At 38.0% G+C, this 57,671-nt stretch carries 52 protein-coding genes and 1 pseudogene (1 of these 53 running past the window's edge); 19 read left to right on the top strand and 34 right to left on the bottom strand.

Going from position 1 to position 57,671, the window contains the following annotated elements:
* From gyrA to EXE09_RS14220, 8 genes are all read right to left on the bottom strand, one after another.
* Positions 1–1,477: the start of a DNA gyrase subunit A gene (gyrA, locus tag EXE09_RS14255; RefSeq protein WP_130117711.1), read on the bottom strand. The gene continues 1,520 nt to the left of window position 1, outside the view; 1,477 of the gene's 2,997 nt are visible here — the first part of the coding sequence; it begins with the start codon at positions 1,475–1,477; its stop codon lies beyond the left edge, outside the window.
* A 258-nt stretch (positions 1,478–1,735) separates the two neighbouring features.
* Positions 1,736–2,404 carry a hypothetical protein gene (locus tag EXE09_RS14250; RefSeq protein ID WP_130117710.1) on the bottom strand — a complete coding sequence of 223 codons (669 nt, stop codon included), beginning with the start codon at positions 2,402–2,404 and terminating at the stop codon, positions 1,736–1,738.
* A gap of 403 nt (positions 2,405–2,807) precedes the next feature.
* A complete protein-coding gene (locus EXE09_RS14245; protein ID WP_130117709.1) occupies positions 2,808–3,698 on the bottom strand; it encodes a zinc ribbon domain-containing protein in 891 nt (296 codons plus the stop codon).
* Between the two features lie 62 nt (positions 3,699–3,760).
* The gene (locus tag EXE09_RS14240; protein ID WP_130117708.1) at positions 3,761–4,501 is read right to left on the bottom strand and encodes a hypothetical protein; all 741 of its coding nucleotides are present in this window, start codon (positions 4,499–4,501) and stop codon (positions 3,761–3,763) included.
* Positions 4,502–4,599: 98 nt separating this feature from the next.
* The gene (locus EXE09_RS14235; protein ID WP_130117707.1) at positions 4,600–5,259 is read right to left on the bottom strand and encodes a hypothetical protein; all 660 of its coding nucleotides are present in this window, start codon (positions 5,257–5,259) and stop codon (positions 4,600–4,602) included.
* A 186-nt stretch (positions 5,260–5,445) separates the two neighbouring features.
* The gene (locus EXE09_RS14230) at positions 5,446–6,378 is read right to left on the bottom strand and encodes an FAD-binding protein (protein WP_068973544.1); all 933 of its coding nucleotides are present in this window, start codon (positions 6,376–6,378) and stop codon (positions 5,446–5,448) included.
* Positions 6,379–6,396: 18 nt separating this feature from the next.
* Entirely contained in the window at positions 6,397–7,149 is a 753-nt protein-coding gene (locus tag EXE09_RS14225) for an electron transfer flavoprotein subunit beta/FixA family protein (RefSeq protein WP_087552476.1), read from the bottom strand.
* A gap of 470 nt (positions 7,150–7,619) precedes the next feature.
* Complete coding sequence (locus EXE09_RS14220; RefSeq protein WP_130117706.1) at positions 7,620–8,225, bottom strand: LysE family translocator; 606 nt, start codon at positions 8,223–8,225, stop codon at positions 7,620–7,622.
* A gap of 115 nt (positions 8,226–8,340) precedes the next feature.
* Here EXE09_RS14220 and EXE09_RS14215 point away from each other — a divergent pair, with 115 nt between their 5' ends.
* From EXE09_RS14215 to EXE09_RS14205, 3 genes are all read left to right on the top strand, one after another.
* Positions 8,341–8,835: an Lrp/AsnC family transcriptional regulator gene (locus EXE09_RS14215; protein ID WP_068973541.1), complete on the top strand. Its 495-nt coding sequence runs from the start codon at positions 8,341–8,343 to the stop codon at positions 8,833–8,835.
* A gap of 29 nt (positions 8,836–8,864) precedes the next feature.
* Positions 8,865–9,419: a GNAT family N-acetyltransferase gene (locus EXE09_RS14210; protein ID WP_130117705.1), complete on the top strand. Its 555-nt coding sequence runs from the start codon at positions 8,865–8,867 to the stop codon at positions 9,417–9,419.
* Between the two features lie 84 nt (positions 9,420–9,503).
* Positions 9,504–10,049, top strand: a complete 546-nt coding sequence (locus tag EXE09_RS14205) for a GNAT family N-acetyltransferase (protein ID WP_130117704.1) — start codon at positions 9,504–9,506, stop codon at positions 10,047–10,049.
* 17 nt (positions 10,050–10,066) lie between these two features.
* Here the strand turns inward: EXE09_RS14205 and EXE09_RS14200 are convergent, their stop codons facing one another.
* From EXE09_RS14200 to EXE09_RS14185, 4 genes are all read right to left on the bottom strand, one after another.
* Entirely contained in the window at positions 10,067–10,438 is a 372-nt protein-coding gene (locus EXE09_RS14200; RefSeq protein ID WP_068973538.1) for a hypothetical protein, read from the bottom strand.
* A 213-nt stretch (positions 10,439–10,651) separates the two neighbouring features.
* Positions 10,652–11,554 (bottom strand): tyrosine recombinase XerC, encoded by a 903-nt coding sequence (locus tag EXE09_RS14195; protein ID WP_162994979.1) that lies wholly within the window; start codon positions 11,552–11,554, stop codon positions 10,652–10,654.
* A 56-nt stretch (positions 11,555–11,610) separates the two neighbouring features.
* Complete coding sequence (locus tag EXE09_RS14190; protein ID WP_165382071.1) at positions 11,611–12,429, bottom strand: enhanced serine sensitivity protein SseB C-terminal domain-containing protein; 819 nt, start codon at positions 12,427–12,429, stop codon at positions 11,611–11,613.
* A gap of 214 nt (positions 12,430–12,643) precedes the next feature.
* Positions 12,644–13,540: a M28 family peptidase gene (locus EXE09_RS14185; RefSeq protein WP_228257218.1), complete on the bottom strand. Its 897-nt coding sequence runs from the start codon at positions 13,538–13,540 to the stop codon at positions 12,644–12,646.
* Positions 13,541–13,744: 204 nt separating this feature from the next.
* On the opposite strand from EXE09_RS14185, the gene rlmH reads away from it, so the two are divergent.
* The 3 genes from rlmH (at position 13,745) to EXE09_RS14170 (ending at position 16,032) form a co-directional block, all read left to right on the top strand.
* A complete protein-coding gene (gene rlmH, locus EXE09_RS14180) occupies positions 13,745–14,227 on the top strand; it encodes a 23S rRNA (pseudouridine(1915)-N(3))-methyltransferase RlmH (protein ID WP_087552483.1) in 483 nt (160 codons plus the stop codon).
* Positions 14,228–14,288: 61 nt separating this feature from the next.
* Positions 14,289–15,065, top strand: coding sequence for a DODA-type extradiol aromatic ring-opening family dioxygenase (locus EXE09_RS14175; protein WP_130117701.1), 777 nt, complete (start codon positions 14,289–14,291; stop codon positions 15,063–15,065).
* 190 nt (positions 15,066–15,255) lie between these two features.
* A complete protein-coding gene (locus EXE09_RS14170; protein WP_130117700.1) occupies positions 15,256–16,032 on the top strand; it encodes a DUF4377 domain-containing protein in 777 nt (258 codons plus the stop codon).
* A 203-nt stretch (positions 16,033–16,235) separates the two neighbouring features.
* Here EXE09_RS14170 and EXE09_RS14165 read toward each other — a convergent pair whose 3' ends face one another.
* Both EXE09_RS14165 and gdhA read right to left on the bottom strand, forming a co-directional pair.
* A complete protein-coding gene (locus EXE09_RS14165) occupies positions 16,236–17,141 on the bottom strand; it encodes an alpha/beta hydrolase (RefSeq protein ID WP_068973531.1) in 906 nt (301 codons plus the stop codon).
* Between the two features lie 179 nt (positions 17,142–17,320).
* Positions 17,321–18,664 carry an NADP-specific glutamate dehydrogenase gene (gdhA, locus tag EXE09_RS14160; RefSeq protein WP_087552488.1) on the bottom strand — a complete coding sequence of 448 codons (1,344 nt, stop codon included), beginning with the start codon at positions 18,662–18,664 and terminating at the stop codon, positions 17,321–17,323.
* Positions 18,665–19,022: 358 nt separating this feature from the next.
* On the opposite strand from gdhA, the gene EXE09_RS14155 reads away from it, so the two are divergent.
* The 3 genes from EXE09_RS14155 to EXE09_RS14145 all read left to right on the top strand — a co-directional run bounded on the left by EXE09_RS14155 (position 19,023) and on the right by EXE09_RS14145 (position 21,145).
* Complete coding sequence (locus EXE09_RS14155) at positions 19,023–19,823, top strand: RnfABCDGE type electron transport complex subunit B (RefSeq protein ID WP_130117699.1); 801 nt, start codon at positions 19,023–19,025, stop codon at positions 19,821–19,823.
* The gene (nth, locus tag EXE09_RS14150; RefSeq protein ID WP_130113561.1) at positions 19,823–20,524 is read left to right on the top strand and encodes an endonuclease III; all 702 of its coding nucleotides are present in this window, start codon (positions 19,823–19,825) and stop codon (positions 20,522–20,524) included. The genes EXE09_RS14155 and nth overlap by 1 nt, the downstream gene beginning before the upstream one ends.
* A gap of 114 nt (positions 20,525–20,638) precedes the next feature.
* The gene (locus EXE09_RS14145) at positions 20,639–21,145 is read left to right on the top strand and encodes a GNAT family N-acetyltransferase (protein WP_130117698.1); all 507 of its coding nucleotides are present in this window, start codon (positions 20,639–20,641) and stop codon (positions 21,143–21,145) included.
* A gap of 18 nt (positions 21,146–21,163) precedes the next feature.
* On the opposite strand, the gene EXE09_RS14140 is transcribed toward EXE09_RS14145, so the two are convergent.
* From EXE09_RS14140 to EXE09_RS14125, 4 genes are all read right to left on the bottom strand, one after another.
* On the bottom strand, positions 21,164–21,397 hold the full coding sequence (locus tag EXE09_RS14140) for a hypothetical protein (protein WP_068973526.1): 234 nt from the start codon (positions 21,395–21,397) through the stop codon (positions 21,164–21,166).
* Positions 21,398–21,479: 82 nt separating this feature from the next.
* Complete coding sequence (gene adk / locus EXE09_RS14135; protein WP_068973525.1) at positions 21,480–22,133, bottom strand: adenylate kinase; 654 nt, start codon at positions 22,131–22,133, stop codon at positions 21,480–21,482.
* Positions 22,134–22,210: 77 nt separating this feature from the next.
* Positions 22,211–23,530 carry a hypothetical protein gene (locus EXE09_RS14130; protein ID WP_130117697.1) on the bottom strand — a complete coding sequence of 440 codons (1,320 nt, stop codon included), beginning with the start codon at positions 23,528–23,530 and terminating at the stop codon, positions 22,211–22,213.
* A gap of 72 nt (positions 23,531–23,602) precedes the next feature.
* Complete coding sequence (locus EXE09_RS14125) at positions 23,603–24,142, bottom strand: hypothetical protein (protein WP_130117696.1); 540 nt, start codon at positions 24,140–24,142, stop codon at positions 23,603–23,605.
* A 279-nt stretch (positions 24,143–24,421) separates the two neighbouring features.
* Between EXE09_RS14125 and mrdA the strand changes: the two genes are divergently transcribed.
* Together mrdA and rsmD are read left to right on the top strand one after the other, a co-directional pair.
* Positions 24,422–26,491, top strand: a complete 2,070-nt coding sequence (mrdA, locus tag EXE09_RS14120; RefSeq protein ID WP_130117695.1) for a penicillin-binding protein 2 — start codon at positions 24,422–24,424, stop codon at positions 26,489–26,491.
* A gap of 49 nt (positions 26,492–26,540) precedes the next feature.
* On the top strand, positions 26,541–27,041 hold the full coding sequence (gene rsmD / locus EXE09_RS14115) for a 16S rRNA (guanine(966)-N(2))-methyltransferase RsmD (RefSeq protein ID WP_265937154.1): 501 nt from the start codon (positions 26,541–26,543) through the stop codon (positions 27,039–27,041).
* 81 nt (positions 27,042–27,122) lie between these two features.
* Here the strand turns inward: rsmD and EXE09_RS14110 are convergent, their stop codons facing one another.
* A complete protein-coding gene (locus EXE09_RS14110; protein WP_130117693.1) occupies positions 27,123–27,365 on the bottom strand; it encodes a hypothetical protein in 243 nt (80 codons plus the stop codon).
* A gap of 138 nt (positions 27,366–27,503) precedes the next feature.
* On the bottom strand, positions 27,504–28,064 hold the full coding sequence (locus tag EXE09_RS19095) for a hypothetical protein (protein ID WP_228257217.1): 561 nt from the start codon (positions 28,062–28,064) through the stop codon (positions 27,504–27,506).
* Positions 28,065–28,269: 205 nt separating this feature from the next.
* Between EXE09_RS19095 and EXE09_RS14100 the strand changes: the two are divergent.
* Positions 28,270–29,031 (top strand): annotated as a pseudogene (locus EXE09_RS14100) (3-oxoacyl-ACP reductase).
* Positions 29,032–29,153: 122 nt separating this feature from the next.
* Here EXE09_RS14100 and sucD read toward each other — a convergent pair.
* From sucD to sdhC, 9 genes are all read right to left on the bottom strand, one after another.
* Positions 29,154–30,044: a succinate--CoA ligase subunit alpha gene (gene sucD / locus EXE09_RS14095; protein WP_068973520.1), complete on the bottom strand. Its 891-nt coding sequence runs from the start codon at positions 30,042–30,044 to the stop codon at positions 29,154–29,156.
* 12 nt (positions 30,045–30,056) lie between these two features.
* Positions 30,057–31,223 carry an ADP-forming succinate--CoA ligase subunit beta gene (sucC, locus tag EXE09_RS14090; RefSeq protein ID WP_087552495.1) on the bottom strand — a complete coding sequence of 389 codons (1,167 nt, stop codon included), beginning with the start codon at positions 31,221–31,223 and terminating at the stop codon, positions 30,057–30,059.
* 167 nt (positions 31,224–31,390) lie between these two features.
* Positions 31,391–32,824: a dihydrolipoyl dehydrogenase gene (gene lpdA / locus EXE09_RS14085; RefSeq protein WP_087552496.1), complete on the bottom strand. Its 1,434-nt coding sequence runs from the start codon at positions 32,822–32,824 to the stop codon at positions 31,391–31,393.
* A gap of 59 nt (positions 32,825–32,883) precedes the next feature.
* Entirely contained in the window at positions 32,884–34,095 is a 1,212-nt protein-coding gene (odhB, locus tag EXE09_RS14080) for a 2-oxoglutarate dehydrogenase complex dihydrolipoyllysine-residue succinyltransferase (RefSeq protein ID WP_087552497.1), read from the bottom strand.
* Entirely contained in the window at positions 34,095–36,932 is a 2,838-nt protein-coding gene (locus EXE09_RS14075) for a 2-oxoglutarate dehydrogenase E1 component (RefSeq protein WP_068973553.1), read from the bottom strand. The genes odhB and EXE09_RS14075 overlap by 1 nt, the downstream gene beginning before the upstream one ends.
* 579 nt (positions 36,933–37,511) lie before the next feature.
* Complete coding sequence (locus tag EXE09_RS14070) at positions 37,512–38,222, bottom strand: succinate dehydrogenase iron-sulfur subunit (protein ID WP_068973516.1); 711 nt, start codon at positions 38,220–38,222, stop codon at positions 37,512–37,514.
* Between the two features lie 14 nt (positions 38,223–38,236).
* Positions 38,237–40,135 carry an FAD-binding protein gene (locus EXE09_RS14065; protein ID WP_068973515.1) on the bottom strand — a complete coding sequence of 633 codons (1,899 nt, stop codon included), beginning with the start codon at positions 40,133–40,135 and terminating at the stop codon, positions 38,237–38,239.
* Positions 40,136–40,147: 12 nt separating this feature from the next.
* Positions 40,148–40,513 (bottom strand): succinate dehydrogenase, hydrophobic membrane anchor protein, encoded by a 366-nt coding sequence (gene sdhD, locus EXE09_RS14060; protein WP_068973514.1) that lies wholly within the window; start codon positions 40,511–40,513, stop codon positions 40,148–40,150.
* Entirely contained in the window at positions 40,513–40,911 is a 399-nt protein-coding gene (gene sdhC / locus EXE09_RS14055) for a succinate dehydrogenase, cytochrome b556 subunit (protein ID WP_122071964.1), read from the bottom strand. The genes sdhD and sdhC overlap by 1 nt, the downstream gene beginning before the upstream one ends.
* A gap of 1,058 nt (positions 40,912–41,969) precedes the next feature.
* Here sdhC and gltA point away from each other — a divergent pair.
* From gltA to EXE09_RS14040, 3 genes are all read left to right on the top strand, one after another.
* The gene (gltA, locus tag EXE09_RS14050; RefSeq protein WP_068973513.1) at positions 41,970–43,244 is read left to right on the top strand and encodes a citrate synthase; all 1,275 of its coding nucleotides are present in this window, start codon (positions 41,970–41,972) and stop codon (positions 43,242–43,244) included.
* 192 nt (positions 43,245–43,436) lie between these two features.
* Positions 43,437–45,017 carry a peptide MFS transporter gene (locus EXE09_RS14045; RefSeq protein ID WP_130117692.1) on the top strand — a complete coding sequence of 527 codons (1,581 nt, stop codon included), beginning with the start codon at positions 43,437–43,439 and terminating at the stop codon, positions 45,015–45,017.
* Positions 44,995–46,797: an aminopeptidase P family protein gene (locus EXE09_RS14040; RefSeq protein ID WP_130117691.1), complete on the top strand. Its 1,803-nt coding sequence runs from the start codon at positions 44,995–44,997 to the stop codon at positions 46,795–46,797. Before EXE09_RS14045 ends, EXE09_RS14040 begins: the two co-directional genes overlap by 23 nt.
* A gap of 68 nt (positions 46,798–46,865) precedes the next feature.
* On the opposite strand, the gene EXE09_RS14035 is transcribed toward EXE09_RS14040, so the two are convergent.
* The 5 genes from EXE09_RS14035 to EXE09_RS14015 all read right to left on the bottom strand — a co-directional run bounded on the left by EXE09_RS14035 (position 46,866) and on the right by EXE09_RS14015 (position 52,422).
* Positions 46,866–47,315, bottom strand: coding sequence for a hypothetical protein (locus EXE09_RS14035; protein WP_130117690.1), 450 nt, complete (start codon positions 47,313–47,315; stop codon positions 46,866–46,868).
* A 145-nt stretch (positions 47,316–47,460) separates the two neighbouring features.
* Positions 47,461–49,212 (bottom strand): NAD(P)-binding domain-containing protein, encoded by a 1,752-nt coding sequence (locus tag EXE09_RS14030; protein WP_130117689.1) that lies wholly within the window; start codon positions 49,210–49,212, stop codon positions 47,461–47,463.
* A gap of 17 nt (positions 49,213–49,229) precedes the next feature.
* On the bottom strand, positions 49,230–50,075 hold the full coding sequence (locus tag EXE09_RS14025; protein WP_087552502.1) for an SDR family NAD(P)-dependent oxidoreductase: 846 nt from the start codon (positions 50,073–50,075) through the stop codon (positions 49,230–49,232).
* A 33-nt stretch (positions 50,076–50,108) separates the two neighbouring features.
* Positions 50,109–51,065: a metal-dependent hydrolase gene (locus EXE09_RS14020; RefSeq protein ID WP_068973508.1), complete on the bottom strand. Its 957-nt coding sequence runs from the start codon at positions 51,063–51,065 to the stop codon at positions 50,109–50,111.
* 400 nt (positions 51,066–51,465) lie between these two features.
* Positions 51,466–52,422, bottom strand: coding sequence for a metal-dependent hydrolase (locus EXE09_RS14015; protein ID WP_130117688.1), 957 nt, complete (start codon positions 52,420–52,422; stop codon positions 51,466–51,468).
* Positions 52,423–52,751: 329 nt separating this feature from the next.
* Here EXE09_RS14015 and EXE09_RS14010 point away from each other — a divergent pair, with 329 nt between their 5' ends.
* The 4 genes from EXE09_RS14010 to EXE09_RS13995 all read left to right on the top strand — a co-directional run bounded on the left by EXE09_RS14010 (position 52,752) and on the right by EXE09_RS13995 (position 57,274).
* Complete coding sequence (locus EXE09_RS14010) at positions 52,752–53,543, top strand: alpha/beta fold hydrolase (RefSeq protein WP_130117687.1); 792 nt, start codon at positions 52,752–52,754, stop codon at positions 53,541–53,543.
* A 169-nt stretch (positions 53,544–53,712) separates the two neighbouring features.
* Positions 53,713–54,216: a hypothetical protein gene (locus EXE09_RS14005; protein ID WP_087552504.1), complete on the top strand. Its 504-nt coding sequence runs from the start codon at positions 53,713–53,715 to the stop codon at positions 54,214–54,216.
* A gap of 383 nt (positions 54,217–54,599) precedes the next feature.
* Positions 54,600–56,225, top strand: a complete 1,626-nt coding sequence (locus EXE09_RS14000) for an NAD+ synthase (RefSeq protein WP_130117686.1) — start codon at positions 54,600–54,602, stop codon at positions 56,223–56,225.
* A gap of 5 nt (positions 56,226–56,230) precedes the next feature.
* A complete protein-coding gene (locus tag EXE09_RS13995) occupies positions 56,231–57,274 on the top strand; it encodes a hypothetical protein (protein WP_087552506.1) in 1,044 nt (347 codons plus the stop codon).
* The last annotated feature ends 397 nt before the right edge of the window (positions 57,275–57,671 follow it).

Here is a 57,671-nt window from a genome sequence, read left to right as displayed (position 1 = left end):
CTGTAAGTTCAGCAATTTGACCTAAAATTTCAGAGTATTCCGCTTGTAATTTGTCTTGTTCAAGACCTGTCAAACGGTGTAGACGTAATTCTAAAATCGCACCGACTTGCGCAGGTGATAAACGATAAATATTGCCATCTAAACCAAATGGACGATTCGGGTCTTCACCTTCAATCTCATCAGGGCGAACAGAAATTGCACCTGCTTTTTCAAGCAATGCAACAACACCACCGCCAGCCCACTCACCCGCTTGTAAACGCTCTCGCGCTTCTTGTGGATTTGCAGAAGTTTTGATGGTTTCAATAATTTCATCAATATTCGCTAAAGCAACGGTTAAACCTTCTAAGATATGACCACGCTCACGTGCTTTACGCAATTCAAACATCGTACGACGTGTGACTACTTCTTGACGATGACGAATAAATGCAGCAACAATATCTTTCAAATTCATTAACTTCGGCTGACCATTGTCTAGGCAAACCATGTTAATGCTGAACGAGTTTTCTAATTGAGTATTGAGGAATAGATTATTCACAATCACTTCAGCGTTTTCACCACGCTTCAAGTCAATTGCAATACGCATTCCTTCTTTATCAGACTCATCACGTAATTCTGAAATGCCTTCGAGTTTTTTCTCTTTCACCAATTCAGCGATACGTTCAATGGTCTTCGCTTTGTTGACTTGATAAGGAATTTCAGTGAATACAATCGTATTACGACCTGTTTTTTGATCTTCTTCGATATGGTATTTACCACGAATATGCAAACGACCTTTACCTGTACGGTAAGCATCTACAATTCCTGATTTACCATAAATAATACCGCCTGTAGGGAAATCTGGACCAGATACGTGTTCCATCAACCCTTCAATTGAAATTTGTGGATTTTCAGCATAAGCCAAACATGCATTGATCACTTCAGTCATGTTGTGTGGCGCCATATTGGTCGCCATACCCACTGCAATACCCGTTACACCGTTGATCAATAAGTTTGGAATACGGGTCGGCATCACTTGAGGAATGCGTTCAGAACCGTCGTAGTTATCTTCCCATTCGACTGTATCTTTTTCTAAATCAGCCAACATTTCATGGGTTAACTTACGCATACGGACTTCGGTATAACGCATAGCCGCTGCACTATCACCATCGACAGAACCGAAGTTACCTTGACCATCAACCAATTGATAACGTAAGCTGAAATCTTGCGCCATACGAACAATGGTTTCATATACAGCTAAATCACCATGTGGGTGATATTTACCGATCACATCCCCGACGACACGGGCAGATTTTTTATAAGCTTTGTTATAGTCGTTGCCCAACTCGTGCATAGCGAAAAGCACACGACGATGAACAGGTTTTAGACCATCTCTCACGTCTGGTAATGCACGAGATACAATCACACTCATGGCATAATCAAGATATGAGTTCTTGAGTTCATCCTCAATGGCAATCGGTCTAGTTTCCGATACGCTCATGCATACTCCTTATTTCAAACAGCGCAGACTGCAACTGCTGATTTATATGATCAAGCTAATCAAAATTTAGCTCAAAAAAAGTTGAGCCAAAATCTAAAATTCAGTCGCACAGTATAGCACAAATCCATTCGATTTTGTGTCAAACAGCATGCTTGAAAATGAGGATTTTTTGTCTTTATTTTGAACAAATTTAACGATTTATTTCCAATAAAAAACCTCCAACAATGGAGGCTAATTTTTTTATAAGATATTAAAAAATTAGTGGGCATTTTTATAGTCAGAAAGCTCATTTGATTCCGCTTCTTGCGGTACGAGAATCGCCTGTTTTACAATTTTTTTATCTTGTTTCATCAGTAAATAACTGACTTCGAATAAACCCCAAATCACTGGGAATTCATACATTTCTTCAATCAAATCTTTATAGGCAAGATCATGTAAGAAAAGTGGCGCAATCATCCGACTATGTTCAACCGCATCTGAAATGATCAGTCCAATCACTGCCAATAAAAAGCTAAAAATAGGAAAGCTTATTGTTTTAAACTTTAGTGCAATTTCTTCACGCAGTTTTTTAGAAAATAGCATCAATACAACAGGTGCAATAAAGAAAATAGACAATATACGGAAGTAAATGTGCGGAACATCAGGGAAAAAATCACGCCCCCAACTAATACTGCGTCCAAACAATAAAATCCACCAAAACACCGCCCACAACCAAAACTGTTTCTTACCTTCTGGACAATCAAGCGGTCGCATATAGTAATAACTATAAACTGCAAAGCTCAATAACATTAAAGCTTGAATATTCTCGATCGACAATACAACGAAGCCATCCATCAATGGTACGTGAGAGTTTGCAAGAAAAGGAATAAAAAAACACAGAACCACAAGCCCTATTGTAGGGCTTGTCAGCTTTTTGGAAATTAACATGTGGGAGAACTCCGCCCAAAAAATAGGCTATAAAATGGAATATTACCATAATATTACAATGAATATTCCTAAATAATTACACCTAAAAGTGACTGTGTATTTTATAAATTCAAAATTATTATTATATTTTTAAGGCTTAAATTGATAACTAAGGCTAAATTTATATGTGATTATTCTTTAAAATTATCATGTAAATATAATGAGAAACCACTAAGAAATCACCAGTCAAAAATTCAACATGATCAGAAATCAACCCAATACATAAATAAAGTGAAATATTAACGAAAACTCTCATCGTCTAAGTTAGATATTTCCTGTTAGAAAAACTGAAGCCCAATCTGCAAAATTGGCAAATTACAAAAAGCAATCAAAATGGATGTGTAACGTTTTCACATCCATTGTGCTACTCGACAATTGGTGCTGTAGGCTCACTCGACTCTGGCTCGCATTCAGACATTTCCCCCTCAGAAATGCCAACTTTATAGCAAGACCATCCTATGATTTTCTTATTTTTTATTTCAGGTTTTAAATAAATATGTTCGTTCGGAAACTCTGCGAATGAACCAATAATCATACCATTCCGTATTTCAATTACATCATGAATGGATTGATCAAATTCTACTTGATCAAATTTTTCAATCTCTTGTAAATTCTCTGGTAGAGCACGGGTTGCACCGAACATCCTTTCTATATTTTGCTGATAGGATCGCATCTCGGCATAACGTTGCTCATACTCGTTTGCATCAACTACAGCATCAGTTGTCACAATATCTTCCATAATCACATCTTCAACAGCAGCCTCATCATTTTCACGCTGAATGCGTAGATGCTCACGTATTTGATATTGAATTTCAGGAATAATCACACTTGTAATCAGCGTAATTACAGGTGATGCAAAAATGAATACCGCAATAATGATAAAAAACCATTTGTTATATTTAGGCTTTTTCCTAGGTTGATTTTGAGCATTTTCCCAAGCATCTTTTGCTTTGTCTTGCCACGAATCAAGTAGGATTCTCGCCTTATCTTCAATCTTTGTATTTTTATCTAAAATTGTATCCGTAATTGATTGATTTTGATTTGAATGACTATTCTGGCTTGGCTTGGTATTTGGCTGAATACTCGGATCTGGATTGAAAATATCCTGTTTCTTATTTTCACGGCGAATTGATGATTGAACATGTTGATTGCCCGTAAAGTCATCAGAACTCTTCGGATGCTTTAAACGCGTACCACATATTCCACATTTAACGGCTTCACTAATATTTTCAGCATGACACTTTTGGCATTTCATTTTAATTATTCAACTTGCTTGTTGTTATCATGTACTTCTATAGCATAGATCAAAAAACATAGCTACTTTTCACCAAAAGGGTGCTGATGACTAAACAAGCAATTTTTTAAATATTTATTCTCAATAATATTCACTGCAATACATTGCCATTCTAAATGCTGATCTCGGGTAATAATAGGATGATAGATCAACATTTTCTTAGGATCATCCGTGGGTTTCCCGATAATATTTCCATATTGGTCAAAGTAAATTTGGGTAAATGTTTTCTGGATTGTCACCTGTGTAGTCGCTAATTTTTGGTGTTGTTGAAAATATTGACTCGCTTGAATCATGGTCATTTGCATATTTAAAATGGATAAGGAGATTTGTCTTAATTCCCAATCATCCTGCGCACGATTTGAATCACCTTGACTATTCGGATGTTTTATTTTGGGTAACTTCGCTATTTTTTCGGCATAAGTTAATTTTTCCGCTTCATATTTAGGTTGAAGATAAAATTTTGAGACTAAGACAAGAAATAAACCCAGAAATGGCAGTACGCAAAGGATAATCATAGATACTTTGAATTTAAGCTCATTTATTTTTTTGATCGTACTAAAAACAGAATTTTTTGGCGTAGCGACAATATCTTCAACATCAGTTCGGGCGATTTCCTTCTGCACATTCTCTTGTATATCTAACTGAATAATTTTATTTTCAAAGTGCTGATCTTGATGTTTTTGAATAGGATTTAGCCGTGCACGACAGTTTAAACATCGCACAGCTTCTAGAATATTTTCTGCACCACACTTCTGACATTGCATTTTTATTTCTCACCTTTTCATTCTTCTTTTAATGCTCTTTTTATCCTTGATTAAATAGTGTTATTCCCTGCAACTTACTAAAATTTTAGTTTTTATAATTAGTTTTTATAAATAGACACACCTTTAATCGGAATATCTTGAATCTGACTCATTTCAATACACCCTGTATCCGCTAGGCTCGAATCAAACCCCGAAAGATAACAATCCCACACCAATTGTTTATGCTGGTTCAAAAAAGGGACAAAAATCATCGTCATGGGTTGTGAACCTTGTATATCGGTAATCAAATAACCTTTGCCATTCATTGAAATTTGATCATTTTGCCAAGGCTTATTTTTTAGTTCACTTAGACTGCGTGGGTAACGATGATGTATAGCGTAATAACCTGCGATCTCACTCTTAATAGCAGTTAAGTCATGACGAGATTGTTCTATCAAATTCAAATCGTGTGGTACAGAGGCCGTATTTTTAGATGAACTCGAAGCTGTATGTTGTTCAAGTAAATAGGGTTTTGCAATAAAAGCAAAAAATGTCCCAATTAATGCAGGAACGAGAAACATTAAAGTACAGCCGATGATGACCCATAACTTCAATCCTTTTGGTCGGAGAATATTTCCAATAAAAGCTTTCAACCATCGAATAAAAAAACTGGGTTCAGGCTTAACAGAACGCACTGTTATGATTTTTAGAGCGATCCCACAACTCGCACAGCGAATTGCCTCCTCAATATTCGGTGTATGACATTTTTGACAAATCATTTTTTTAATCGTTCATTATTATTTATCATTCATTATTATAACAAGTGTTTTTAGTAAAAATTAAAACTCTACAAAAAGCTAAAATTCGAACAAACTCAGTAACATAATTCCTATCATATCTATATCTTAGATCATTCATTAAAAAACGCCCCTAAAAAGGAGCGTTTTTAAACTGAAATTACAAAATTAGATTTTAGAAACCAATTCTGGAACAACAGTATTCAAATCACCAACTAACCAGTAGTCTGCAACAGCATTGATTGGTGCTTCTTCATCTTTGTTGATCGCAACGATCACTTTAGAATCTTTCATACCCGCCAAGTGCTGAATCGCACCAGAAATACCGACAGCGATGTATAGATCAGGTGCAACAATTTTACCAGTTTGACCAACTTGCATATCGTTTGGAACGAAGCCAGCATCTACCGCAGCACGTGAAGCACCTTGAGCAGCACCAAGCTTGTCAGCAAGTGGATCAAGTACTTTATGGTAGTTCTCACCAGAACCTACACCACGACCACCTGAAACAACAATACGCGCAGCAGTTAATTCTGGACGTTCAGATTTCACGATTTCTTCAGAAATGAACTTAGAAATACCAGCATCACCTGTAGAAGTCGCAGCTTCAACAGCAGCAGAACCACCTTCAGCAGCAACCGCATCAAATGCAGTACCACGAACAGTTGCAACAACAACTGATTCGCCAGATTCTACAGTTGCAATCGCGTTACCTGCATAGATTGGACGTTTGAAAGTTTTAGGACCTTCAACAGCAATGATGTCAGTGATCATGCTTACATCTAAAAGTGCAGCAGCGCGAGGTAAAATGTTTTTACCTGTCGTTGTAGAAGCAGCAAGGATGTGAGAATAACCCGCACCGATTGAAGCAACTAATTTTGCAACGTTTTCAGCCAATTGATTTGCATAAGCAGCATCATCAGCAAGTAATACTTTGCTTACACCAGCAACTTTAGCAGCTTGGTCAGCAACAGCCTGTGCACCAGAACCTGCAACCAATACAGTGATATCACCACCGATTTTTTGAGCCGCAGCAACAACGTTTAATGTTGCACCGTTAAGTGCTTTATTGTCGTGCTCAGCGATAACTAAAATACTCATGATTTTTATCCTTCTGTATTAGATCACTTTCGCTTCATTTTTAAGTTTTTCAACAAGCTCGTCTACAGACTTCACTTGTACGCCCGCTTTACGTTCAGCAGGTGGCTCAACTTTCACTGTTTTAAGTTTAGAAGTTGCAGTCACACCGTAGTCCGCAGGAGATTTAGTATCAAGCGGTTTCTTACGTGCTTTCATGATGTTAGGCAATGCTGCATAACGTGGTTCATTCAAACGTAAGTCAGTGGTGATGATCGCTGGCGTGTTCAACTCAACAGTTTGTAAACCACCATCAACTTCACGAGTTACTTGTACTTTGTCGCCATTTACAGTCACAACTGAAGCGAATGTACCTTGACCTGCGCCAAGCAAAGCACCAAGCATCTGACCAACTTGGTTAGAGTCGTCATCGATCGCTTGTTTACCTAAAAGTACAAGTTGTGGTTGTTCTTGTTCAACAACACCTTTCAGGATTTTAGCAACTTCTAAAGCACCAAGTTGGCTGTCATCAGCTTCAACTAAGATACCGCGATCTGCACCAAGCGCCATAGCAGAACGAATTTGTTCTTGGGCTTCTTTAGGACCAATAGAAACAACAACGATTTCTGAAACAGTTCCTTTTTCTTTTAAGCGAACCGCTTCTTCCACTGCGATTTCATCGAATGGGTTAATTGACATTTTAACGTTAGTAAGGTCTACCCCACTATTGTCCGGTTTAACGCGAACTTTAACGTTGGCATCAACCACACGTTTTACAGCAACAAGAGCCTTCATGTAATCCTCGGCTGTTTTAGCAAAAGTAAATGTTAAGAAGTGTTATAATAACGCTTCATTTAAAATTATTTAGGTGTCCTATCTTGCAATGTGTTTGGCATTTCGGTCAAGTCACAATTCACAAAACAGCAATAAAAGTTCTAAAAAAGCTTGAACGGACAGTTCACATTTTTTCTAAATATTTCTATCCAACGCTATAAGTTTACTATTTAAACAATATCTAAATATTGATAAATAACATTATTTATATAGCGCTTAGATATTTTTTCAATCGCTTCTAAAAATATTTTGAATCAATCAAAACAATTATACTATCCATAAAACGATGCTTGTAGAGTTTGTCAGTTTAGACAGAATAAGCAATTTTACTGAGTATGTTTATTGATAATTTTTGTGAATAATGCAGATCAAACTTGTAACAAAATAAAAAAGGAACTCATTTCAAGTTCCTTTATCTCTATTTCTTTTATTTAGTTAGCCATAAGCCACGCGGCTGCAAGTGCTAATAATGCACCAGAACCGCCATCAATCCACTTTTGTTTACGTTCATCAATTTGTTTCTTCTGTGAAATTTTTGCCACAACTAAGCTTAAAGCACAGTAAACAATAAAAATTAAACCGATAAAAATAAATGACAATGCAAATCCTTGAGCAATCGTATTCCCAGTTTTATCAATAAACTGCGGCAAAATTGCAAAATAAATCAACATCCCTTTAGGATTCAATAAAGCTGTAAAAAAACCTTTACGTATTGGATGTGCCTCAGCATTTTTCTCAATATGTAAATTTTTAGTACTTAGCACGGATTTCAACAAATGAAATGCCAAATACAATAAATAAGCGATACCTAGATAGCGAATCGTTTCAAATAGAACAGGAAATGAAACAATAATCGCGGCAATTCCAAGTGCCACAAGAATAGAATGCACTAAATAACCAGAACATACGCCAAGCGTAGCCATCATGCCTGATTTCGCATCTTTACCCATCACTTGTGACAGGATAAATAACATATCTGGTCCTGGTGTGAAAATTAACGGCAATACCGTTAAGGCAAAAACAACGAATACAGACATCATCTTTCCTTTTTTCTGTATGTTTAGAGGGTGAAAATAGTATCTGTGAAAATGTTTAAAATAGGATTGCAAATATTCTATAATAATGATTGTTTTTCGAATTAAATTCTAATTTATGAAAATTTCATCAAAGACTATTCTAATAAAGTTAGATCGTATTGATAAAAATATCATTCGTGCCTTACAAGCCAATGGGCGTATTCAAAACAATGATCTGGCGCGTGAAATTGGATTATCACCTTCCTCATGTTTAAGACGGGTTAGGCTTTTAGAAGAAGCTGGCGTGATTCAAAACTACACCACCGTGGTTGATCCTCAGAAAATTGGCTTCCAACTGATTTTATTTTCACGGATTTGGCTGTTAGGACAAGATGCGGAAACCATTGATCTATTTATTGAAGCAATGAAAGAACTTCCTCAAGTGATGGAATGCTATATTATTTTGGGTGAATGTGATGCAATGTTAAAAGTCGTCGTACCAGACTTAGAAAGTTACCGTAAATTTCAGTCGACTCATCTTACAAAGAAAAATGGCATCACCAGTGTAAAAACTGATGTACCAAGTCAGATCATTAAACAAAGTTTTCAGCTTCCTCTTGAAGATTTATAACGTGTAATGAGCATATTTGGAGTTAAATGATGAAGCAATTCCACCCACCCATTCAATTAGAAACGGTTCGGTTAATTCTCAGACCATGGAAAGCATCTGATTGGGAGCCTTTTGCACAACTCAATGCTGATCCAGATGTGATGCGCCACTTCCCTGCACCATTATCAAAAATTGAAAGTGATACTTTAGCTGAACGTATTCAATCGTTTATTTCAAAAGATGGCTGGGGATTTTGGGCGGTTGAATTAAAACAAAATCAGCAATTTATTGGTTTTACAGGGTTACATCATCAGCCTGAACAATTTGATTTTTCACCCTGTACCGAAATCGGTTGGCGATATGCAAAACAGCATTGGCATCAAGGTTATGCAACAGAAGCTGCGCAAGCTTGCTTAGATTTTGCTTTTCAGCAATTGGATTTAAATGAGGTAGTCGCTTTTACAGCAACGACAAATACCCCTTCTGAAAAAGTCATGCAACGCATCGGGATGCATTATGTAAAAAATTTTATTCATCCAAAAGTTGATTCTGAACACCCTTTGGCAGAACACTTACTTTATAGTATCGAACGTCCTACTGAATAAAATTTGATCTTTTGACATCATTGAGCTACACATTCAAACGATATTTTCCAAGTTGAATGTACATTAAAGGGATTGAAAACTAAAATGATTTACGAGTTATGTACTGAACGACTTTTACTTCGACAATGGAAAGATTCTGACTACGTCCCTTTTGCGCAAATCACTTCAAATCCTGAAGTAATGAAATATTTCCCCAAATTACTCGATGAATATGAAAGTAATGCTTTAGCAGAACAAATCAAATTTATCATTGATGTAAAGGGATGGGGCGTTTGGGCTGTGGAGTTGTTGGAAACGCAAGAATTTATCGGTTGTATTGGCTTACATCCCCAACCTTCAAAGTTTGAGTTTTCGCCTTGCATCGAAATCGGTTGGCGCATTGATCCTAAATTTTGGAATCAAGGCTATGCCACAGAAGGTGCTGAAGCATGTTTAAGGTTTGCATTTGAAGAGTTGAACTTGGAAGAAATTGTCGCATTTACCGCAAAAGACAATCTCGTATCGCAAAAGGTCATGGAAAAAATTGGAATGACATTTTCACATGACTTTTTGCATCCAGATTTTGATGATGAACATCCCTTACGAGAGGAGAAATTGTATCGAATCAAAAAACAGGATTTTTCGTTTTAACCTGTAAATAAATCCGCTTATTCAGCAAAAGAAGCTAAAAAATCACGATGAATATGACTTAAATCAATCAAGTCTTGATGTTCTAAATCTAAACTTTTCCAAATTTCGATAAAATCTTCTTTGGCATCAATATGATTTGAAACAGCTTTTGCCGCTTGCCATTGTTGATCAGAAATCCATAGATAAACTTGATTGGTATTGGTATTAATCGCTTGAACTTTACCCTCTGCATTAATACCCAGTATTTTACCTGCCTGCGGTAAAGTTGCCTCAATCTTCGGTAAGCTAAATTCAACAAAATGTTTAATTTGTCTTAAACCATAGCCCTTAAAAATGTCTTTTTGGGCTTGCGTCAGTTGCTTATATTTTTGTTCAAGTTCAGGGATCATGGGAAGACCTAAAGTTTTGCAAAATTGAATCAATAAAAAAGTATTGCATGAATACAGCGACTAGATATACAGCAGAGCACTACTAAAAACAATTATCCTTTCGGCTTTTTTATATGCAATTTATGTCTATTCTGTGAATAAAATGTTTAACTTAATATGATTAAAATCTACTCAAAACGTACAAAAAAAGGGGCTTAATGCACCTAACTAATGCTACTCATCATTTACTTTTGCACGTGATGCACGAGGATGCGCACGATCATAGACTTGCGCCAATTGATCAAAATCGACATGAGTATAAATCTGCGTAGTGGTCAAATTACTATGCCCTAACATTTCTTGAACTGCACGTAAGTCACCGCTATTGGACAACATATGACTGGCAAAACAATGACGTAATAAATGCGGATGCAAATCAACATTGACACCTGCACGAAGTGCCTGATATTTGACTCGATTTTCAATCTGACGCGGTGTAATACTCGTCCCACGTTGGGTAATAAAGACCAAAGATTCTGGGCTAAACTCACCCTGCCAAATACGATAAATTTTCAACCATGCGATTAAACTTTCACGCGCTTTAGAACCAAAAGGGACGATACGTGTTTTATTCCCTTTACCAGTAATTCGTAATAAATGACGATTAAAATCAATATCTTTAATGGCTAAACCTTGAATCTCAGCCAATCGTAAACCACTGGAATATAAAAGTTCTAAAATCGCCTTATCACGAATCCACAGTTGTTTTTCCAATGGCTTTTCAGGCTCGGGCTGATCCATGATTTGATTCACGGTTTCAATATCGATCATACCTGGCAATGGACGTGCTTGTCTTTTTAGTTGAAAATCATCCGCAGCATTAATCTCTAAATAATGCCCCTCTTTCGCCCATTTCATAAACTGACGAATCGAGGTTAGGTGACGTTGTAAACTGCTGGTCGTCAGTTGATCATTTTCCACACGAAATGCAATGTATTCTCTTAAATCAGAGGCTTCCACTTCAGTTAATTCAATCTGTTTGGCATAGCAAAAATCAATAAAATTCGAAACATCACGAAAATAAGCATCTAAAGTATGTTCAGATTGATTTTGTATTTTTCGATCTTTAATCCACATAGAGAGCAATTGCATTGCACCGTATTGCATACGCCCTCCTTGAGTTCACGTAAGCTTTAGTTAAACAGTGTAGCAAAGAATCCTTTTTTCTTGTCATCTTGTCGTAAATAAAAGGGTTGTGTTTGATGCAAAAGATATTGACCCAATGCAGTCTGATCATTCGCATCCACAAAGACCAGTTCGACGGTTTTTTTCTGCAACAATGAATCAGTTGCTGTTTGTTTCACTTGCCGATACAACTGTTGCTTTTCATGCTCAGTGAGTACTTGCGACAATTGCAAGCCAATCACCAAAGAAGATTTTGTTGCATGCTTTTCATCCATGACTTGTGCTAAATAAGCAAAAGAAACTGCATGATTGACCTGTAATAAAATTTTAATTTGTTCAACCATATTGATTGGATACGGACTAGGATGACTCAATTGTGTATTTGGGTCGATAGTTAGCTCCTCAACATCAGGTCTTAAACCAAAATCTCCGTTCAATAATCCAGCAATTTCAGCAGGTAGAAATTCCTTACCTATTTCAGAATAAGGATTTAAAACAACATGCGAGCCAAATGTTAACTCAAAAAAACTTCGCGTATTGATTCGTAAATAGTTTTCATTATTGCGGATTGTCTTTTGTAATCTTTCCAATGACGTAAAAAACGGGAAAAAAAATGTCCCATCTTTCTTTTGCCATTGTTTGATTTGAACTTCACTTCCCTCTTTCAAGGTATGTTCAATATGTTCACTAATGCTTTCTGCACTTGTTCCTAGAATATAAATGTAGGAATCCAAGAGTTGTTGTAAAAATTGAGGACGATAAGTCACCTGTTCAAATGCTTTTTCTAAAAGTTCTTCCAATGTAATTTCTAATGATTTGTTATACATTTTACACCCCCACATTTGCTTTTAATTAAAGCCTTCCTCTATCCATAGAATGAGACTAAACAGAGTGCCATGATCTTGCCTGTTTTACTGTTTAATAAATGAATGATCTACTTGAATTATCAATTGTTTATACATGATGGATTTTATTAGCAACATACATAAAAATAGGGATATTTTATACAAATTATTTCAACAATTAGTGTGTTAACTTCGACTACATATTTGATTTTTTTAAAATGGTATAAACCACTCCATTGACGACATCTGCCATTTTATTTAAGTTGAGTTTTTCTATCGTATCTTCAGCCGTGTGATAATGCTTATTTCTAAAAAAAGCAGTATCTGTGATCATGATTGCAGGAATATCAAGGTTCCAATAATTCAAATGATCAGAAAAATCGACACCTTGAATAAATGAAGGTGCAATCAGACGCTGACAATCCAAACGATTCATCGCTTTCATTGCATCACAATAGTTTTCACCCAAAGTGCGTGAACTAAAATTACTCACAGCACCAATAAAATTGCCATGTTTGGGATAAAACAAACCAAGTCCAGTCGGATAATCTTGCACATTTTTATGGTCAAAATATCCGATCATTTCTAGAATATATACCGCTTGAATTTGATCTTTCTGTTTTACCACCGATTGTGCGTGGACATAGCTTCCCATATGTTCAGTACGGAAATATGGGGGTTCTTCTAAAGTATAAAAAACCAACTCAACATTATGTTTTAATTCAGTTTTATTGTTTGCAAGTATTCTTGCTGTTTCAATCAACCCAACTACACCCGAAGCATTGTCATCTGCACCTTGAAAGTCTCCATAGACATCATAATGCGCACCAATTATGACTTTCTTCGCATTGCCTGTTTGAATACGACACACCACATTTTTATAGTTTTTTCCATCTATAGGATAACTCTGGTATTCACATGGGATAGAAAATGATTCAACTTGCTTTTTAAGATACGTCGCTACACGATCGAGTTCTTGAATATTTTCATAATTTCTAAAAGCTGTTGGCTGAATGACATTATTTAAATATTCCTTTAACCGCTCAGGTTCTGCTTGTCGATACAAGTTAGTATCCGAAGCAATACTCAGCATCGGAAAGTTTAAAGCAAGGGTGAATAAGAGAACATGTGGCATTTTTTTTAAAAATTGTACGGAGCGCATATTTATCCTAATTTTGGTTTTATCCTACTGCGTGTTGTAAAAAATCAGCAGTTAAAAATTCAATTGTTGTTCTAGGACTGAGAATAACCAATAACACGTTATAATAGTTCAATTACCACGTTTGAAATTGTTAATATGAAAATCCGCATTCTGACCATCGGTCAAAAAATGCCTGCATGGGTGCTGACTGGCTTTGAAGATTATTTCAAAAGAATTCAACCCTTTGTTCAAACTCAAATCATTGAGCTTCCAATGGCGAAACGTGGCAAAAATGATTCTGAAGCAGACATTTTGAAATATCGCCAAATTGAAGGTGATAGTATTTTGGCGCAACTCAAACAAAATGAAGTATTGATTGCCCTTGAGGTAGGTGGGCGTGAGTTTAGTACTGAAAAACTTGCTGAAACCATGAAAGGATGGATGCTCGAAGGCAATGATGTAGTTTTAGCCATCGGTGGACCTGATGGGCATTCTGAAGCGGTACGTAAAGCTGCAGCTTGGCATTGGTCATTGTCAAAACTTACCCTGCCACATCCAATGGTACGTGTAATGTTAATCGAACAGCTCTACCGAGCCATGACCATTAACCATAATCATCCTTATCACCGCGCAGGCTAACTGCCGCAGATTAATCTAAAAAGCTCGGCTTTTCCCACCAATGACTATTTAGGCAAAAGGTATGAATTTACAAACACTTCCAGGACTCTTTATTTCACATGGTTCACCCATGCTTGCACTAGATCCTGAGCAAGTGGGACCTGCATTACAACGCTTAGGTTATAACTTGCCCCGCCCTCAAGCCATCGTTGTTATGTCTGCGCATTGGGAAAGTAATGCTTTGGAAGTGAATACTGGGGTACGTCCTGAAACTTGGCATGATTTTCGTGGTTTCCCTAAAGAACTCTATGAAATCCGTTACCCTGCTCCTGGAAGCCCTGAACTGGCTGAAGAAATTCTCCAGCTTTTAGCCGAAGCCCAACTCACTGCTCACGCCAATAGTACTCGCCCTCGTGATCATGGCGTTTGGATGCCTTTATTACACATGTATCCAGAAGCAGATATTCCTGTCATTGAAATTTCTCTGCCTATAAATATGAATGCCGATCAAATCTATAAAATCGGTCAGACACTTGCGCCATTACGTGATAGACAAATTTTGCTCATTGGCTCTGGTAGTATTACTCATAATTTAAAAGAACTTTCTTGGAATAACCAAAATAATCAAGTCCCTGAATGGGCTTCATCATTTAGAAACTATGTTGTAAGCAAGCTCACGCATAGCAATTATGATGCAATATTGGACTGGGATAGCATTCCGTTTCTCAATAAAAATCATCCGACACTTGAACATTTTGCACCTATTTTCTTTGCTATGGGCACAGGACAACGCTTTAGCCTTGTACATAGTAGTTTTTCGATGGGTGCATTAGGAATGGATATTTATCGTTTTGACTAAAATATAGTCCTAAACAGTTTTACTGCCCCCAACTTTCCTTCACATTTCACACAACTTATAACAAATTGTTAAGCAATATTTAAGTTTTGGTTATATTGATACATAATGATACGTAAATGATAAATTGCGTCCATAGTTTTTGTACGCCAATCCAGTATTCTATAGCTATTCCTCCAAAAGTGAATAAAACATGAAATTCAAATATTTAGCTTTATCTCTACTTCCATTAGCCCTTGCAGCTTGCCAAACAAGTGATGTTCAAAAATTGGGGGATACTGCTGTGAAAGTTTTACAACAACAAGGTAATGCTGAACAAACATTAAATGCTTATCAGTGGTCATATCAGCCAGCCGGTACAAAACAACCGATTATTCTTAGTTTTAAAGATCAAAAGATGAGCATTGAAACGGGTTGTAATAATATGTTTGGTGCTGTAACGATTGCAAATAGTACTATTACTACAGGTAATTTAGCAGCGACCAATATGATGTGTACACCTGAACTTATGAAGCAAGAAGCTTTTGCAGGTTCATTATTCCAAGGTGGTAAAACAGCATTTGTTTTAGATACTGCCAATACTGAAGCGCCGACATTAACATTGATCAGCCCGACTGCAGGTAAAGTTGTATTTACAGGTAAAATGACACCAGAAACAAAATACAACACTCAAGGCGAAACCATCTTTTTAGAAATCAGCCCTGAAACCAAACAATGTACTGGTGTAGGTCCACAAACTTGTTTGCAAGTTCGTGAGATTAAATATGCTGAAAATGGTGTGAAAACCCAAGTCGATAAAGATTGGACTTTGTTCTATGACAATATTGATGGCTTTAAGCACACAGCAAATGAGCGTCAAGTGGTTCGCATCAAACGCTACGAAATTAAAAATCCTGCGGCAGATCAATCTAAATATGCCTATGTTCAAGACATGATCATTGAACGTGAAGCGATCAAAGGCTCATTGTAATTTTAAAATGCGAATAGCTTTAAATTGCGAATAGTTTTGAGAAGAACCGATGTTTAGGCATCGGTTTTTTTAGTACTCTATTTTGATCATACAAAAAGTGAAATCACATTATGTAAACGAATATTCTCAAGTGACTCTTCTAAAAGAAGACCTTAAATTACCCTGATACTTGATCAAAATACACAATTGTAACGCCTAAAATTTTATAAACTTCTTTGCCCCAACCAATAACCTGCTTTTTTCAAAGCGGTTTTACTTTCAGGAACAAAAGGCACAACTGTCCATGCATGCCACATGCCTGTCCAAATATCGAGTTGCACATCAACACCTTGTAGCTTGGCTTTACGGGCAAACTCACGGCTGTCATCCAACAAAACTTCCTTTGAACCCACTTGCACATAAAAAGGTGGCAAACCTGTAAAATCGGCAAACAAAGGCGAAATTTGAGGATTTTTACGATCTTGCTCCTGTACATAATGTCGTACAAAATCTCTTTCCAAGAAATATGTCCCTAAAAATGGATCACGATGATCTTGTTTCTTATGACTTGGCAAAGTCAGGGTTAAATCCAACCACGGTGACAACAGATAAACACGCTGTGGCAAAGCAACACCTGCATCACGTGCTCGAACACACAAAGCGAGTGCTAAGTTTCCACCCGCCGAATCACCACCTAAGACAATTTCATAACCTTGATATTTTTCAATAATGCCTTGCCATGCTGCAAATACATCATCAATTGCAGCAGGAAATCGTGCCTCAGGTGCTAACCGATAATCAGGTAAATAAGCAAAACTCGCTTGCGCCAACTGACATAGACTTGCCACATAACCCTTATAACTTTTCGGGCTACCCACGACAAAACCACCGCCATGAATATAGACCAAGATTCGTTTTGGATTTTTATTGGGGCGCAGGTTTTCAATTTGCATGGTAGGAACATTGCCAAACTGCACTTTTTTAGCCTTAAAAAACGCCGGCAATGGTGCAAGTTGTGTACCTTTCTCAAAAAAACTACGTAAAAATTGAGTATTATTTTTATGCAAAAGCAACATTCTTTTTTGTTGCTTAAATAACAACATCGCAATGTGGGATTGATAGCTAGACACTTTATTTTTTCCTTTTTGTTGTCACTCTACCTTAATCACATTCTGCATAAATCAAATTGGCTGATATTTTTTAAAATCATTGAAATGGGTAAATACCTAACAAAATATACAAAACTAAATTTTCGGCATAAAAAAACCGATGCAAAAGCATCGGTTTTTTTATGATTCTAAATTAAACCTTAGAATACACCTTGCGCTAACATTGCATCAGCAACTTTTACAAAGCCTGCAATATTTGCACCGTTTACATAGTTCACAGTACCATCTTCTTCAGTACCGTATTTCACACAGTTACGGTGAATTTCTTTCATGATCGCATGTAGGCGCTCATCCACTTCTTCAAATGTCCAACCCAAACGGATTGAGTTTTGTGACATTTCAAGACCTGAAGTTGCTACACCACCTGCATTTGACGCTTTACCTGGTGCATAAAGGATTTTCGCTTCAACGAATTTCTCAACAGCTTCAAGTGTAGAAGGCATATTTGCACCTTCAGCCACACAGATCACGCCGTTTGCAAGTAATGCAACCGCATCTTCTTCTGTTAACTCATTTTGAGTTGCACATGGAAGCGCGATGTCACACTTGATACCCCAAGGGCGTTTGCCTTCAAGATATTCAAAACCGTGTTTAGACGCGAACTCAGAAATACGACCACGTTTTACATTTTTAAGTTCCATCACTTCACAAAGAAGTTCAGTCGTGAAACCATCTTTCACGTAAACAGTACCGTTTGAGTCAGAAAGTGAAACCACTTTCGCACCCAAATACATTGCTTTTTCAGCAGCATATTGTGCAACGTTACCAGAACCTGAAATTGTTACAACTTTATCTTTAAAGCTGTCACTGCGAGTTTTTAGCATTTCTTCAGCAAAATATACAGTACCGAAACCAGTCGCTTCAGGGCGAGCCAAAGAACCACCGAAAGATAGACCTTTACCTGTGAATACGCATGAAGTGTCATTGCTGAGCTTCTTCATCATACCTGCCATGTAGCCGACTTCACGACCACCAACACCGATATCACCCGCAGGAATATCTGTGTTAGAACCAAGATGACGATATAACTCAACCATCAAAGCTTGACAGAAACGCATGATTTCGCCTTCTGACTTACCTTTCGGGTTAAAGTCAGAACCACCTTTACCACCACCCATAGGAAGTGTTGTTAAGGCATTTTTAAATGTTTGTTCGAAACCTAAGAATTTTAAAATCGAAAGGTTTACAGATGGATGGAAACGCATACCGCCCTTAAATGGACCAATCGCAGAGTTGTATTGGACACGGAAAGCACGGTTAACTTGAGTTTGACCTTGGTCATCTAACCAAGAAACGCGAAATTGAATAGCACGTTCAGGCTCTACAAGACGCTCAAGCAAACCATAATCTGCATATTGTGGATTTTTTTCAATAAATGGCCATAAGCTGGTCATTACTTCTTCTACAGCTTGCAGAAATTCAGGTTGATTTGGATCACGTGCTTTTACGTAATTTAAGAAGTCATTCAGGCTAGTATATTTCAACGTTCATTCCTCAGCAGAAAATGATTCAAAATGGTTCAAATAGTTCAATTAATGAATTATTTTGGCGCAAAGTATTTAAGCCCTTTTATTTCAAATCCACAACATTTTTTTTCATTATTTTAATTTTATACTTTTATTCAATAATATAATTAAAACTATCTATAACTTATTATTTTATAAATTATTAATATTATTTATCAATTATTGTTAAATTTGACTTAATTTAAGGCATAATTAGCACAATATTAGAGCAAAAATAGTGCAGAAATGGAGCAAAGATTTTATTGATAATTCATGATAAAATCCCACTCTCATTTCATTTTTGAAATGCGTTTTTATTTCTTTGAAGTTGTTTCACATGAATTCGTCCCTCTCTCTCATCCAGCAAATTGACGCAATTTTGCCTCAAACCCAATGTGGACTCTGTGGTCATCGTGATGGGTGCTTACCTTATGCAAAATCAATTGTTGAAGGTGAGGATGCCAATAAATGTGTACCTGGCGGACAACCTGTTGCAGATGCTTTAGCAGAGTTATTGGCACGTCCAAAATTAACTGCTGAACCGAGTGTATGGGACATTCAAAGCGATGGTCGTCCACAACGGATGAAAGCCATTATTCGTGAAGATGAATGTATTGGCTGTACCAAATGTATCAGTGCCTGCCCTGTCGATGCCATTATCGGTTCAGGTAAATTGATGCATACTGTTTTGACCGATTTGTGTACAGGGTGCGAACTGTGTATTCCTCCTTGTCCTGTAGATTGCATTGATTTAGTTGAAGATATTCAACCGATTCCAAATGATGAACAACGAATTTCAGAGCAAGGGGATCTACGTAATCGTTATTACGCACATATTCAACGTGAGGAAAAACGACGTATTCACCGTAAAGGCCCTGTCGTTCGTGCCGAAATTGATACTGAATTATTTGCGCAAATTACCCAACAATCTCAAGCTTTGCCCACCATTGAAGTTGTAGAAACCCCAATCAAAAACCCTGTGATTCATGATGCAAAAACCACCATTGAATTGGCAAAAATCCGTACACAAATTAAAAAATTAGAAAAACAACTCAGCGTTCGTGCTGATCAAAACAAACAAAACCAATTGAATGATTTACAAAAACAATTGTCTGTTTTACAAGGAGATGCTGAGTAATGGCAGTAGAAAAACCGACAAAAAACATGACCAAAAAACAAATTCAAATTTTCTTTGAAAGATTACGTGAGCAACGTCCGCATCCTGAAACTGAGCTGAATTATTCAAATCCTTTTGAGCTTTTAGTTGCTGTGACTTTATCTGCGCAAGCGACTGACGTCAGTGTAAATAAGGCAACCGATAAACTTTTCCCGATTGCCAATACGCCAGAAGCGATTTATGCACTCGGTGTCGATGGCTTGAAGGAATATATTAAGACCATCGGCTTATATAATTCTAAGGCTGAAAATGTCATTAAAGCCTGCAAAATGCTGATAGAACTGCATAACAGCCAAGTTCCTGACAATCGTAAGGATTTGGAAGCTTTACCTGGTGTGGGACGTAAAACAGCCAATGTGGTACTCAATACTGCCTTTGGACAGCCGACAATGGCGGTAGATACACATATTTTCCGCTTGGGGAACCGTACAGGCTTGGCTGTTGGTAAAGATGTGCTTGAAGTGGAACAACGCTTAATTAAAGTCATTCCTAAAGAATTTATCATTGACTCACATCATTGGCTTATTTTACACGGACGTTATTGTTGTATTGCGCGCAAACCTAAATGTGGTGAATGTATCGTGTCTGATGTATGCAATTGGAATGATAAATATGAGTTTGGTGCTGTTAGAGAAATTAAAGTGAAAAGTGTAGAATCGTAGAATAAAATCAGAGCGATTTTGTTCTATATACTCGAATTTTATAGATACGAAGATAAGTATTGAAATAAAATTTCATCGAGTATCATAATCCAGTTCAATAATAAATTACTAAAAATGACTGAAATTATAATTCGACAGCTGAGTGTCGATGACGTGCATGACTTCAAAACTATCCGTTTGTCTGCACTCAAAAACTCGCCAGACATGTTTGGCGCAATCTATGCGATTGAAATTGAACGACCACTGAGTGTCTTTTCAGAAGTTATTTCCAACAATATTATTTTTGCGGCTTATTCACAAAGTCAAATTATTGGCGTACTGATATTTCATATAGACGATGATTTAGGAGCGAAGCCTCAAGCGCACTTATATGGATTCTATGTCGAATCCACATTTAGACATCAAAGCGTTGCTACACAGCTTCTACACGCAGCTATTCAGTATGGTCAGCAGTATGTAGATAAAATTGTACTCTCTGTGATTGCAGTAAATGCTCCTGCTATTCAGCTCTATAAAAAATTAGGCTTTCAAATCGACATAGATACAATAGAAAACAATGAAATTGGCATGTTTTTCATTTATTCCCGCCCTCATATGACAAGTGATCTACATAGGAACTGAACTTAATACACATCATCTCTATTTATTCTGGTGCTCTTTATTTTTATTCTCTAAATCTTTTTTTAACTGATCTAAGCGTTTTAACTCTTCAGCCACTTGCGGATGAACTTGATAATTGCCAGATTTACGCATTTCTTTACGCACAGCAGACTCTTCTTTTTGTGTTTTACGTAACAACTTGAAACTCATAAACAATAAACCAAGCAAAACAATTACGCTTAAAATAACCAATCCAATAAGTGCAATTTTCATCGTCTATCGCCCATAAAAAAAAGAGACCTAATATGGATCAGGTCTCTTTTTTTGTCAAAGTTTAAAAACTTTGAGTTCGATCTTATTTATCTAAAATAGCAAATAAGTCTTTTTGAACTTCTTCGATTGGACGTAAACCGTTCAATTTGTCATAAGTAGGCGCATTTTCACCAGAAGCTGCACGACCTTGATAGAAACCTACAAGCTGTTCAGTTTCTGTATGATAAGAACCTAAACGTTTACGAATGGTTGCTTCTAAATCATCTGGACGTTGAACAAGGTCTTCACCAGTTTCATCATCTTTACCTTCCACTTTCGGTGGATTGTAGATCGTATGATAAATACGACCAGATGCAGGGTGCTGACGGCGACCAGAAAGACGTTTTACGATTTCTTCGTCAGGTACATCAATTTCGATCACGTGATCAATTGTAATCCCTTCGTTCTCTAAAGCTTCAGCTTGAGGAATCGTACGTGGGAAACCATCAAAGATACATCCATTGACACAATCAGGTTGTGCAATACGTTCTTTCACTAAACCAATGATCAGCTCATCAGAGACTAAGCCACCTGACTCCATCACGCTTTTAGCTTTAAGACCTAATTCAGTACCTTCACGAATCGCAGCACGGAGCATATCACCGGTTGAAATTTGTGGGACATTGTAGCGCTTACAGATCAACTGAGCTTGTGTACCTTTACCTGCTCCAGGTGGTCCGAGTAATATAATGCGCATAAAAAAACATCCTCATTTAAAACTATGTATTTGATACCTTGTATTTGTCAGCTAGACCACTGGCACTGCGTTGGTATCTATTCTATAAAAACCAAAAATAAATGTATTAAACCAGCAAAAAAGCCCGTGACACCACCCAGCACAATCAGAATCCATTCGTCTTCCTGGAATGCAGGACGTAATAAGTTCTGAAACTCTTTAGGCGTTAATTCGCGAATACGCTCTTTGAACATAGAAAAGATTTTCTGCGCTCGACTTGCGTTAAAAGCAGGGTCGCTTACTGGCACCATCGTAATTTCAATCGACCGATCAATCAAGTCTGTCTTGAGTTTTGCATACTCTTTTGGACCCAATGACAATTGTAAAGAAGTACGAACCAATGGAGTTTCCATTATTTCATTCACATGACGTTTTACAATACGGCGGGTTTTGTCTTTCTTTGGACCATACATCATTTCGGTCATGATGGATTTTAACGTAATTAGGTCTTCAGTGACTACACTCGCAAAAACTTCAGAGACTTCTTCTTGGCGTTTCATAAACGCGCCTTGCACATTATAAGTCCCTATGCGCGGAATAACAGGCTTAATCCACGGAAATTTTCGATCTTTTGTCAATTCAAAGAATTGCGGATAACGGATATAATGTGGTTCAACAGGGTTGAAGACCATCCAAATTGCAATCCAGTTGGTTAAAAAGCCCCAGATCGCAGCAAAGAACGGTACTGTCCAATGTTGTGGGATGAAAACATACACAAACATTTGAATAATACCGAAAAATATTCCGATTAATGCACTAATATGCCAAATAAAATTGATCTCTTTTTGACCAACCTTTAAAAACATGCGCACCATCAAACGGCGGTCACCTTCCATTTGGTTCACGACCATATCACGCATATTTACAAGTGACTCGACGTTCATGGTCAGTTCGGTCACGAGTTCCTTTAAAGTACCTGGCAATTGTTTGTGCGCTTGCCCATAAATACGACGCTTAATCGAATAAGGTAGGTTTTCCCATAACACCGCATTACGATCTAACATGACTTCATCTATGAGGTGCTCAAGTTCAAAACCAACTTGTTCACCGATGATACGCGCCATATCTTCAGGATCCATTGCGTCAAGAAATTCACGCAAAGAACCGAGTTTAGACAATGTATTATCTGTGATAATGCCTGAGATTCGCCCTGCTTTACGTGGCACGATGCCCTGCCATCCCACAGGCAATGGGCCGATATGAAAACCCCAAAATGTAAGTGGATAGAACACCATTTTGAGTGCCATCCATACATGCGCCCATGTAACGAACGCAGTCACGGGGACAATACTCAATATCGCGAGATGATCGGGGCGATCAAAAAAAGCGTGCCACAAACCAATAACGTATTCCAACATGCATGACTCTCGTAATTATTTCTATTCGCGGTCGAAAAATGTGTATAAATATAAATTCATCATCATAGTATTTTAGAAGCCTACACTTAAGGTATAGGAAATCTGTATCTGTGGTCGTGTTTCAAGCACCATATTGCCATTTTTATCATGCAATTCACTACCCGCGCCCATACCCACACTAAAAGTACTAATTCGCTCTTTGTCTAATAAAACATAGGCTAAGTCTGCACCTGCACCGTATTGAACCTCATCTTTACCGTCGATGACTCGGCTTTTTAGTGATCCACCATAAACACCTAAGTAGAAACCATTTTTGTCTTTTCCATTCAATGCAACAGGTATTCTATAACCGACTTGCCCTGCAAATGAATGATCACCATTGTAGAAAGCACCTAATTTCGCATAGGCAATTCCATAAGGATTGACCCACTCAGCATTACCATGAACCATTTGTTGGGTAACACCTGCACCGAAGTTCAACTTAGAAGCATCTTCAGGTTTAAATTTCGCTTCTGGTAAAATTCTCTTTAAATCTGGTAAATAATCTTTAACGTCAGCATGTGCAACATTCCCAATTGCAACTAACATTAATAAGGGAAAGATTGTTTTCATTATTTTCTCCATTACCCCTAAAGTTTGACTTAGGTCGAATTTATTTATCCTTAAAGTCCGACTTTAACAGAATTATTTTTTCACTCATATACAAATCACTATAAATTTATTGTCGCTATGGTCAAATTTGGTCAACGAGTTACAACATATTTAAGTGATATTTTTGGTTAGAATATATTTTGATAGGTTATTTATGTTTTTTAATATTTAACTTCAAATCTAGGTTAAAATATTTCGCCTTAAATTCAGCAATCTTTAAGTTTTAAAAGCCGACCACGTATGAAGCAGCAGTTTCCTCTTAAAAATGTTCAACAAGAAAAACGCATCTTTCGTAATCGTGTCTTTTTTGCCATCGGTATTGTTTCATTTTTTATGTGCTTATTGATTGCACGCTATGCCTATTTGCAAATTTTTCATCATCAAGAGTTTAGTGAGGCTTCTGATAAAAACCGTATACGCTTACAACCCATTGCACCTGCACGTGGTTATATTTATGACCGTAATGGGATTTTACTAGCCGATAATTACCCTGTCTTTACAGCAACATTAAGTAAAGCCGATGTTGAAGATATAGATGGGACAGTACAACGTTTAGTTCCGATCTTAAGTCTAAACCAAGAAGATATTGATCGTTTTAATAGCCGAATCAAAACCTCTAAAAAAACGGAACGTGTGACCTTAAAGCTGAATTTGACCGAACAAGATATTGCCCGTTTTAGTGAAGTGAAGTTTCAATTCCCTGGCGTAGATATTGAAACCCAAATGACCCGTTATTATCCACATGGTGAATTATTTGCCCATGTTATTGGCTATGTAGGACGTATTAACGATAAAGAACTCAAAGAAATTGATAAAGATAGTTACGCAGGAACCAACTTAATCGGGAAAATCGGTGTAGAAAAATCTTATGAAGATTTGCTACACGGCGTTCCAGGTTATGAGTCGATCGAAGCGGATGCACATGGTAATGTATTGCGTCATCTTGGTCGTAAGGAAGCCATCCGCGGTAATGATCTTTATTTATCATTAGATTTTGGCTTACAAACTGTTGCTGCTGAACAATTAATTGGTCGTCGTGGTGCTGTTGTTGCCATAGACCCTCGTACAGGTGAAATCTTGGCATTGGTTTCAAGTCCTAGTTTTAACCCGAATTTATTTGTCACAGGTATCAGTTCAAAGGATTATAGTGGTTTAAGGGATAATTTAGATCAGCCCTTATATAACCGCGCTGTGCAAGGTACATATCCGCCTGGCTCTACTATTAAACCAATGTTTGGTATGGGTGGTATTCATTACAAAACAGTAGATTGGAATACTGCAATTTCTGACCCAGGTTATTTCCACTTACCTGGTGACTCACACAAATTCCGTGACCATAAAAAAACTGGGCACGGTTCTGTCAATATGCACAAAGCACAGATTGTATCCTGTGATACTTATTTCTATATCCTGTCTTATCAAATGGGTATTGATAAAATGAACGCTTGGATGCGTCAGTTTGGCTTTGGTGAAAAAACAGGTGTGGATTTGCCAAGTGAAAGTACAGGTTTATATCCAAGCCCTGAATGGAAAATGCGTACTCGAAAATCCAAATGGTTGAAAGGTGAAACCATTTCGGTGAGTATTGGTCAGGGGGCATTTACCGCAACACCTCTGCAACTCGCAATGGCAACTGCGATTACAGCCAATCATGGTGCGCATGTCATTCCACATGTATTACGTGAATCCAAAGGTGCAAAACATCATCCTGTATTGAATGCACCAACAGGTAAAATTCAATTTAATGGCACGGATGAAGACTGGGTCAAAATGAAGGATGCCATGGTGGATGTAATTCAAAGTGGTACAGGTCGTGGTATTCGTACCAATGCCTATAAAATTGCAGGTAAAACAGGTACAGCACAGGTTAAAAGTATTGCCCAAGGTAAGCGTTATAATGAAGCCTTGCTCACAGACCGTCAGCTCGATCATGGTTTATTCGTCGGGTTTGCACCCGCTGATAATCCAGAAATAGCCATTGCTGTGATTTGGGAAAATGGTAAGCATGGTGGCTCGGCAGCGCAGATTGCCCGTCCAGTATTTGATTACTGGATGTTAACACGTAAGAAAAAACCAATTGTTCCACAAAACCATCACTTAAGCGGTGGTCTAATGACAGCAGGTATTAAACCTGGTGAATTACCAAGTGGTGATATATCACTTTCTGCAGATCCGAATGCCATGCCTAAACCAAAGCCAAATACACAAGGTTCTCAGCCGACAACGAACAATCAACGCAATGCGACCACAAATCGCCCTGCACCACAAACCCATACAGCCCCAGCAACACAGGCAGACATCAGTGAATAATAGAGGAAAAAATCAATTACGTATTATTGGTGGAGAATGGAAACGTCGCATGCTTCCCTTTGCGGATATTGAAGGATTACGCCCTACCCCAGATCGTGTACGTGAAACTTTATTTAACTGGTTAATGTGGGATGTGCAAAATGCGAAAGTGCTAGACTTATGTGCTGGTTCTGGCGCTTTAAGTTTTGAAGCACTTTCTCGTGGCGCTCGTCATGTGATCATGGTTGAACCCAATGCAACTCAGGCTAAGTTTTTAAAAGACAATATCACTTTACTCAAAGCTGAAAATTGTCAGTTAAAAGTTCAAACTGCACAACAAGCATTATCTAGTTTGAATGAACAATTTGATTTAGTGTTTTTAGACCCACCCTATAGTTTAAATCTGTGGAATGAATTGGCTGAAAAAGTTGATCCTTTATTGGCAAATGATGCTTTGATTTATGTTGAAGCAGATTGCCCCTTACATCAGTTAAACCTACCTACGACATGGCAATTGCAAAAACAGACCAAAGCTGGTGTTGTACAAGCAGGCTTATTTAAAAAAATCTAAGAAGATCTTAACTGAATCACTCACTTTAAAAAATAGGCTGAACTCATTCAGCCTATTTTGATTTTCAGCATCGCAATATCATCAACGACCATTCCAATTCCAATCTGGTCGATTCCGTCGATCATCTTGATTATTTTGATTTCCTTGACGCTTATCCCAACGACGATCGTCACCGCGTTTATCATCACGGCGTTGATCCCAACGTCTATCAGAATCATGACGGTGTCCATAACCGCCGCGATCATAGCCATCATCATACGGTGCAACAATACACCCTGTAAGAGATACACCAAGAACACCTAATAAAAGAATTTTCTGTAACATGTTCATCACCATTTTTATCTCATTGCGATAAACATATCGATTTAATATGTATTTTGACGTCAGGTCATGTTTCAAGTTGTATTTATTTCAACATTATTTATTCTTTTTTGATCGCTGTTCATCATCATTTAATTATAATCAATACTTTAATCGTCTCGCCCAAAAAAAACGAATAATCTGCCCACGATCATAGGGAAATGAGGAGAGGTATTCATAACCAATTCTGTTGTCATCATTGATTTTAAACTCCATGCCATAACCAAATGAAATATAAAACTCATTTGAGCCTGAGCCAGCTACTGTAGGATTTACTAAAGAGCTCTTTAACTGTTCTACATTATAAGCAGTGTAGTTAAAAATGCGGAAACGATCATTTTGATAAAAGTTATTATTCAAAATTGAATAATCCGTTGCCTGCTGTTCATGCTCTACAGCAATTTTCTTTTGGATGTCTTCTTGTGTCTCAAAAACTTGTGTTTGCTGATCTTCAACTTCTGGTATGTTTTGATTTTCAGGCTCTATTTGAAAAATAGGCTCAGGCTCAAGAATCTCTTGTGCTAAATTCTCGACAGAATCTTCTGCTTGGTTTTCTATTTGCTTTTCATCAATACGCACATCTTCTGACGATGAATCCGAAGATCCCGTTTGCTGTTCTAATTGCATCAGCGCCACGGGAATAGATGAATCAGCATAGCTCATCACGCTCAATAATAAGCTTAGTCCACTCAAAATGCATAATGTGATGCTTGGTTGTCTCATTCAAAAATTTTACTTTATTTTTGCGATTTTCTTCACACAAAATATAGCATAACCATGCGTTAAAATATTATTAAACCCTTCCAATTTATCCTTCAACTTAAGAACAATGCTACTATCTTCAATCATTCAAATTTGGGCATAAACCATGGAAATACGTGATCAAATTATCTTAGTTACAGGTGGGGCTAGAGGCTTAGGTCTGGCGATTACACACGCCTTAATTCGCGAAGGCGCACGTGTCGTGGTGAATTATTTCAGTAGTGAAGCGTCTGCTCAACAGCTTATGCAAAAATATGCTGATCAAGTTTTTATCTATAAAGCTGATATTACTGATGCTGAGCAAGTCAAAACCATGTTCACTCAAGCCAAAACGCATTTTGGTCATGCAATTACATCTGTGATCAACAATGCTCTATTGTCTTTTTAATTTGATGGAGATGCGCGCCCTAAAGTTGAAACTTTGAGTTGGAATACGATGCAACAACAATTGGACAGTGCTGTTAAAGCTGCACTAAATACTACACAAGCAGCTTTAGACGATATGAAAGCAGCGCATTTCGGACGTATTGTAAATATTGGAACCAATTTAGTCCAAAACCCTGTTGTACCTTATCATGACTATACGGCTGCCAAAGCGGCTCTTTTGGCTTTTACACGCACTACATCTCATGACTTGGGACAATACGGGATCAATGTCAATATGCTGTCTGGTGGTTTACTTCGTAAAACCGATGCCAGCAGTGCAACTCCAGATCAAGTATTCGATTTAATTGCAGCTTCTACACCACTCCAAGAAGTGACCACACCTGAACAATTTGCAGATGCAATTTTAATGTTCTTATCACCATGGTCACGTGCCGTGACAGGACAAAATTTGATTGTTGATGGCGGATTAGTGAAAGGCTAATCATTTATTTTTCATCAATTTACAATCATAAAAAATGGGCATCTTGTGATGCCCATTTTTCAACTCAGTTAAGCTATTTGGATAAATTTATTTGAATTTAATTATTCAAAATCAATTCTAAATTAAGCCAAACCTTGCTTTTTCAAAACTTCTAACATGGTAGAACCCAATTCTGCTGGGCTACGGGTATAGGCCATACCCGCTTTTTCAAATGCCGCAAATTTTTCTTCTGCTGTACCTTTACCACCAGAAATAATTGCACCTGCGTGACCCATACGTTTACCTTTCGGCGCGGTCACACCTGCAATATAACCCACAACTGGCTTCGTTACATTCGATTGAATATATTCAGCTGCTTCTTCTTCCGCAGTACCACCAATTTCACCGATCATAATGATCGCTTCAGTTTGCGGATCTTCCTGGAACAATTTCAAGCAGTCAATTTGGTTCATCCCTGGAATTGGGTCACCACCGATCCCGATACAAGTTGACTGACCTAAACCAAGCTTAGTTGTTTGCGCAACTGCTTCATAAGTCAATGTACCTGAACGTGAAATAATCCCGATTTTACCTGGTTGGTGAATATGACCTGGCATGATCCCGATCTTACATTCACCTGGAGTGATAATCCCTGGACAGTTCGGACCAATTAAACGTGCACCATTACCATAAGTTTCAAGGTAACGTTTTGCTTTCAGCATGTCTAAAGTAGGTACCCCTTCAGTAATCACCACAATCAACTCAATACCTGAATCAATAGACTCAATAATTGAATCTAAAACAAACGGTGCAGGCACATAAATCGAAGTTGCATTTGCACCTGTTTCTTTCACAGCTTCACGCATGGTGTTAAATACAGGTAAACCAATATGTGTTTGACCGCCTTTGCCTGGTGTTACACCACCCACCACTTTCGTACCATAGGCAATTGATTGCTCAGAATGGAAAGTACCATTTTTACCTGTAAAGCCTTGTACCAATACTTTTGTGTCTTTATTTACTAATACGCTCATGATTGATACTCCTTACGCTTTCACTGCAGCAACAACTTTTTCTGCGGCATCAGCTAAACCGTTCGCAGAAATTAATTTTAAACCTGATTCATCAAGTAATTTTGCACCTAATTCTGCATTGTTCCCTTCTAAACGAACAACTACAGGTACAGTTACATTTACTTCTTGAACCGCTGCAATAATTGCTTCAGCAATCATGTCACAACGTACGATTCCACCGAAGATATTGATCAAAACACCTTGCACAGACGAATCTGAAAGAATAATTTTGAATGCTTCAATCACGCGATCTTTGGTTGCACCACCACCAACATCAAGGAAGTTAGCAGGTTGACCACCATACAGTTTTATAATATCCATGGTTGCCATTGCAAGACCGGCACCATTCACCATACAACCAATATTACCTTCAAGCGCAACATAGTTTAGGTCAAATTCAGATGCTTTCAACTCACGCTCATTTTCCTGAGATTTATCACGCATCGCTGCAATTTCAGGAAGACGATACAACGCGTTCGAGTCGATGCCAATTTTTGCATCTACACAGAGAATTTCACCATTTTCACGAACAGACAATGGATTAATTTCAAATAAGGCAAAATCATTTTCTACAAATGCTTGATAAGCACCTGTCATAATCGTCACGAATTGAGCAATCTGCTTATCTTTCAAGCCCAATTGGAATGCCACATCACGCGCTTGGAATGGCAATAAACCGACTAATGGGTCTACTTCTACTTTGATAATTTTTTCAGGAGTCTCTTCTGCAACTTTCTCAATTTCAACACCGCCTTCAGTCGATGCCATAAATGTCACACGACGGCTTGAACGATCAACCACAGCACCCAAATAAAGCTCACGCTCTACAGGATAGACATCTTCACAAACAAGAATACTATTTACAGGTTGACCATTCGCATCTGTTTGATAGGTCACTAAATTCGTGCCTAATAGATTTTTTGCATATTCTGCTGCTTCTTCGGCAGATTTAACAACTTTAACGCCACCTGCTTTACCACGTCCACCTGCGTGAACCTGAGCTTTCATGACCGCAAATTTGCCACCGATTTGGGCAAATGCTTTAGAAGCTTCATCAGGAGTTGTAATTAAAATGCCTTCTTGAACTGGCATACCATATTTTTTTAACAGCGCTTTCGATTGATACTCATGTAGATTCATTTTTTACCTTTTACTACTTTTCACGTTGTTATGACACACTAATAGTTAAACTTCCATCGCAATAACTATTGGCATTTATTAAATTTGTTCTTTTATTTTTAGATGATTATTCACTTAAAAACAACCATCAAATGTAAAAAGAGCGGTCGAAACCGCTCTTTTTTGTGTTATTTACGTTTACGCTGAATCGCGTGAATCGCACGTCCATCTACTGCAAGTGCAGCTTCATGAACAACTTCTGAATAGGTTGGGTGACCAAAAGTCATCAACTGTAAGTCTTCAACAGAAGATACAAACTCAAGAGCAATCATACCTTGGTGAACGATGTCAGAAGCACCAGGACCAATGATATGCATACCCAATAAACGATCAGTTTTCGCATCAGCAACAAACTTCACGAAACCAGCAGATTCATTAGCAGCTAAAGCACGACCATTCACCGCAAATGGGAATTGACCAGTTTTAACTTCATGACCTTTTTCTTTAGCTTGTTCTTCAGTCAAACCTACCCACGCCGCTTCTGGGTGTGTGTAAATTACACTGATGATCGTGTCGTAATTGATTTGAGCCGCATGACCATGCATACGCTCAACAGCCATTACACCTTCTTCCATTGCTTTATGTGCAAGCATTGGACCACGAACCAAGTCACCAATTGCATATACGCCTTCAACAGAAGTTGCACACCAATCGTTGACTTCAACAAGACCACGCTCAGTGAGTTTAATGCCTGAATCTTCAGCCAATAAACCTTCTGCATACGCTTTACGACCTACACAAACAATCAATTTATCGAAAGTTTGAGTTTTGTCTTCGCCGCCTTGAGTATATTGAACAGTCACTTCACGACCGTTAATCTCAGTACCCGCAACTTTAGCGCCTACACGAATGTCTAAACCTTGTTTAGTCAAAAGTTTTTGGTAGTCTTTAGCCAAAGCTTTGTCTGCCATTGGTAAGAATGCATCTAATGCTTCAAACACAACAACTTCAGAACCTAGACGACGCCATACTGAACCAAGTTCAAGACCAATAACACCCGCACCGATTACGCCAAGACGTTTAGGTACTTCTTGGAATTCCAACGCACCAGTTGAATCAACAATTAAGTCTTCATCAACTTTTGCTACAGGAATGTTTACAGGTACAGAACCCGTCGCAAGGATGACAAATTTAGGTTCTAAAACTTGAACATCACCGCCTTCTAATGGTGTGAATTCAACTTTTTTACCAGCAAGTAATTTACCAGTACCTTGTAACCATTCAATGCCGTTGCCTTTTAATAATTGAGCAACACCACCAGTCAGGTTATCAACAACTTTATCTTTACGCGCAAGAAGCTTTTGAAGGTCTAGTTGAACATTTTCAACAGAGATCCCGTGTACATCTAAGCCATGAAGCGTATCTTCATAGTGATGTGAAGAATCTAAAAGTGCTTTAGATGGGATACAACCCACGTTTAAGCAAGTACCACCCAAAGATGGCTTACCTTTGTGTACACGTTTTTCGATACACGCAACTTTGAAACCAAGCTGTGCAGCACGAATCGCTGCTTCATAACCACCTGGTCCACCGCCGATTACAACTAAATCAAACTGAGACATGTTATCTCCAAAAACGAGCTTAGAGGATCACCCTAAGCTCGTATTGTTATTCTTAAGAATTAAAGATCAAGGATTAAACGTGCTGGCTCTTCAAGCAATTCTTTAATTGCTACAAGGAAACCTACAGCTTCTTTACCATCAATTAAACGGTGATCATAAGAAAGAGCCAAATACATCATTGGCAAAATTTCTACTTGACCATTTACAGCCATTGGACGCTCTTGGATTTTATGCATACCCAAAATTGCAGTCTGTGGTGTATTTAAAATAGGTGTAGAAAGTAATGAACCGAAAGTACCACCATTAGTAATAGTGAACGTACCGCCAGTCATATCTTCAATACCAAGTTTACCGTCACGCGCTTTACCAGCATATGCACGGATACCATTTTCAACTTCAGCATAGTTCATGCGGTCTGTATCACGGAGTACAGGAACAACCAAGCCACGCTCAGAAGAAACAGCTACACCGATGTCATAGTAACCGTGATAAACAATATCATCACCGTCAATTGACGCGTTTACAGCTGGGTAGCGTTTAAGCGCTTCAGTAGCCGCTTTAACAAAGAAAGACATAAAGCCTAAACGAGCACCATGACGCTTTTCGAACGCATCTTTGTATTGCGCACGCATTTCCATGATTGGCTTCATGTTGACTTCGTTGAACGTTGTTAACATTGCAGTGCTTTGAGTCGCAGCAAGTAAACGTTCAGCAACACGTTTACGAAGACGAGTCATAGGAACACGTTTTTCGATACGTTCACCTACAGCAACACTCAATGGAGTTGCAGAAGCAGCTGGTTTAGCTTGATGATTTGCAACATCTTCTTTAGTGATACGACCACCGCGACCAGTACCATCTACATCAGATGCAGCAATACCAGTTTCAGTTAACGCTTTACGAACTGCAGGCGCTTGATCAGCAACTTGAGCGCGTTCAACTACAGGCGCATTACCTGCTTGAGTTTGTGAAGCAGCTTGTTCAACTTTCTCTTCTGATTGAACTGCTTCAGTTTGAGCAGCGCCAGAAACAGCACCTTCTTCAAACGTTGCAATCACTTCAGCAGAAAGAACTGTATCGCCTTCATTTTTAACGATAGATGCAATTGTACCGTCAGCAGGAGCAACAACTTCTAAAACAACTTTATCCGTTTCAATATCACAAATCACTTCATCACGTGATACTGCTTCACCTGGTTGTTTGTGCCAAGTTGCAACTGTTCCGTCAGCAACTGACTCTGGGAACACCGGTGCTTTAATTTCGGTTGCCATTATTTAGATTCTCCTGATTGTTCAGCGACGATCGCTAAAGCGTCATTTACGAGCTGAGCTTGTTGTTTTGCATGCAAATAAGGTGAGCCACATGCAGGTGCAGCTGAAGCTTCACGTCCTGCGTAGCTGATTTGAACTTGTTGACCTGACTTCATCACGCCTTCATATAAACGTGGAGCGATGAATAACCAAGCGCCTTGGTTCTTCGGTTCTTCTTGACACCAAACGAGTTCTTTCACGTTTGGATATGCTGCAAGAACTTCTGCAAGACGTTGTTCTGGGTATGGATACAATTGTTCAACACGCACGATTGCGATGTTCAAGTTCTCTTCACGACGTTTTTCAAGTAAGTCGTAATAAACTTTACCACCACAAAGCACAACACGTGTTACATCTTGTTTGTTGATGTTATCCACTTCATCAATCACAGTCTGGAATGTACCAGTAGCAAGCTCATCTAAAGTAGACGTTGCAAGCTTGTGACGAAGTAATGATTTAGGTGACATTACGATCAATGGTTTACGTAAAGGACGAATCGCTTGACGACGTAAAACATGATAGATCTGTGCAGGTGTAGTCGGTGTGATCACTTGCATGTTTTCTTCAGCACAAAGCTGTAGATAACGTTCTAAACGTGCAGATGAATGCTCTGGACCTTGACCTTCAAAACCGTGTGGAAGCAACATTGTCAAACCACAAACACGCTCCCATTTGGTTTCACCAGAAGCGATGAATTGGTCAATCACCATTTGCGCACAGTTGGCGAAGTCACCGAACTGAGCTTCCCAAACGATCAAGCTTTTCGGTAATGTAGTTGAATAACCATATTCAAATGCAAGTACAGCCAATTCTGACAATAATGAGTCATAAATTGCAGTACGTGGTTGGTTTTCTTTGATGTGACAAAGTGGAATATAAACCGAACCATCAACTTGGTTATGAAGTTTCGCATGACGGTGTGAGAATGTACCACGACCTACGTCTTCACCAGTTAAACGAACAAGGAAACCATCATCAAGCAAAGATGCATACGCTAAAGTTTCAGCAGCACCCCAGTTCAATGGCATTTCGCCTGTTTGCATTTTCAAACGGTCATCAATCACTTTAGAAACTTGACGTTGCATCACAAAGCCTTCAGGCAATTGACGCATTTTTTGACCGAGCTCTTTTAAGCGTTCGATTGGGAAACGTGTATCCCATTCGTCTGTATAGTCATGACCTAAGTATGGAGACCAATCGACAAACATTTTTTTGTTTGGTTCAAGTACCAGTGCATTTGCAACATGGTTACCTGCTTCAAGATCTTCACGATATTTTTCAACCAAAGCATCTGCCGCTGCGCGATCTAATACTTTTTCTTGAACCAGTTGATCTGCATAAAGCGTACGAGTTGTCGCTTTTTTGCTAATCACTTGATACATCATTGGTTGAGTTGCTGCTGGTTCGTCTGCTTCGTTATGACCACGACGACGGTAACAGAACATATCAATCACAACATCTTTACGGAATGTGTGACGGAAATCATGAGCCAATTGAGAAACAAATAATACAGCTTCTGGATCATCACCATTCACATGGAAGATCGGTGCTTGGATCATTTTCGCAATGTCAGTACAGTATTCTGTAGAACGCGCATCACGTGGATCAGAAGTTGTAAAGCCCACTTGGTTGTTGACCACAATGTGAACCGTACCGCCTACTGTGTAACCACGAGTTTGTGACATTTGGAACGTTTCTTGGTTTACACCTTGACCTGCAAATGCAGCATCACCGTGAACAATGATTGGCAATACATCATCACCACCGATATCTTTACGACGTACTTGACGTGCACGTACAGAACCTTCAACTACAGGTCCAACGATTTCCAAGTGTGATGGGTTAAACGCCAATGCCAAGTGAACTTCACCACCTGGAGTCATTACGTTTGAAGAGAAACCTTGGTGATATTTAACGTCACCAGAACCTTTTTTGTTGAGTGCTTTACCTTCAAACTCACCAAACAAGTCAGCTGGGTTTTTACCCATGATGTTGACAAGTAAGTTCAAACGACCACGGTGTGGCATCCCGATCACAACTTCTTTACAACCTACAGAACCTGCACGTTGAATCAGTTCGTTGACCATAGGAATGAAAGATTCACCACCTTCAACACCGAAACGTTTAGCACCTACATATTTATTACCGAGGAATTTTTCAAGACCTTCAGCTGCTGTTAAACGCTCAAGTACATGTTTCTTTTGATCAGCAGAGAAATTGAATTGACCACGCGCACCTTCAAGGCGTTGTTGAATCCAACGTTTTTCTTTGGTATCAACAATGTGCATGTATTCAACACCGATAGAAGCACAATATGTCGCTTCCATGGCATTTACCAATTCACCCAAAGTCGCTTCAGTTTTACCAATTGCTAAATTACCAGCATTGAAAACTGTATCTAAATCAGACTTTGTTAAACCGTGTGCAGCAAGATCCAAATCTGGCACATCTTCGCGTTTTGCCAAACCAAGTGGATCTAATTTTGCTTTTTGATGCCCACGGTTACGATACGCCGCGATTAATTGCAATACACCAATTTGACGACGTTCATGCTCAGTACTTACTTCACTTTGCACAACAGGCTGAACACGGTTCGAATTGCGACCTAATAATAAGAATTGCTCACGAATATTTCCGTGTGGTTGATCACCTTTAGGGAATTTATCGAAATATTGCTGCCAGTCCTCACCTACTGAGGTTGGAGAAGAAAGGTACTGTTCGTAAAGCTCTTCAATATACGCTGCACTATCAGCGGAAAGTTCAGTGTCAAGACGCAGTGCGTCAGCAACTTCTTGCATTTGTGGACCCATTTCCTATTGCAAAAACATTAGAGGGTGCTTTTTAAGCACTCCCATGATTGATAATGCCAAATCGGTAAATTGACATTCACCCATCAGGCGCTAATGACCAAGGGGCGTTAACAACATTGGCTAATAACCAATGCAGACAATGAATCATAACGCCTTCATTGGCATCATCACTCATCTATATACTCAACCGCAGCTGAGCAATTTTTTGCAAATCGACTTAGAAAAAACAAAGCGTAAATTTGCTTTTTCTAAAGCGGTTCTAAGCTTAGTTTATAAAAATATTTATAAACCGTTATGAATCACACTTATGTAGATAAAATGTACTAAAAAAGCAGTCCGTTTTTCACATATAGTGGTTTGTTAAATCCTAACATGAACTGTCGGTCCAATTGATTTTTTTGACACATACCATCCATAAATTAGCTAAATACATACAAAGAATAATCTATTATCATCAGCCCATTTATATAAAATAATGATGGCGAAGATCGTATTTTTCAATGCTTTTCAAAAATCAATAAAAAAGAGCGCACATCTAAAGATGCGCGCCCTCCTTTTCACGTCGTATTAACCAGCTTGGTCGAGCAACATGCTACGGATATGACCGATTGCTTTTGTTGGGTTCAAACCTTTAGGACATACAGACACACAGTTCATAATCCCTTTACAACGGAACAATGAGAACGGGTCGTCAAGGCGTGATAAACGATCTTGAGTTGCTGTGTCGCGAGAATCGATGATAAAACGATATGCATTCAACAATGCAGATGGGCCTAAGAATTTATCAGGGTTCCACCAGAATGATGGGCATGAAGTTGAACAACATGCACAAAGAATACATTCATATAAACCATCAAGATGTTCACGATCTTCTGGAGATTGTAAACGCTCTTTCGGTGGCGCAGGTTGATTATTGATTAGGAATGGTTGAATTTTGTCATACTGATCGTAGAACTGATTCATATCCACAACTAAATCTTTAACCACTGGTAAACCAGGCAATGGACGAATCACGATTTTTTCTGGTAAATCGTTCAAGTTCCAAAGACAAGCCAAACCATTTTTACCGTTGATGTTCACACCATCCGAACCACAAATACCTTCACGGCAAGAGCGACGGAAAGTCAAAGACTCATCTTCTACTTTTAATGCAAGAAGAGCATCAAGCAACATACGGTGCTTATCAGTCAATTCAAGTTTAAAAGTTTGCATGTACGGTGCTTTATCCTTATCAGGATCATAGCGGTAGATTTCGAATGTACGGGTACCTCTACTCATCTTATTTCTCCCAATTAGAATGTACGTGGTTTAGGTGGAATTGGATCAACTTTCAATGGATTATAGCGCACTGGCTTATATTCCAAGTGATTGTCTGTAGAGAACCACAATGTGTGTTTCATCCATTCATCATCACGACGACCATATGGGTAATCTGCATGATCAGGTGGTAACTCGTAATCTACAACCGTATGCGCACCACGACATTCTTTACGTGCAGCAGCAGAAATCAAGGTTGCTTTCGCTACTTCGTATAAGTTTTCAACTTCCAAAGCTTCAATACGTGCTGTGTTGAATACTTTAGATTTGTCTTTCAAGTGAATGTTACGTACACGAGGTTCGATTGCAAGAATCTGTTTAACACCTTCGTCAAGTAATGCTTGAGTACGGAATACACCCGCGTGATCTTGAACGATGTCACGGATTGCATCAGCAACTTCTTGTGCATTTTCACCTGAAGTTGAATCATCAAGGTGTTTGATACGATTTACGGTATTTACAAGCACAGTTGTAGGTAATGGTGTGTACTCATCACCGTGATGTTTAGTCACGTAATCAATGATGTGTTCACCTGCAGCTTTACCAAATACAACCAAGTCAAGAAGTGAGTTCGTACCTAAACGGTTTGCACCATGTACAGATACGCAAGAACATTCACCAATTGCATAGAAACCTTTTACAGGTTTAGTGAAGTTACGTTCACCACCATTGTGTGAATACACACCAGTTTCTTTGTTGTAGTTCGCAACAAGTTCTTGAGTTTCAGCACTTTCAGGAAGAACAACTTGACCATGAATGTTCGTTGGAATACCACCCATTTGATAATGGATTGTTGGTACTACTGGAATCGCTTCTTTAGTGATGTCAACGTTCGCGAATTTTTTACCAATCTCAAATACAGATGGTAAACGCTTCATGATTGTGTCCGCACCTAAGTGAGTCATATCAAGAAGGATATAATCACCTTTAGGACCACAACCACGACCTTCTTTGATCTCTTGGTCCATAGAACGTGATACGAAGTCACGTGGAGCCAAATCTTTCAAAGTTGGTGCATAACGTTCCATGAACGGTTCGCCGTCTTTGTTACGAAGGATTGCACCTTCACCACGACAACCTTCAGTCAACAATACGCCTGCGCCCGCTACACCTGTAGGGTGGAACTGCCAGAATTCCATATCTTGTAATGGAATACCTGCACGAGCCGCCATACCAAGACCGTCACCAGTGTTGATATATGCGTTCGTAGATGCACGGTAAACACGACCCGCACCACCAGTAGCAAACAATGTTGCTTTACCTTGGAATACTGCAATTTTGCCCGTTTCTTGGTCAATCGCAGTTACACCAAGCACATCACCTTCTTCATTACGGATTAAATCTAATGCAATCCATTCAACGAAGAATTGAGTACCCATTTTCACGTTGCTTTGATAAAGCGTGTGAAGAAGTGCGTGACCTGTACGGTCAGCAGCAGCACAAGCACGTGGAACTGGTTTTTCACCATAGTTCGCAGCATGACCACCGAAAGGACGTTGGTAAATTGTACCGTCAGCGTTACGGTCAAATGGCATACCAAGGTGTTCAAGTTCATAAACAACTTGAGGCGCTTCACGAGTCATAAACTCGATTGCGTCTTGGTCACCTAACCAGTCTGAACCTTTAACAGTGTCATAGAAGTGATAGTGCCAGTTATCTTCTTGCATATTACCAAGAGATGCACCAATACCACCTTGAGCCGCAACTGTATGAGAACGAGTTGGGAATACTTTGGTTAGCACAGCAACTTTCAAACCTGCTTGAGCAAGCTGATAAGAAGCACGCATACCTGAACCACCACCACCAACGATGACTGCATCGAAAGTTTCGTGTGGAATATTTGTGTAATCTTCTTTAGGGATTATAGCGCCCATGATTGTTTCCTATCAATTCGCCCAAAAAATCTGGATTGCCCAAATCGCGTATGCAAAAACTGCAATAATCACTGCAGAAGTCAATACCAAACGCAAACCTGAAGCCGAAGGACCCATTTGACGTGTAGTCACATAGTCAGTGAATACTTGCCACATACCAATCCAAGCGTGTGCAACTAAAGACAAAACAGCCAATAAAGATAAAATCTTCATCGGAAGTGTCATCATGAAGCCAAACCATTGCTCATAGTTAAATCCACCATTGCAGAGAATCCAACCTAAAACCACAACAGTATAAACAGCAAGCACAACAGCACTCACACGTTGGATATACCAATCACGAGAACCTGAACCCGTTAAACCTGTAGCACTTTTCATTAGAGAACAATCCATACAAATGATGCGATTACAGAAATCGCAGCCAAAATTAATGCAATTGTAGCTACAACGCGACCACTTTGAAGTTCTTCAGCAAAACCAAGGTCTGCAAATAAGTGTTTAATACCCATAATGAAATGGAATAATAAGCCTGCTACAAACACCCATACGATGAAACGTACAACGAAGCCACCAAAGATTGCTTGAACTTGAGCAAAACCTTCAGGTGAAGACAAAGATTTGTCTAAAAGCCACAAAAGTACCGGTACGAGTAAAAATACGATGACACCAGAAAGACGGTGTAGAATTGATGCAATAGCCACAGGGGATTTTAAGTTTACATCTAAAACTTGACCCATGGACAAATTGACAGGTCTGTTGCTTTTCACAGCGGGCATCCTGTAAGTAAAAACTCCATCCGGAGTTTGTTGGAATTAATTCGAAGGAAAGCTAGCATTGTCAGACAAATTCATTTGCCTGAACTTTAAACGACACTGAATTATAAAACGTGAACTGTCAAAATACAAACCATCGAAATTGGCTTTTCCTTTAAAAATCACTCAAATAAGAATCATTTACATCAACTTAAAAGCTAAACTCGATAATTCCAACCACGCAACCTAAGCTATCTATCTATTTTATAAGAAAATTAACTTTAAGCCACTTATACATATTTACAACTTATAATATTTTTTAAATTTAGACTAAAGCACAAGATTACGGACAATAATGTTCCATAAATGATAACTACCTCTTATTTTACTTTGAAATGATTTAAACATTTATAAGATAGTCATTATGTTCTTTCTAAATAAACCTTTATTTATATTTTAAATGGTTGCCATTCAAACCATTGATTTGACTTAAAGCTTTACAATAAGAAAGAACAACTTAGTGTGTGAATAATTCTCGATTTTTATTTAATTTTGATGTCAATTGATTATTTATAAAACATTTAAATACAAATTTATCGCATTATTTGAGTGTTTTTTACACATTAAATATTATTTTTTAATCAATTAAGCACAAAAATGAAAATAAATATTTCATCAATTTATTTGCATATTTTTCATACAGCAACAACACTCAAAGCTATGTAAGTCATGAAATTTAGATGATTTTAAAACATAAAAAAAACAGGGCTTAATTACAAAAGCAACAAAATATTGGTTAAAAATGCCATTCCCCGCCTCGCAATCATAATTATTTTTATGCAACTTCCTCAGAATTTGCCTTATTATACTGACCGACTCTGAAATTCAATGATCAATATTTATTCATTATCGCATTTTGACTAAAATACTTACGAAAACATTATCTGTTCATCCATAAGTATAATTGACAAAATTTCAGTACTCACTAAGCTTAATAGCAATTTTTGATCCGTCTGACTTGTGCATTACAAGATGACTAAGCAAGTTAGATAAAATATCCACCAGGACAGGAGATCTATTGAATGTCTGCAGCAACTGGCAAGAAAGCCGTTCTAGAGCTTGATGGCAAAAAAATTGAATTACCAATTTACAGCGGCACATTGGGCCCAGATGTAATCGACGTTAAGGATGTGTTGGCTTCAGGTCACTTTACTTTTGATCCTGGTTTTATGGCTACTGCTTCTTGCGAGTCTAAAATCACTTTCATCGATGGTGACAAAGGCGTTCTTTTACACCGTGGTTATCCAATTGCACAACTTGCAACTCAAGCTTCTTACTTAGAAACTTGCTATTTATTGTTAAGCGGTGAGCTTCCAACTGCTGAACAAAAAACAGACTTCGAAAACAAAGTCCGCAATCACACTATGGTTCACGACCAAGTTAGCCGTTTCTTCAATGGTTTCCGTCGTGATGCTCACCCTATGGCTGTTATGTGTGGTGTAGTTGGTGCGTTATCTGCGTTCTATCACAATGGTTTTGACGTTGAAAATGTTGATCACCGTGAAATCACTGCAGTTCGTTTAGTTGCTAAGATTCCTACTTTAGCTGCTTGGACTTACAAATATACAATCGGTCAACCGTTCGTATATCCACGTAACGATTTAAGCTATGCTGAAAACTTCTTGTACATGATGTTTGCTACTCCAGCAGATCGTGACTACAAAGTTAACCCTATTCTTGCGAAAGCAATGGATCGTATCTTTACGCTTCATGCTGACCATGAGCAAAACGCGTCTACGTCTACAGTACGTTTAGCTGGTTCTACTGGTGCTAACCCATACGCATGTATCGCTGCGGGTATTGCTGCACTTTGGGGACCTGCTCACGGTGGCGCGAACGAAGCTGTTCTTAAGATGCTTGATGAAATCGGCTCTGTAGAAAACGTTGCTCCGTTCATGGAAAAAGTAAAAACTAAAGAAGTTAAACTTATGGGCTTCGGTCACCGAGTTTATAAAAACTTCGATCCACGTGCGAAAGTAATGAAAGAGACTTGTGACGAAGTGTTAAGCGCACTTGGTATCAACGACCCTCAATTAGAACTTGCGATGGAACTTGAGCGTATTGCGTTAAGCGACCCGTACTTCATCGAACGTAAACTTTACCCGAACGTAGACTTCTACTCAGGTATCATCCTTAAAGCGATTGGTATCCCAACAGAAATGTTTACTGTAATCTTCGCGCTTGCACGTACTGTTGGTTGGATCAGCCACTGGTTAGAAATGCACAGCGGACCTTACAAAATCGGTCGTCCTCGTCAGCTTTATACTGGCGAAACTCAACGCGATATCCAACGTTAATTCGTTACGCGTTCAGAACGAACAAGAAACCACCCTTTGGGGTGGTTTTTTTATGCCCTATTGTGAGTAGTAATAGTTTAATTTCATGAATTATAAGAATTACAAATAAACACCAATAGAAACACTTTGAATTAAAATATTTTTATATATTGCATAACTTATATTTATTAATCATTTTCAAAGGAATTGAAGATGTCACAAGATTTAAAACAATATGATCAAGCCTTTATAGGACACCCCAAACCACTGAAAGGCTTATTTTTCACAGAATTATGGGAGCGTTTCTCCTATTATGGTATTCGCCCACTACTTATTCTCTACATGGCAGCAATGATTGCAGATGGTGGGCTTGGACTAGACCGCCCTTCAGCATCTGCAATCGTAGGTTTATTTGCTGGTTCGATGTATCTCATGACCGTTTTAGGTGGCTGGGTCGCTGACCGATGGCTGGGGCAAGAAAAAGCTGTTTGGTACGGCTCTCTGATTATTGCTTGTGGACATATCTCTATTGCTTTGACTGCACTGTTTAGCCATTTCTTTTTTTACTTTGGCTTAGTTTTGATTGTGATCGGTTCTGGTCTATTCAAAACCTGTATTTCAGTCATTGTGGGTACATTGTATAAAGCACAAGACACTCGACGCGATGCAGGCTTTTCAATCTTTTATATGGGAATTAACCTAGGTTCTGTCCTTGCCCCTTTAGTTACTGGGCTTTTGGTTAAAGATTATGGTTGGCATTGGGGTTTTGGAATTGGTGGAATAGGCATGCTCATTTCATTGATTATTTTCCGCGCCATGACTGTGCCTCAACTAAAAAAGTTCAATGCTTTACAAGGTGCAGAGACAACATGGGACAAAGCAGTACATTATGATAAAAATGCACCAAAAGTCGTAGCTCTATTCCTTGTCTTGGTCGCTGTGGTTGTTACTTTAACCTCCATAGGTTATTTACAAATCAATCCTGTTGTCATCGTAAAATATTTAACCGTTTCAATCTGTATTGCGATCATTGCATATTTTGCTTACCTACTTCTGTTTGCAAATCTAAATACGACTGAAAAAAAGAAAATTATTATTTGTTTTGTACTTCTCATGACTGCGGCACTGTTTTGGTCTGCTTTTGAACAAAAACCAACCTCATTCAACCTATTTGCTCAGGATTTTACCAATCGACAATTTTTAGGATTTGAAATTCCTGCGGTTTGGTTCCAGTCTGTCAATCCAATTCTTATTGTAATTTTTGCACCCATCGCTGCGTGGTTATGGATGAAATTAGGCAAATCCAATCGCGACCCGAGTTATATCAGCAAATTTATTATTGCCTTGGTATTGGCAGCTTGCGGCTTTGGGTTAATGGTTCTTGCAAGCCATTCTGTGATCCAAAATCAAGGAAATACGGTTTCACCACTGTGGTTAATCGGTGCAATGTTATTTTTAACCTTAGGTGAGCTATGCTTAAGCCCTGTTGGCCTCTCCGCAATGACTAAACTTGCACCAAATGTTCTACGTGGACAAATTATGGGTTTATGGTTTACTGCATCTGCACTGGGTAATTTAATGGCAGGGTTAATTGGTGGGCATGTTTCTGCTGATGAAATTAATCAATTACCAACCTTATTCATGCGCTGTGTGATTGCATTACTTATTGGTGCTGTGATTTTATGGTTATTAAGGACGCCTATTCGTAAACTTCTTGATCAAACTGCGTCAACTAAACCTACACCTATACAAATTCTCAAGTGGAAACCTAATGAACACTCAAACGCCAAATGAAAAACTTAGCTTATTGAGAAGCCATATGCAGCAGCATCAAATTGATGCTTTCATTGCCATGAGTGCAGATCCGCACATATCTGAGTATTTACCCGAATATTGGCAAGTTCGACTTTGGCTCACGGGATTTACGGGTTCAGTCGGAACTGTGGTGGTGACTCAAGACTTCGCCGGACTTTGGGTCGATGGGCGTTATTGGGTACAAGCTGAACAACAACTAAACAATACGGGCTATATCTTGCAGAAACAAAGCCATGATCCAGCTTCAACGCACCTTGCTTGGTTGGCACAGCATTTAACCAAAGATGCAAAAATTTCTGTGAATGGACAAAATATTTCTGTACAGCAATATAATGCTTTAGAGGATATTGCGAAACAACAGCAATTTAAACTCGAAACCCATTTAGATCTGATCAGTGAAATTTGGCACGATCGCCCTGCCTTACCTCTACAAACAGTGTGGCAAATGGCAGATGGTTTAAATGCATTCACACGTGTAGAAAAAATTTCTGCAATTCGTGATGCTTTATCAACAAAAAATGCATCTGCTCATTTTGTTTCTTCGGTAGATGATATTGCATGGATCACTAACTGTCGTGGTCGCGATGTCGAATACAATCCTGTGTTTTTAGCACATTTATATATTGATCACTCTCGTACTGTGCTTTTTATTGATGATGCAAAACTTTCTCCTGAATTACAGGCAAACTTAGAAGCGGATCATATTGAAATTATTGCTTATGCGCAGAGTGCTGAGTTTCTAAAACAAATTCAAAATCAAGTTGTACTCATTGATCCTGCAAAAGTTTCAATATTACATGCTCAAGCAATTACCCTACATAATCAAGTGATTCAAGACATCAACCCAAGCACTTTATTTAAATCATGCAAACATCCATCTGAAATTGCACATATCAGAAATGCCATGATCAAAGATGGTGTTGCACTGTGTCATTTCTTTCATTGGTTAGATACTGCGCTTAAGAATGGTGAAAGCATCAATGAACTGAGCATTGATGAAAAAGCCACAGCTTTTCGTAAACAACAACAAGGTTTTATTGATTTAAGTTTCTCAACAATTGCGGGTTTTAATGCCAATGGCGCACTTCCGCATTACCGTGCAACTCCAGATCATTTTAGTCAAATTGTAGGTGATGGCTTATTACTAATTGATTCAGGTGCACAATATGCAGATGGCACCACAGACATCACACGCGTTGTTCCTATCGGTACACCAAGTAATGAACAAAAACGTGACTATACCTTGGTTTTAAAATGTCATATTGCCTTAGCACAAACTGTTTTCCCTGAAGGAATTGCATCACCTTTATTAGATAGCATTACCCGCCAAACTTTATGGAAATATGGTTTAGATTATCGTCATGGTACTGGTCACGGTGTAGGCTTTGCGCTGAATGTGCATGAAGGTCCACAAGTGATTTCATACTATGCACCACCAACAGCAAATACCAAGATGCGTGCAGGCATGATCACATCAAATGAACCAGGCTTATACCATGAAGGGAAATATGGCATTCGTATTGAAAATTTAGTGGTCAATCAACCTAAAGTTTTTGCAGAAAAAACCTATGGTGAGTTTTTAGAGTTTGAAACTTTAACGCTTTGTCCAATCAATACCCAATGTATTGTTTTGGATTTGATGACGACTGATGAAAAAGCATGGTTGAATCAATACCACCAGACTGTACGTGAACGTTTATCACCACATTTACAAGGTGAAGTTTTAAATTGGTTAGTTGAAAATACACAGGCTATTTAAAACTTCGTGATTAGGTCAAGTTGAGCTTAAATCAGATCGATTTAAGCTCTTTTATCAAGTTTTAGGCATTAATCAGGTTGCCAATTCATCATCGGTTTTAATTTGAACTGCTGATTTTGTGATGACTTTCCATGTTCTGATTGATCAATAACTAAGTTTTTTTGATCACGAAGATCAATCCAAAACGTTAAAAGCACCTTTGCTTCTGTAGAATCTTGAATCGTCAATTTATACAGATACGGAAGTTTGGTCACATAGTACCTAGTATTAAATCGTTTAACCTTGCCATTCAATTGATAGCTTCCGCGTACCTTTCCAGCATTAAACTCTTCAAATGTAACCGTAATTTCTTTGTTTTTATCTAGCCCTATCCAATATTTTGGGTAGCGATCAAAACGTGTATCTTGATTATTTTTTTGAGAAAATAGCGCGTCTAAATTTGCTTTAGACTCCGCATAAGTTGCAGTATTCACATTGGCGATTAGCAGAATACCTAAGGCTATTATTCTTATTTTCATATTTTTGATCATTTTATAAACTGACATCTATTTTATAACAGTTCTAGACCTAAAAATAAGTCGCAACACTTAAAATGACAAAAGCCCTAAATCTATTAGGGCTTTGCTGATTAAATTACAGCTGAATGATGAAGTAGAATAACCATCAATTCACAGTCGTTTTCTTTGTCTCAACTGAATAATGATCGGTATTCCAAACTTTTAACTGGTTACGCAGTTCTTGTAAAGACCACGGCCAAGCAGCAAAGTTACGACCATTCTCATCCAAATAATAAGACTTACAACCACCCGCATTAAATACCGTTGTTTTTAAATGCTTTTGTAAACGCTTATTGTGTGCTTCAACCACATCACCTTTAATTTCAAAACGAGTGAACTTCTGATTACGCATTTTCACTAAGGCATCTACAATATAACCCACTTGCGCTTCAGCAATACCAATAAATGAATCGTAAACCAAGATATTTGGACCTAGTACCAAGAATGCATTTGGTACATTCTCAATACTTGCACCCAAGTACGCTTCAGGTGAACTATTCTTCCAACGATCTGCTAAAACCTGACCATTGGCATCATAAACACGTTTACCAATTGGTGGATGTGATACTTCAAAACCAGTCCCCCAAATGATCACATCAACTTCGTGACGTTCACCATTGGCCGCGACAACAGTATTGCCATCTATCTCCACCAAACCATGTGGCACTAAACTGACATTGTCTTGTTGAAGTGCTGGATAATAGTTGTTGGCGAACAAAAGACGCTTACAACCAATATCAAAGTTTGGCGTAACATCTTTACGTAATTGATCATCTTGAATTTGTAATTTAAGCAATTGCTTACTGAGAAAATTAATCGGTTTTAATACTTTTGGATTACGCAAACCAAAATTAATACCATTTAAAATTTGCGCAATACTGTTACGCCATGTTTGTTGAATCACTGGGAATTTAGAAATAATACCTTTTGCTGTATCACTCAATTCCATATCTGCTTTTGGCAATACCCACGGCGCAGTACGTTGGAATACCACGACTGATTTTGCCAATGGTTGAACTTGTGGAATAAACTGAATCGCTGAAGCGCCAGTTCCGATCACAGCAACACGCTTACCCGTTAAATCATAGTCATGATTCCAACGTGCGGAATGGAACATTTCACCTTTGAAACTTTCAATCCCTTTTAATTTTGGCATCGATGGTTCAGTGATTGGACCTGTGGTAAATACAACCGTTTTGGCTTGGTATTTGCCTTTTGATGTTTCTAAATTCCAAATATGTTGCGACTCATCCCACTTAGCACTGGTCAATTCATTATTAAAGTCAATCTTACCGCCTAAGTTATACTTCTCAACCACTTCTTCTAAGTAGGTTAAAATCTCAGGTTGTTTGGCAAATAAGTGACTCCACTTATGACTCGGTGAAAATGAAAATGAATACAATGCCGATGGCACATCACATCCACAACCAGGGTAATTATTGTCACGCCAAGTTCCACCGACACGACTTGCTTTTTCAAGGACGATATAATCGTGATAACCCGCTTGATTCATTTTATAGGCAGCAGCGATTCCTGAAATCCCTGCACCGATCACAATCGTATCGTACACATGTACAGATTCAGGCTTTTTAGTACTTGAAACCGGCTTTTTACTTTCTTGTGTTTGATCCACTTTTTCAGTTTTAACTGCTTTCGTTGTAGTGGCTTTAGAAATCGCAACCTTAGTTGGCGCTTTTATTTCGACTTTTGCTTCAACTTTTGGCTCAGTCTTTACTTCAGCTTTCTTCGCTTCTGCAGGCTGAATCACCTGTTTAATTTCTTCAACAGTAGTTTGTTTATTGGTCTTTTTTTCGCTTTTATCTTCAGGAAGCGTATCTACAGTCTGTTCAGTTGTCATCTTGATTCACTCTACAATTATTTTACATATTTATTAAATAATGGATAACCGATACCCAACATTTTTGCGTATAAGGCAGGTGAAGCGCGCTTCATTAACCAGAACAATTTCGCATCAGGTTGAGGTACGGTATAAAGTTTGCCAGCATCCAAATTATTCAATGTTTTAATCACGACTTTTTCACTGGTTGTGAAAGCATGGTTCATTAATAAGTCATCAGCCAATCCTGCATACTGTTTTGGCAAGCGACCATTTTTCATGATATTGGTTGGAACAAGTGTTGGGCAAAGTACATTGACACTGATTTTATCTTTGCGTAACTCTGCTGAAAGTGTTTCAGATAAAGCCAAGACGCTAGACTTCGTGACGTTGTATGCAGTCATTTCAGGCGCTGCCGTAAAGCCTGCTGCCGATGCAACATTAATGATTGCACCATAACCTTGTTGTTTAAACTTCGGTACAAAATAATGGCAACCATAAATCACTCCCCAAAGATTGATGTTGACACACCATTGCCAATCTTCGAGTGATACTTCGTCAAACTTACCACCGAGCCCTACGCCCGCATTATTAATCACTAAAGTCACTGAATGGTTCATTAACTTTTCAGCTTGCTCTGACAACGCTTTGACTTGTGTTTTATCTGTCACATCACATTGCACTGCAAATGCTTTGCCTGTGGTTTGAGATTGAATTAAATTCACTGTTTCTTCAGCTGCTGCAAGATTAATATCCGCACAAACGATCGTACCACCACGCTTTGCCAGTTCCATCGCAAAGCTACGACCGATCCCACTGCCAGCGCCCGTGACCACAGCATAAGCATGTTGACTCGGTTTTAATTTTTTAGAAAAAATTCCCATGTATTTCAATCCATTTATTATTGTAAGGACGTTTTAAGAACGTAGTGCTGGAATAAATTCTTTGGTCAAATATGGCGTCAGAACACCATTTTCAGGATTCAACAAAGTTTCTTTGTAATATGCCAAAAACTCACTGGTATCGTGGTCATTTGGATGAAAGTCTGGACGCAAATAATCAAATATATGCTTTAAAGAACTACCATAAACACCATCTTTTAAACCGAAAATCAAACGGAAACTATGTGGAATCTCTTTCCAATAACTCCAACGAATCAGGTTTTTAGGATCACGATAGAACGGCACAATCGTCGATGCAGCCGAGATCAACACAAGAATCGTGATCAATGCAGGGAAAAATCCTGCAATACGCAATGCATAATTATTTGATAAAGTTTGGAAAACGTCGAAAGCAATATCTTTATGCTCAGACTCTTCTAACATATGCCACATCCAAATCGCACGTTGTTTTTCATCTGTAGAACGGAAGAAGACCGACTCATGATTCATCATGTATTCAGCCAGAACCGCAGTAAAATGCTCAATACCTGCCATTAAGGATAATTTCATTGGTTGTGGTAAACGGTTAAAACCATACTCAAAAACATAACCTGCTAAAAAGCGAAATAATTTCACTGGCAAATCACGTTCCATATACGCATCATTTAATTCTTCGTGCATTTTAGAATGAATTGCTTCTTGCCCAATCAAAGAGGTCACACGCTGCTTTAACAATGGATCTTTAATAAAATCACGATGATAACGTGCCGTATCAATCACCAAGTCTTCGCCGAGTGTCAGAAAAATAGATAAAGATGCAAAATATGCACTGGCTAATTCCGCATCCATATAAAATCTGTGATCCAATTTTTCAGGTTCAAAATCAAACTTCATATGACGAATAGGAATAATTGGTGTTTGATTTTCCAGACTAAAAGGTGCCGCTGAAAAAACTTTTGAAAATGCTTTTTTGATTGGTTTAGCTAAGATCATTGCAAATACCCTTTATTCATGAAAATGGAAATCCAATTTCTGTTGAAGCTAAAAGATTTATTTTTTAGAGTAAAAACTCCAGATTATGCATGAAAATTACGCCATGCTTTATCAATTACCATTGGCACATTTCTTCTTTTGATTAGCAAATTATGACAACATCACTGCTTTGTTAGACAAAATATTTGAGAATGGTTTTAACTGATAGAAAATGTCCTATAAAGACAATATTTGATTTTCATTTTCACAACAAAATTGGCTGAAATGACATTTTAATTTTGCCCCTAAAAGCACATAGAAACGTATCTCACAGCATTTTTTATTGGACAAATTTAATGTTTTAAAAGTGGCTCAATCGCAAAGTCAATTCAGCCACTTTCTAGGCATCGATCTATGCACATTACACACGTAAAGCAGGGGTAAATTCTTTAACAAAGAATGGGGTTAGAGTCCCTGTCACAGGATCAAGTAATTCTTTTTTGTAATGTTCTAAAAGCGCATTGGTATCATGATCATTTGGATGAAAATCTGTGCGTAAATAATCAAAAATATGACCTAAGCTACTGCCAAATACGCCCTCTTTTAAACCAAATAATAAGTCCCAACTGCCTTTGGCTTCTTTCCAAAAATCAAGACTTAAGGCATTCTTTGGACGACGTAAAAATGGGAGGAATAAAGCACCAGCGCCTACCCCAAGTCCCAAAGTTACTAAAGCAATAAAGAAACCTGCGATACGTAGCGGATAATCACCTGAAAGCACTTGATAAGTATCATAAGCAATATCTTTATGCTCAGATTCTTCCAACATATGCCACATCCACAGCGCACGTGTCTTTTCATCTAAAGAATGATTAAAAATGTCTTCATGGTTCATCGCATACTGTGCAAATACCGCAGTGAAATGCTCAATTCCTGCCATCATTGAAAGTTTTAAGGGCTGTGGAAACTTCAAGAAAGTATGATTAAACACTTGTTCTGCAAGGAAGCGGTAAAATTGCACAGGGAAATTACGAGGGATCATCGCATCGTTATATTCTTCATGAATTTTTGAATGAATTGCTTCTTGCCCAATCAAACTGGTTAAACGCTGTTTGAGTATAGGATCTTTGATGAAATCACGGTGATAACGTGCCGTCTCGATCACCAACTCTTCACCATAAGTTAAGAAAATAGACAGTGCAGCAAAATAAGCTGTACCCCATTCTTTTTGCATAAAGAACTTCGCATCGATGTCTTTCGATTCAAATTTGAAGTTGAAATGACGAATCGGAATATTGGCTAAACGACCTGTAAGATCAGGCATTGCTTGTGGAAATATTTTGGTAAATACTTTTTTGACTGGCTTTGCTAATAACATAGAGAGTACGCTCTGGATTCATTCATGGATCATGAGTTTGATTGCTTAAGCGGAACAATTTCACAAATTCAGCAAAAACCATGTTTTATGCACAAAAATAAAGGATTCCTTTTAAAATACCGTTAGCAATTTAGGTCAATTGATTAGCAATACATGACTATTCGTTAAAATTGTCTGACAAATCGCTCTTCGTTATTCTTCTATTGAATATTTCTAAATAAATCATGACCCATGAGGACAGTGGATTTGCACTGACATTACTTGAATAGTTGTTTAAAAAATCGTTATGGTAAGTACATTGAACTATAACAATACCTGTTGGAATGGATATGCAAACTGCTGAATCATGGATCGATCTCACCGCTCATTTACAACTCTATGTAAAATCATGGACACCTGAGCAGCTTCAGCATCAAATACCGATTATTTTATTACATGACTCACTCGGTTCTGTAGCACTATGGCGTGATTTTCCTGAGCAACTTGCACAAATGACTGGGCGAAAAGTGATTGCTTATGATCGACTTGGCTTTGGTCAATCTTCTGCAAATCCTGAAACATTAAAAGTCGATTTTGTTTCGACTGAAGCAACAACTCATTTTGCAAAAGTACTCGAACATTTCAATATTCAAGATTTTATTGTGATGGGACATAGTGTTGGCGGAGGTATGGCAAGCTGTTGTGCGGCACATTACCAAAACCGTTGTAAAGCCTTAATGACCATGTCTGCACAAGCAATTGTGGAAGAGCTTACTCTTTCTGGAATCCGCGAAGCCAAAGCAATGTTTCAGCAAGCAGGACAACTGGATCGCTTAAAGAAATATCACGGAGAAAAAGCCCAATGGGTATTAGATGCATGGACTGAAACATGGTTATCACCTGAATTTAAAGACTGGTCTTTAGACTCATTCCTCCATCAGGTGCATAGCCCTTTATTGGTTATTCATGGTGAGTTGGATGAATACGGCTCTTTAGCACAGCCTCAACGATTTATTGATCATACACAAGGCAAAAGTCAGCAAGAAATTATTTTGGGAGCGCATCATATGCCACATAAAGAGCAACCTGAATTGGTTTTAAGCTTAATCCAAGGTTTTCTTAATTCCCTTAATATTGCTTAAATTCTTGGTTAATCAGCAGATCGTTTGATGCATCTAAATCGTGAATAGTGCCATTATTTCATCATGACTTTGTGAAAATATAAATGATATTGCGAATAAAAAGCTAAAAATACATATAGTATGTTGATCAATGTTAATATTGATCACATATACTCATTAGAAATTTTCAATGATGCCGATATTCACCAGACTTTTAGCCAAATTGCTTCGACTCGATCAATTTAAATATCGAAGTCTTACTGAGGGTGAAATTCTGATCAGCAAAACCGTTTTTGGTGATCTAATTGATTATCAAAAGGTTAAAGTTATGAATCATCCCTATTTGCCTTGGCAACCTGTCGGCATTCTGATGGCACCCAATGGCTATATTCATTTAAAAGATGCTGATTATTGTGAAGATTTTTCATGCCTGAGTCTGGGCTATCAAGCAGTCTTTATCCATGAGATGGCGCATGTTTATCAGCATCAACGTCATGAAAATGTATTGCTCAAAGGTGCAATTTTACAATCCGCTATGTATCTTACTTTTGGCAAGTACAATCCCTACCGTTATACCTTTATCAAAGGCAAAGCTTATTTTGATTATAATATTGAACAACAAGGCGATATTGCCAAAGACATTTATTTAAATCGAATCGAAAACATCATTTTGAATAAAAACTCATCAAACTAGCTTATTCAACTATGAAAAATACTTATAAAGTGACTAAACTCACAGAAATATCCTAAAGTTTTTCTATTATGATACAAATACAAAAAATATTGAAAAATCACTGGTTTCTATTAAAAAAATCGACTAAATTCAAGTGTATTTTGACGCAATACTGAATAAACCGAATGAATCACTAGCTTCTAACGTTTTTTTAGTTAAAATACGCATTGTCTAAAATTTTTGCCTTGCAAGAACATAGAGATTTTTGATCATTATTTGATGATTTTATAGATTCGCCATTTGGCAATATGACGTTGTAACTATATATGCTTTGTTGAATAACTATATTTTAAAAATCAACAGAATATATATAAATTAACCTATTGGAATAGGATTTGATTTAAATGAAAAGTTTTAAAATTGCTCTCTCGCAATTCTCTCCATTCATTGGTGATATTGAGTCAAATGTTCAAAAGATGATTGAACAAGCCAATGAAGCAAAAAAACAGAATGCTGAAATTATTGTTTTTCCAGAACTATCTACTATTGGTTACCCTGCCGAAGATTTATTATTACGTCCAAGCTTAACAAAACGTACAGCCCAAGCTTTTGAAAAATTAGCCGAAGTTAAAGATATTGTTCTTGTTTTCGGTTTTGCCAATCATACTGAAGATGGTCAACGCTATAATGCAGCGGCTGTAATGAAAGACGGGCAAGTTTTGGGTATTTATAATAAACAAAACTTACCAAACTACAGCGTATTTGATGAAAAGCGTTATTTTAATGAAGGTCATCAACACCTTGTATTTGAATACCTTGGTCATAAATTTGGTGTCTTGATTTGTGAAGATATTTGGTCACTCAATACCGTTCAGCAAGTTGCTCAATTGAATGTTGAGACTATTCTTGTATTGAATGCTTCACCGTATGAAGTAGGCAAACCTCAACATCGCGTAACGACACTTAAAGAGTTGGCAAAACAAATGAATATCAACTTGGTTTACGTGAACCAAGTTGGTGGTCAAGATGATTTGATCTTTGATGGTACAAGCTTTGTTATTAACAATTCTGGCGATGTAGCATCTCAAGCATCAAGTTTTAAAGAAGAGCTACTGATTGCCAATTATCAAGTTGAAAATAAAGCTTATGAAGTTGTAGAAGCTGCTCCTGCATTAGATACGATGGCTGAAATTTACCAAAGCTTGGTTCTTGGAACGCGTGACTATGTTCAACGTTCAGGTTTCCCTGGCGTGATTTTAGGTCTTTCAGGTGGTATTGACTCTGCTTTGACACTGGCGATTGCTGTAGATGCAATTGGTGCGGATAAAGTTCAAGCTGTAATGATGCCTTATACCTATACATCGCAAATCAGTGTTGAAGATGCTACTGAACAAGCAAAACGTATGGGTGTAACTTTCGGTATCGCTGAAATTCATCCTATCGTGAACAGTTTCATGCAAACCCTGTTCCCATTCTTCGGTAACTCACCTGCGGATGCGACTGAGGAAAATCTTCAAGCACGTGCACGTGGTACTTTACTTATGGGCTTGTCGAATAAGTTTGGTAACCTTGTTCTTTCAACTGGGAATAAATCTGAACTTGCTGTCGGCTATTGCACACTCTACGGTGACATGGTCGGTGGTTATGCTGTGCTGAAAGACGTGTACAAAACCATCGTATTTGAACTAGCAAAATACCGTAACAGCATTGCAGACGCACCAGTGATTCCAGAACGTGTGATTACGCGCCCACCATCAGCAGAACTTCGTCCAGATCAAAAAGACCAAGACTCGTTACCTGCTTATGACGTACTTGATGCAATTCTTTATGCTTATATTGAAGAAGATCAAAGCCAAGATAACATCATTGCCAAAGGTTTTGAAAAAGACGTTGTTGAAAAAATCATTCGTCTGGTTGATCGTAATGAATATAAACGTCGTCAAGGTGCAATTGGTCCACGCATCAGCTCACGTGCATTCAGCCGTGAACGTCGTTACCCAATTGTGAACGGCTGGAAAGCAGGTGTATAAGCCTCGTGAATGTGAATAATTCACTTCCACCTTCGAGCTTTGCTCAGGAATTTGCTCAAGCCTTGTTGCTTGAGCAAGTTCGCTTTATTAAACAACAACTTTTAGATCAAAATAATCCTCAATACATTCGCAATTTTATTTCTCAAAGTTACCAAAATGCCGACAAAATCCTTTTAAAAGATGTCATCCAACTCGAACAACTACAATCTGTTGTTCAAAAATATGCATTTGAATTAAATCTAGGCGCGGATATTCTTGAGTTTATTGGCGTTGCGGCTCAAAAAATTCACCGTGAAGCGATTCATAGCCATACGATTTTCAATGATCTTTTGTCTGATGAAGCATTTGAATTATGGCTATTTAAAATTTTAGAATTAGAACAACTCAAAGATTATATTCAGGAAAATTTACAACATAATCCTCAAATCCAACAAGTCAGCTTACAACTTGCCAATCAAATTTTGGAAAGCAATACACCTTGGCTCAATCAATTACGTCAATACACGGTTAAACAGAATAAACTCAGCTCAAAAGTCATCAGCTTTATCCAAGACCAGCAACAAAATATAGAGTTAAAGCTAGAACACCAACTGGCTCATGCGATTCGTAAACAACTGAGTCAGATTATTCTTTTACCCAATGAAGATTTGGCAGATATTGCGACACATATTTGGTCGGAGATTAAACAACGCACATTAAAAGAGACTTTCTCACAAGTACAATCCATTGATTTTGAAGAGTTCTTTATTCTTGTTTATGAATCTTGGAAAGAGCTTCGCCAAACTGAATTCATGCAACAAGTCATTTTAAATATTGTTGAAGCCTTTTACGAATATTTTAGTGCATACAGCTTACAAGAATTACTTCACTCTGTTGGTTTAGATGAAAATGATTTATTCGCAGAAGCAGATCGTTTTGTGCCACATTGCCTAGGCGCTTTAGATCAACATCAGTTACTTGATGACATTATCAAATCGCTGATTGCACCTTTCTATTTAGATACACAGACCCAGCGCTTTATTGAAAATTATTTGGCTGAAAAAGCTTAATTTTATTTTTGCGTTACTTCATTCTATATTTTCAATAAAATAACTAAGTGTGATTTTCTAATTTATTCTGCACTAACGTGTGGTGGGACTATGCGGGATGTTGTGGGATGAGATGACCGAACCATAAGCCTTTGAGAGATTTTTAGAACCGCAAAGCTAGATCAGGGTTTTACGGCTTATTTTGCACTAAAAATGAGATTTCTAAGATAAAGTCAATTTTTTATATTTTATTTTGCACTAAATAAACAATAACATTAAAAGCCAGAAGCTTGCGTAGTATTGGCTTTGATACTACTTTATAGCATTAACGGCGCACTTTAACTGTTAAAGAATTAGGAATTTCGAATAAATTTTTAAAATGAAGTTCTTAATTCTAAACATTTGATTTTTATTAATA

It is taken from the genome of Acinetobacter sp. WCHAc060025 (assembly GCF_004209355.1).
Taxonomy (GTDB): Bacteria; Pseudomonadota; Gammaproteobacteria; order Pseudomonadales; family Moraxellaceae; genus Acinetobacter; species Acinetobacter wuhouensis.
The sequence above is the reverse complement of the archived record's forward strand: the minus strand, read 5'-3'. Positions and strand labels throughout refer to the sequence as shown.

What these genes read in the sequence shown, in the direction of transcription:
- EXE09_RS14250 (WP_130117710.1), bottom strand. Translation starts at nt 2,404, where the DNA reads ATGTTAATTTCCAAAAAGCTGACAAGCCCTACAATAGGGCTTGTGGTT.
- EXE09_RS14245 (WP_130117709.1), bottom strand. Translation starts at nt 3,698, where the DNA reads ATGAAATGCCAAAAGTGTCATGCTGAAAATATTAGTGAAGCCGTTAAA.
- EXE09_RS14240 (WP_130117708.1), bottom strand. Translation starts at nt 4,501, where the DNA reads ATGCAATGTCAGAAGTGTGGTGCAGAAAATATTCTAGAAGCTGTGCGA.
- EXE09_RS14235 (WP_130117707.1), bottom strand. Translation starts at nt 5,259, where the DNA reads ATGATTTGTCAAAAATGTCATACACCGAATATTGAGGAGGCAATTCGC.
- EXE09_RS14230 (WP_068973544.1), bottom strand. Translation starts at nt 6,378, where the DNA reads ATGAGTATTTTAGTTATCGCTGAGCACGACAATAAAGCACTTAACGGT.
- EXE09_RS14225 (WP_087552476.1), bottom strand. Translation starts at nt 7,149, where the DNA reads ATGAAGGCTCTTGTTGCTGTAAAACGTGTGGTTGATGCCAACGTTAAA.
- EXE09_RS14220 (WP_130117706.1), bottom strand. Translation starts at nt 8,225, where the DNA reads ATGTCTGTATTCGTTGTTTTTGCCTTAACGGTATTGCCGTTAATTTTC.
- EXE09_RS14215 (WP_068973541.1), top strand. Translation starts at nt 8,341, where the DNA reads ATGAAAATTTCATCAAAGACTATTCTAATAAAGTTAGATCGTATTGAT.
- EXE09_RS14210 (WP_130117705.1), top strand. Translation starts at nt 8,865, where the DNA reads ATGAAGCAATTCCACCCACCCATTCAATTAGAAACGGTTCGGTTAATT.
- EXE09_RS14205 (WP_130117704.1), top strand. Translation starts at nt 9,504, where the DNA reads ATGATTTACGAGTTATGTACTGAACGACTTTTACTTCGACAATGGAAA.
- EXE09_RS14200 (WP_068973538.1), bottom strand. Translation starts at nt 10,438, where the DNA reads ATGATCCCTGAACTTGAACAAAAATATAAGCAACTGACGCAAGCCCAA.
- EXE09_RS14195 (WP_162994979.1), bottom strand. Translation starts at nt 11,554, where the DNA reads ATGTGGATTAAAGATCGAAAAATACAAAATCAATCTGAACATACTTTA.
- EXE09_RS14190 (WP_165382071.1), bottom strand. Translation starts at nt 12,429, where the DNA reads ATGTATAACAAATCATTAGAAATTACATTGGAAGAACTTTTAGAAAAA.
- EXE09_RS14185 (WP_228257218.1), bottom strand. Translation starts at nt 13,540, where the DNA reads ATGCTGAGTATTGCTTCGGATACTAACTTGTATCGACAAGCAGAACCT.
- rlmH (WP_087552483.1), top strand. Translation starts at nt 13,745, where the DNA reads ATGAAAATCCGCATTCTGACCATCGGTCAAAAAATGCCTGCATGGGTG.
- EXE09_RS14175 (WP_130117701.1), top strand. Translation starts at nt 14,289, where the DNA reads ATGAATTTACAAACACTTCCAGGACTCTTTATTTCACATGGTTCACCC.
- EXE09_RS14170 (WP_130117700.1), top strand. Translation starts at nt 15,256, where the DNA reads ATGAAATTCAAATATTTAGCTTTATCTCTACTTCCATTAGCCCTTGCA.
- EXE09_RS14155 (WP_130117699.1), top strand. Translation starts at nt 19,023, where the DNA reads ATGAATTCGTCCCTCTCTCTCATCCAGCAAATTGACGCAATTTTGCCT.
- nth (WP_130113561.1), top strand. Translation starts at nt 19,823, where the DNA reads ATGGCAGTAGAAAAACCGACAAAAAACATGACCAAAAAACAAATTCAA.
- EXE09_RS14145 (WP_130117698.1), top strand. Translation starts at nt 20,639, where the DNA reads ATGACTGAAATTATAATTCGACAGCTGAGTGTCGATGACGTGCATGAC.
- EXE09_RS14140 (WP_068973526.1), bottom strand. Translation starts at nt 21,397, where the DNA reads ATGAAAATTGCACTTATTGGATTGGTTATTTTAAGCGTAATTGTTTTG.
- adk (WP_068973525.1), bottom strand. Translation starts at nt 22,133, where the DNA reads ATGCGCATTATATTACTCGGACCACCTGGAGCAGGTAAAGGTACACAA.
- EXE09_RS14130 (WP_130117697.1), bottom strand. Translation starts at nt 23,530, where the DNA reads ATGTTGGAATACGTTATTGGTTTGTGGCACGCTTTTTTTGATCGCCCC.
- EXE09_RS14125 (WP_130117696.1), bottom strand. Translation starts at nt 24,142, where the DNA reads ATGAAAACAATCTTTCCCTTATTAATGTTAGTTGCAATTGGGAATGTT.
- mrdA (WP_130117695.1), top strand. Translation starts at nt 24,422, where the DNA reads ATGAAGCAGCAGTTTCCTCTTAAAAATGTTCAACAAGAAAAACGCATC.
- rsmD (WP_265937154.1), top strand. Translation starts at nt 26,541, where the DNA reads ATGCTTCCCTTTGCGGATATTGAAGGATTACGCCCTACCCCAGATCGT.
- EXE09_RS14110 (WP_130117693.1), bottom strand. Translation starts at nt 27,365, where the DNA reads ATGTTACAGAAAATTCTTTTATTAGGTGTTCTTGGTGTATCTCTTACA.
- EXE09_RS19095 (WP_228257217.1), bottom strand. Translation starts at nt 28,064, where the DNA reads ATGAGCTATGCTGATTCATCTATTCCCGTGGCGCTGATGCAATTAGAA.
- sucD (WP_068973520.1), bottom strand. Translation starts at nt 30,044, where the DNA reads ATGAGCGTATTAGTAAATAAAGACACAAAAGTATTGGTACAAGGCTTT.
- sucC (WP_087552495.1), bottom strand. Translation starts at nt 31,223, where the DNA reads ATGAATCTACATGAGTATCAATCGAAAGCGCTGTTAAAAAAATATGGT.
- lpdA (WP_087552496.1), bottom strand. Translation starts at nt 32,824, where the DNA reads ATGTCTCAGTTTGATTTAGTTGTAATCGGCGGTGGACCAGGTGGTTAT.
- odhB (WP_087552497.1), bottom strand. Translation starts at nt 34,095, where the DNA reads ATGGCAACCGAAATTAAAGCACCGGTGTTCCCAGAGTCAGTTGCTGAC.
- EXE09_RS14075 (WP_068973553.1), bottom strand. Translation starts at nt 36,932, where the DNA reads ATGCAAGAAGTTGCTGACGCACTGCGTCTTGACACTGAACTTTCCGCT.
- EXE09_RS14070 (WP_068973516.1), bottom strand. Translation starts at nt 38,222, where the DNA reads ATGAGTAGAGGTACCCGTACATTCGAAATCTACCGCTATGATCCTGAT.
- EXE09_RS14065 (WP_068973515.1), bottom strand. Translation starts at nt 40,135, where the DNA reads ATGGGCGCTATAATCCCTAAAGAAGATTACACAAATATTCCACACGAA.
- sdhD (WP_068973514.1), bottom strand. Translation starts at nt 40,513, where the DNA reads ATGAAAAGTGCTACAGGTTTAACGGGTTCAGGTTCTCGTGATTGGTAT.
- sdhC (WP_122071964.1), bottom strand. Translation starts at nt 40,911, where the DNA reads ATGCCCGCTGTGAAAAGCAACAGACCTGTCAATTTGTCCATGGGTCAA.
- gltA (WP_068973513.1), top strand. Translation starts at nt 41,970, where the DNA reads ATGTCTGCAGCAACTGGCAAGAAAGCCGTTCTAGAGCTTGATGGCAAA.
- EXE09_RS14045 (WP_130117692.1), top strand. Translation starts at nt 43,437, where the DNA reads ATGTCACAAGATTTAAAACAATATGATCAAGCCTTTATAGGACACCCC.
- EXE09_RS14040 (WP_130117691.1), top strand. Translation starts at nt 44,995, where the DNA reads ATGAACACTCAAACGCCAAATGAAAAACTTAGCTTATTGAGAAGCCAT.
- EXE09_RS14035 (WP_130117690.1), bottom strand. Translation starts at nt 47,315, where the DNA reads ATGAAAATAAGAATAATAGCCTTAGGTATTCTGCTAATCGCCAATGTG.
- EXE09_RS14030 (WP_130117689.1), bottom strand. Translation starts at nt 49,212, where the DNA reads ATGACAACTGAACAGACTGTAGATACGCTTCCTGAAGATAAAAGCGAA.
- EXE09_RS14025 (WP_087552502.1), bottom strand. Translation starts at nt 50,075, where the DNA reads ATGGGAATTTTTTCTAAAAAATTAAAACCGAGTCAACATGCTTATGCT.
- EXE09_RS14020 (WP_068973508.1), bottom strand. Translation starts at nt 51,065, where the DNA reads ATGATCTTAGCTAAACCAATCAAAAAAGCATTTTCAAAAGTTTTTTCA.
- EXE09_RS14015 (WP_130117688.1), bottom strand. Translation starts at nt 52,422, where the DNA reads ATGTTATTAGCAAAGCCAGTCAAAAAAGTATTTACCAAAATATTTCCA.
- EXE09_RS14010 (WP_130117687.1), top strand. Translation starts at nt 52,752, where the DNA reads ATGCAAACTGCTGAATCATGGATCGATCTCACCGCTCATTTACAACTC.
- EXE09_RS14005 (WP_087552504.1), top strand. Translation starts at nt 53,713, where the DNA reads ATGATGCCGATATTCACCAGACTTTTAGCCAAATTGCTTCGACTCGAT.
- EXE09_RS14000 (WP_130117686.1), top strand. Translation starts at nt 54,600, where the DNA reads ATGAAAAGTTTTAAAATTGCTCTCTCGCAATTCTCTCCATTCATTGGT.